Annotated in this window: 50 protein-coding genes; 17 read left to right on the forward strand and 33 right to left on the reverse strand. The window is 32.4% G+C overall.

Features of this window, described 5'->3' with window-relative positions; genetic code table 11:
• Positions 1-527: 527 nt before the first annotated feature.
• The 17 genes from TA89_RS15345 to TA89_RS15420 form a co-directional block, all read right to left on the reverse strand.
• Entirely contained in the window at positions 528-2,387 is a 1,860-nt protein-coding gene (locus TA89_RS15345) for an Eco57I restriction-modification methylase domain-containing protein (protein WP_052447558.1), read from the reverse strand.
• Positions 2,388-2,476: 89 nt separating this feature from the next.
• Positions 2,477-5,530 (reverse strand): Eco57I restriction-modification methylase domain-containing protein, encoded by a 3,054-nt coding sequence (locus tag TA89_RS15350; protein ID WP_040214663.1) that lies wholly within the window; start codon positions 5,528-5,530, stop codon positions 2,477-2,479.
• Between the two features lie 872 nt (positions 5,531-6,402).
• Positions 6,403-7,659: a zinc-binding dehydrogenase gene (locus TA89_RS15355; protein ID WP_040214664.1), complete on the reverse strand. Its 1,257-nt coding sequence runs from the start codon at positions 7,657-7,659 to the stop codon at positions 6,403-6,405.
• Between the two features lie 16 nt (positions 7,660-7,675).
• Complete coding sequence (gene pfkB / locus TA89_RS15360; RefSeq protein WP_040214665.1) at positions 7,676-8,632, reverse strand: 1-phosphofructokinase; 957 nt, start codon at positions 8,630-8,632, stop codon at positions 7,676-7,678.
• A complete protein-coding gene (locus TA89_RS15365; protein WP_082023978.1) occupies positions 8,610-9,134 on the reverse strand; it encodes a PTS mannitol transporter subunit IIA in 525 nt (174 codons plus the stop codon). Before TA89_RS15365 ends, pfkB begins: the two co-directional genes overlap by 23 nt.
• Positions 9,135-9,155: 21 nt before the next feature.
• A complete protein-coding gene (locus TA89_RS15370; protein ID WP_052447559.1) occupies positions 9,156-11,231 on the reverse strand; it encodes a BglG family transcription antiterminator in 2,076 nt (691 codons plus the stop codon).
• A 169-nt stretch (positions 11,232-11,400) separates the two neighbouring features.
• A complete protein-coding gene (locus tag TA89_RS15375; protein ID WP_052447560.1) occupies positions 11,401-12,795 on the reverse strand; it encodes a PTS mannitol transporter subunit IIBC in 1,395 nt (464 codons plus the stop codon).
• 1,212 nt (positions 12,796-14,007) lie between these two features.
• On the reverse strand, positions 14,008-14,727 hold the full coding sequence (locus tag TA89_RS17830) for a hypothetical protein (protein WP_207642853.1): 720 nt from the start codon (positions 14,725-14,727) through the stop codon (positions 14,008-14,010).
• Between the two features lie 296 nt (positions 14,728-15,023).
• Positions 15,024-15,584, reverse strand: a complete 561-nt coding sequence (locus tag TA89_RS15385) for an ATPase (protein WP_040214666.1) — start codon at positions 15,582-15,584, stop codon at positions 15,024-15,026.
• A gap of 1 nt (position 15,585) precedes the next feature.
• Positions 15,586-15,750: a hypothetical protein gene (locus tag TA89_RS18660; RefSeq protein WP_187119319.1), complete on the reverse strand. Its 165-nt coding sequence runs from the start codon at positions 15,748-15,750 to the stop codon at positions 15,586-15,588.
• Positions 15,751-16,012: 262 nt separating this feature from the next.
• Positions 16,013-16,489 carry a pyridoxamine 5'-phosphate oxidase family protein gene (locus tag TA89_RS15390; RefSeq protein ID WP_040214667.1) on the reverse strand — a complete coding sequence of 159 codons (477 nt, stop codon included), beginning with the start codon at positions 16,487-16,489 and terminating at the stop codon, positions 16,013-16,015.
• Between the two features lie 727 nt (positions 16,490-17,216).
• Positions 17,217-17,627, reverse strand: a complete 411-nt coding sequence (gene agaF, locus TA89_RS15395; protein ID WP_040214668.1) for a PTS galactosamine/N-acetylgalactosamine transporter subunit IIA — start codon at positions 17,625-17,627, stop codon at positions 17,217-17,219.
• Positions 17,624-18,529, reverse strand: coding sequence for an N-acetylmuramic acid 6-phosphate etherase (gene murQ, locus TA89_RS15400; RefSeq protein ID WP_040214669.1), 906 nt, complete (start codon positions 18,527-18,529; stop codon positions 17,624-17,626). The genes agaF and murQ overlap by 4 nt, the downstream gene beginning before the upstream one ends.
• A 3-nt stretch (positions 18,530-18,532) precedes the next feature.
• Positions 18,533-19,243: an N-acetylmannosamine-6-phosphate 2-epimerase gene (locus TA89_RS15405; protein ID WP_040214670.1), complete on the reverse strand. Its 711-nt coding sequence runs from the start codon at positions 19,241-19,243 to the stop codon at positions 18,533-18,535.
• A 1-nt stretch (position 19,244) separates the two neighbouring features.
• Positions 19,245-20,852: a PTS system mannose/fructose/sorbose family transporter subunit IID gene (locus tag TA89_RS15410; protein WP_040214671.1), complete on the reverse strand. Its 1,608-nt coding sequence runs from the start codon at positions 20,850-20,852 to the stop codon at positions 19,245-19,247.
• A 20-nt stretch (positions 20,853-20,872) separates the two neighbouring features.
• On the reverse strand, positions 20,873-21,337 hold the full coding sequence (locus TA89_RS15415; RefSeq protein ID WP_040214672.1) for a PTS sugar transporter subunit IIB: 465 nt from the start codon (positions 21,335-21,337) through the stop codon (positions 20,873-20,875).
• Positions 21,338-21,443: 106 nt separating this feature from the next.
• Positions 21,444-22,277, reverse strand: coding sequence for a MurR/RpiR family transcriptional regulator (locus TA89_RS15420; protein WP_040214673.1), 834 nt, complete (start codon positions 22,275-22,277; stop codon positions 21,444-21,446).
• Between the two features lie 261 nt (positions 22,278-22,538).
• Here TA89_RS15420 and TA89_RS15425 point away from each other — a divergent pair, with 261 nt between their 5' ends.
• The 4 genes from TA89_RS15425 (at position 22,539) to TA89_RS15445 (ending at position 27,419) form a co-directional block, all read left to right on the forward strand.
• On the forward strand, positions 22,539-23,207 hold the full coding sequence (locus TA89_RS15425) for a response regulator transcription factor (protein WP_040214674.1): 669 nt from the start codon (positions 22,539-22,541) through the stop codon (positions 23,205-23,207).
• Positions 23,204-24,217, forward strand: coding sequence for a sensor histidine kinase (locus TA89_RS15430; RefSeq protein ID WP_040214675.1), 1,014 nt, complete (start codon positions 23,204-23,206; stop codon positions 24,215-24,217). The genes TA89_RS15425 and TA89_RS15430 overlap by 4 nt, the downstream gene beginning before the upstream one ends.
• Positions 24,218-24,637: 420 nt before the next feature.
• Positions 24,638-25,405, forward strand: coding sequence for an ABC transporter ATP-binding protein (locus TA89_RS15440; RefSeq protein ID WP_040214676.1), 768 nt, complete (start codon positions 24,638-24,640; stop codon positions 25,403-25,405).
• The gene (locus TA89_RS15445; RefSeq protein ID WP_040214677.1) at positions 25,395-27,419 is read left to right on the forward strand and encodes an FtsX-like permease family protein; all 2,025 of its coding nucleotides are present in this window, start codon (positions 25,395-25,397) and stop codon (positions 27,417-27,419) included. Before TA89_RS15440 ends, TA89_RS15445 begins: the two co-directional genes overlap by 11 nt.
• Positions 27,420-27,614: 195 nt before the next feature.
• Here the strand turns inward: TA89_RS15445 and TA89_RS15450 are convergent, their stop codons facing one another.
• Both TA89_RS15450 and TA89_RS15455 read right to left on the reverse strand, forming a co-directional pair.
• Positions 27,615-28,637 (reverse strand): hypothetical protein, encoded by a 1,023-nt coding sequence (locus tag TA89_RS15450; protein WP_040214678.1) that lies wholly within the window; start codon positions 28,635-28,637, stop codon positions 27,615-27,617.
• Between the two features lie 117 nt (positions 28,638-28,754).
• Complete coding sequence (locus tag TA89_RS15455; protein ID WP_040214679.1) at positions 28,755-29,354, reverse strand: hypothetical protein; 600 nt, start codon at positions 29,352-29,354, stop codon at positions 28,755-28,757.
• Between the two features lie 303 nt (positions 29,355-29,657).
• Here TA89_RS15455 and TA89_RS15460 point away from each other — a divergent pair, with 303 nt between their 5' ends.
• Complete coding sequence (locus tag TA89_RS15460; protein WP_040214680.1) at positions 29,658-29,861, forward strand: hypothetical protein; 204 nt, start codon at positions 29,658-29,660, stop codon at positions 29,859-29,861.
• Between the two features lie 416 nt (positions 29,862-30,277).
• Here TA89_RS15460 and TA89_RS15465 read toward each other — a convergent pair whose 3' ends face one another.
• From TA89_RS15465 to TA89_RS15480, 4 genes are all read right to left on the reverse strand, one after another.
• Complete coding sequence (locus tag TA89_RS15465; protein WP_040214681.1) at positions 30,278-32,068, reverse strand: hypothetical protein; 1,791 nt, start codon at positions 32,066-32,068, stop codon at positions 30,278-30,280.
• A gap of 134 nt (positions 32,069-32,202) precedes the next feature.
• Positions 32,203-32,586 carry a hypothetical protein gene (locus TA89_RS15470; protein ID WP_040214682.1) on the reverse strand — a complete coding sequence of 128 codons (384 nt, stop codon included), beginning with the start codon at positions 32,584-32,586 and terminating at the stop codon, positions 32,203-32,205.
• Between the two features lie 125 nt (positions 32,587-32,711).
• Complete coding sequence (locus TA89_RS15475) at positions 32,712-33,542, reverse strand: tyrosine-type recombinase/integrase (RefSeq protein WP_187119320.1); 831 nt, start codon at positions 33,540-33,542, stop codon at positions 32,712-32,714.
• Between the two features lie 575 nt (positions 33,543-34,117).
• Complete coding sequence (locus TA89_RS15480; RefSeq protein WP_040214684.1) at positions 34,118-34,945, reverse strand: ParB/RepB/Spo0J family partition protein; 828 nt, start codon at positions 34,943-34,945, stop codon at positions 34,118-34,120.
• Positions 34,946-35,572: 627 nt separating this feature from the next.
• Here TA89_RS15480 and TA89_RS15485 point away from each other — a divergent pair.
• Entirely contained in the window at positions 35,573-39,208 is a 3,636-nt protein-coding gene (locus tag TA89_RS15485) for a YobI family P-loop NTPase (RefSeq protein WP_040214685.1), read from the forward strand.
• A gap of 42 nt (positions 39,209-39,250) precedes the next feature.
• Here the strand turns inward: TA89_RS15485 and TA89_RS15490 are convergent, their stop codons facing one another.
• A complete protein-coding gene (locus TA89_RS15490) occupies positions 39,251-39,532 on the reverse strand; it encodes a hypothetical protein (protein WP_040214686.1) in 282 nt (93 codons plus the stop codon).
• Positions 39,533-39,804: 272 nt separating this feature from the next.
• Between TA89_RS15490 and TA89_RS15495 the strand changes: the two genes are divergently transcribed.
• Positions 39,805-39,993, forward strand: coding sequence for a hypothetical protein (locus TA89_RS15495; protein WP_187119321.1), 189 nt, complete (start codon positions 39,805-39,807; stop codon positions 39,991-39,993).
• 28 nt (positions 39,994-40,021) lie between these two features.
• Positions 40,022-41,665: a recombinase family protein gene (locus TA89_RS15500; RefSeq protein WP_040214688.1), complete on the forward strand. Its 1,644-nt coding sequence runs from the start codon at positions 40,022-40,024 to the stop codon at positions 41,663-41,665.
• Here TA89_RS15500 and rlmH read toward each other — a convergent pair.
• The 3 genes from rlmH to TA89_RS15515 form a co-directional block, all read right to left on the reverse strand.
• Positions 41,637-42,116, reverse strand: a complete 480-nt coding sequence (gene rlmH, locus TA89_RS15505) for a 23S rRNA (pseudouridine(1915)-N(3))-methyltransferase RlmH (RefSeq protein ID WP_040214689.1) — start codon at positions 42,114-42,116, stop codon at positions 41,637-41,639. The genes TA89_RS15500 and rlmH overlap by 29 nt on opposite strands.
• A 10-nt stretch (positions 42,117-42,126) precedes the next feature.
• Complete coding sequence (locus TA89_RS15510) at positions 42,127-42,483, reverse strand: MmcQ/YjbR family DNA-binding protein (RefSeq protein ID WP_040214690.1); 357 nt, start codon at positions 42,481-42,483, stop codon at positions 42,127-42,129.
• A gap of 196 nt (positions 42,484-42,679) precedes the next feature.
• The gene (locus TA89_RS15515) at positions 42,680-42,991 is read right to left on the reverse strand and encodes an MGMT family protein (RefSeq protein WP_040214691.1); all 312 of its coding nucleotides are present in this window, start codon (positions 42,989-42,991) and stop codon (positions 42,680-42,682) included.
• 426 nt (positions 42,992-43,417) lie between these two features.
• Here TA89_RS15515 and dusA point away from each other — a divergent pair, with 426 nt between their 5' ends.
• Together dusA and TA89_RS15525 are read left to right on the forward strand one after the other, a co-directional pair.
• Positions 43,418-44,449 (forward strand): tRNA dihydrouridine(20/20a) synthase DusA, encoded by a 1,032-nt coding sequence (gene dusA / locus TA89_RS15520; RefSeq protein ID WP_040214692.1) that lies wholly within the window; start codon positions 43,418-43,420, stop codon positions 44,447-44,449.
• Between the two features lie 156 nt (positions 44,450-44,605).
• Positions 44,606-45,349, forward strand: a complete 744-nt coding sequence (locus TA89_RS15525) for an NADPH-dependent oxidoreductase (RefSeq protein WP_040214693.1) — start codon at positions 44,606-44,608, stop codon at positions 45,347-45,349.
• Between the two features lie 53 nt (positions 45,350-45,402).
• Here the strand turns inward: TA89_RS15525 and TA89_RS15530 are convergent, their stop codons facing one another.
• From TA89_RS15530 to TA89_RS18145, 5 genes are all read right to left on the reverse strand, one after another.
• Positions 45,403-45,900, reverse strand: a complete 498-nt coding sequence (locus tag TA89_RS15530) for an SEC-C metal-binding domain-containing protein (protein WP_040214694.1) — start codon at positions 45,898-45,900, stop codon at positions 45,403-45,405.
• An 81-nt stretch (positions 45,901-45,981) separates the two neighbouring features.
• A complete protein-coding gene (locus TA89_RS18140) occupies positions 45,982-46,155 on the reverse strand; it encodes a CxxH/CxxC protein (RefSeq protein ID WP_187119322.1) in 174 nt (57 codons plus the stop codon).
• 22 nt (positions 46,156-46,177) lie between these two features.
• Positions 46,178-46,969, reverse strand: a complete 792-nt coding sequence (locus TA89_RS15535; RefSeq protein ID WP_040214695.1) for an MBL fold metallo-hydrolase — start codon at positions 46,967-46,969, stop codon at positions 46,178-46,180.
• Positions 46,970-46,982: 13 nt separating this feature from the next.
• Complete coding sequence (locus TA89_RS15540; RefSeq protein ID WP_040214696.1) at positions 46,983-48,239, reverse strand: UDP-N-acetylglucosamine 1-carboxyvinyltransferase; 1,257 nt, start codon at positions 48,237-48,239, stop codon at positions 46,983-46,985.
• 491 nt (positions 48,240-48,730) lie between these two features.
• Positions 48,731-48,889 (reverse strand): DUF1540 domain-containing protein, encoded by a 159-nt coding sequence (locus tag TA89_RS18145; protein WP_082023980.1) that lies wholly within the window; start codon positions 48,887-48,889, stop codon positions 48,731-48,733.
• Positions 48,890-49,027: 138 nt separating this feature from the next.
• Between TA89_RS18145 and TA89_RS15545 the strand changes: the two genes are divergently transcribed.
• The 5 genes from TA89_RS15545 (at position 49,028) to TA89_RS15565 (ending at position 53,018) form a co-directional block, all read left to right on the forward strand.
• Positions 49,028-49,576 (forward strand): 2'-5' RNA ligase family protein, encoded by a 549-nt coding sequence (locus tag TA89_RS15545; protein ID WP_040214697.1) that lies wholly within the window; start codon positions 49,028-49,030, stop codon positions 49,574-49,576.
• A gap of 270 nt (positions 49,577-49,846) precedes the next feature.
• On the forward strand, positions 49,847-50,302 hold the full coding sequence (locus tag TA89_RS15550) for a dUTP diphosphatase (protein ID WP_040214698.1): 456 nt from the start codon (positions 49,847-49,849) through the stop codon (positions 50,300-50,302).
• A gap of 91 nt (positions 50,303-50,393) precedes the next feature.
• Positions 50,394-50,828: a DMT family transporter gene (locus TA89_RS15555; RefSeq protein WP_040214699.1), complete on the forward strand. Its 435-nt coding sequence runs from the start codon at positions 50,394-50,396 to the stop codon at positions 50,826-50,828.
• 22 nt (positions 50,829-50,850) lie between these two features.
• On the forward strand, positions 50,851-51,744 hold the full coding sequence (locus TA89_RS15560; protein ID WP_040214700.1) for a selenium metabolism-associated LysR family transcriptional regulator: 894 nt from the start codon (positions 50,851-50,853) through the stop codon (positions 51,742-51,744).
• A gap of 80 nt (positions 51,745-51,824) precedes the next feature.
• On the forward strand, positions 51,825-53,018 hold the full coding sequence (locus tag TA89_RS15565; protein ID WP_040214701.1) for a S8 family serine peptidase: 1,194 nt from the start codon (positions 51,825-51,827) through the stop codon (positions 53,016-53,018).
• A gap of 49 nt (positions 53,019-53,067) precedes the next feature.
• Here the strand turns inward: TA89_RS15565 and TA89_RS17835 are convergent, their stop codons facing one another.
• Positions 53,068-54,210: a M23 family metallopeptidase gene (locus TA89_RS17835; protein ID WP_052447562.1), complete on the reverse strand. Its 1,143-nt coding sequence runs from the start codon at positions 54,208-54,210 to the stop codon at positions 53,068-53,070.
• A gap of 233 nt (positions 54,211-54,443) precedes the next feature.
• Between TA89_RS17835 and TA89_RS15575 the strand changes: the two genes are divergently transcribed.
• Positions 54,444-55,427: a DnaD domain protein gene (locus TA89_RS15575; protein WP_040214702.1), complete on the forward strand. Its 984-nt coding sequence runs from the start codon at positions 54,444-54,446 to the stop codon at positions 55,425-55,427.
• A partial coding sequence (locus tag TA89_RS15580; protein ID WP_479723479.1) for a P-loop NTPase family protein occupies positions 55,424-55,993 on the forward strand: 570 nt, incomplete at its 3' end. The genes TA89_RS15575 and TA89_RS15580, both read left to right, overlap by 4 nt.

Here is a 55,993-nt window from a genome sequence, read left to right on the forward strand (position 1 = left end):
ATAATCATCTCAGAGAAGCCAGTATTAATGGGCTTTACAGCTCAATATCAACACCTAATTGATATTCCTAATATTGAACGCTTAAAATTAATGAAATACTGAACTAATGCCAGCAATCCTAAGACTTTCAACCTATTTTAGATATGGAAGCCATGGCTTGCAACACTCTGGAAATTCCATATTCAATATTCCCCATTATTAAATTGGAACTTTTTTTAAAAAGTACCTGCAAAAGAATCTGTTACTCCCTACAACCTTGGAATATATCTTTCAACTAACGTTATAGTATTTTTATAAAGACTAAAATTAATTCCTATGTAAGTCTACTCCTTTTTTCAATGCTTTTACAAACGAAATTTTAATTATTTTCTTTATCTCATTTTACACATAGCAATAAGACCTATAGATTTTTTTCTCTATAGGTCAAGTATATAATATATAATTAGAAATATGCTTATCGCGCCAAACTTATCCATTTTTAGGAAACGAATCAGTCAAATAAGATTTTAATCTTACTAGAAATTTTATTAAAATTCAATATTATAATAATTGTTTAAAATATTATCTATAGCGTAATTATCCTTAGTATTTATTATTTTTTCCTTATCTTGTTCAGATATATCAGGAATAGAAAAACTTTTAAGATAATTTTTCGCAAAAGATTTATATCCATTGGAGTAATCTTTACTTGTATGTTTTATGTAGTACCAAAATATACTTGATAAGAGTATCTTCTTCAAAAACTCTAATTCATTATCATCCTCAGAGAATAGTGCATATCCACAATAAAATAACATATCTTCTTGCTTGCAAATTACTGCTAAAGGTTCCTTAGACATATATGGGAGAAGTATTTTCTTGCCTGTATTATTTAAACCTTGCGTTCTTCCGAAAGCGTACCATTCTGGGTATTTTTCTTGCTTCCCCTTATCTCTTTTCGCTAGTTCATCTTTTATATCTAATAGATATTTATAAGTTTCTGGAAACTTCTCCATAAATGATGCGATATTAATGATGGAAAAAGCGTTCTTTATAATCTCATATGGAAATATTAGTTTCTCGCTTTTTATTTCAAGATCTTCTTCATTTTTTATGACATTAGGTTTAATTATATCTCTACAAATTTCCTTTTCAATTAAATATTCTTTCCCATTCCTTAATAAAATATAATGATTATCCAATGTAGCTTGTGGTGTAAAAATATAAAGCTCATTTTTTAATGTTGCAATCCCATTCTTGATTTTATAATCACCCAATTTTCTTTTAAATGATTCAAGTATGGCAATATTTGTATTAACTTTCGAATCACCTAATTTCCACCCCTTCATATAATCCAAATCTTTCACACTTATGATATTAAAATTATTATTAATATTCACCAATTCATCTAAACTGAGATATTTCAGCATACTTTTCCGGTTCTTTTTGTTTATAATCGTAATACAAGTATAGCTAGTAACCCCTTTAAACATTTGATTATCTCTAAAATTAACAATTTTAAGATTGTATTCTCCATCAGTTAGGTACTTTCTTAAATTTCTACCATTTAAACTATGCAAATACGAATTAATAGATATATATCCTAATTTTCCACTATCATTTAAAAGTTCTATGCCTAATTGAAAGAACGGTATATATAAATCAGTATTACCTATTTGAGCAACATACCACTTCTTTAAATTATCTTTAACTGATTCACTTATATTTTTTATTCTTACATATGGAGGATTACCTATTATAAAGTCAAATCCTCTATTCTCAAGTCTATGATTAAATAATTTCTTCCAATCTAATTGCAAAGCATCTGCAGTTATCAGATTAAAACAATTTTCAGATACAATTTCTCCATTTTCTAATGCATTAATAGTTAATATTACTTTAGCTTTTTCTATATTGTGTTCATATATATCCACCCCGAAAATTGCCCTTTTATATATATCCTCATAACTAAATAAATACCTTTTTCTCAATTCATTAGAAGCTGTAAGCAGTAATGAACCGCATCCACATGATGGGTCACACATTGTTGGGTATGTTGCTCTTGTATAGTCCGATAATAGCTCATTTATAATAAAACTCTTTACTTTTGGTGGCGTAAATACCATTCCATTCTGCTTCTTTTCCTCTTCAGGGATAAGTAATTCGAATATATTTACCAAGTTCTCAATATTTAAATTATTGCCAAAACTTTCAACCACTTTAGATACTTTCGTATATATCAAACTATCCAAATTACCACAGTAATCTTCGAGAAAAGTACTCTTTTTAACATTAATGTTATTAATATCTAAATATTTATTTACTATAGCCTTTTCAAGTTCCTCAATATTGTTTTTATCTACTTTAGTTTTTTTAGTCAAATTTTTCACTAGGTTTCTTAAGTCCATGTTTATCAACTCCTATTAGGATAAAACGTATTTAAAAGTGAATTACACTCTTTTAGCATACGAAAAGATAATATAAAGGTAGGTCCAACTTATCTATCAGATCTTCCGACGCTATTAATTAAATTAACCTCATCCTTTGTCAATTCATATAAATCGTAGACTAATTTATCTAGATATCTCCACTTTTTCTTAAGCTCTTCATCGACTATGTTGTTTTGTATTTCATTTAATGATAAAAATTTAGTGTTAATAGTGGTTATTTCTTCGTATACCTTAGAGAACTTCTCTAAAAGTGTAGTATCATTTTTTAACTTAAGATAAGGAAGTGGTAAGGTTTCAATGAATTGCCTATTTAATTTCTTATAACCATTACTCTGAGGATTAGCAATTGCTTTTGCCATTACACTAAATAATGTTGAGTTAATTATGCATCCAATTGCCTTCAGAAGCTGTTCATCTCCATTATGTAAACTTAATCCCCACATATTAGCATTATCCAAATAAATCCCATCAGTATTAATAATCAATGTCGCTATAGTTTCTTGTGCCGTCATTGGAAATATTACTCTATCTTTTCTGAAAGAAGCGTGATTCTGTTTTCTAGTAAATAGATGCCATTTCTCATCTGTTTTTTTTGTTCTAACGTTAGCCTTAATCAAAGCCTTGTTATTCGAAAGGTATCTTCCGCACTTAGGGAACCTTGTTGTAAAGTCAGTAAATAAAATTGGTTTAGTTTCATTACCGTCTTCATAAGGAAATATAGCATAATAAGTTGGTTGAACTTCTTGTAGTGCCTTAAAGGTTCTATTGCATAATAATGGTCTACACGATCCAAGCTCTATCTCTACATAATCATTAAGTCTATTATGACCATGAATAATGTTATCTATTATCCTATCAGCCTTAATATGGTAAATATCATTCCATAATACTTGTATTCCAACCTCAATCTTAATATTTGGATTTGACTTTATATCTGCAAATTTCTTTTTTAGTTTATTAACAAGTTTTAAGGTCTCAACATCTTCAAAATTCCAGGTAGGCATATCTAAAAGATCATAATCATATATCTGAAAATCACCTTCGAATTCAGCTAGCTTGTTTTCTAACAGAGCTCCATCGCCATTTATCTTTAAATATTTAAAATTTGAATTTTGACATTTCGTTAGTTTTAATATAGCAACATAAGTAGTCCTCTTCCTAAATATAGTCTGTGAATCAAAATCTATTATTGTATGAACATATTTATTATTTGATAAGTATCTTCTAGCTTTATCTGCATATTCCGTTTTGAAAAATCTTTTTTGCATAATAATCCCAAGCACACCAATATCATTTAAAAATCCTATGCATCTCTCTACAAAGTATATTGATAAATCGGCCTTTTTTTTATCTGTACTATATACTTTTGCAAAGTAATTTCTCATGTTAGGTGTTAGTTCAATAAATTTTCTAGTTTCAACATAAGGTGGGTTACCAATAATGAAATCAAAGCCTCCATTCTGTGTGAACACACTGGATAATCTTATATCAGACTTTACATCGAAGGCTTTCATAAGCATCTTCTCTTGTATTTCTATATTAGGAATTAAACTATAGATATCTGTTCCAACCAAAGTGTTACCAAGGACTATGTTATTTCCCAAGCTTTCTAAAATCTTACTTCCGAATAAGCCCAATTCTTCATTTATCAAATAATTTTCATTGGTATCTATTAGTTTTAATGCTACAGACATTTTAGCTATTTCAACTGCTTCTGGGTCTAAATCCATTGCATAGATACAATTGTTAAATAAAGTCTTCTTTAAATCATTTTTTAAATAAATTACTTTATCCTTTACAATTATTTTTTCAGAATACGTATCCGGAAGCTTTTTATTTATATAAAGTTCTTTAACTTTTTCTTCTAGAGCCTCATATATTGATAAGATAAATGTTCCACTACCGCAAGCAGGTTCCAATATCTTTATCTTTAATAAGTCTTCAATATTATCAATTGATTCTAATCTCTCTGCCATTGTACTCTGAACTATAAAATCCACCATGTATTTTGGAGTACTTATAGCACCTTGTTGCTTTGAGTACTCAGGTTTATATCTTTCAACTACATTACCTCTTGGATCTATTTCTAACTTTATACTTAAAAACTTCTCATACATATCTGCCAATAATTTTATTGGTATAACATCGAATCTATATGGAGTACTATTAGAATACAAACTGCTTACGAAGTCAAAAAAAATATAATTATCTATTTTAAGTTTGTTCATAATAGGTACAATCCCAAATATTGGACCATCATAATGCTTATAAAAATCATTTATACAGTACTCATTAAACTTTTTCCAAAATCCATCTTTGATACACTCTAAGAGTAAACCATCCTTTTCAATTAGCTTTGCTTCACAAATTCTAATAAACACTATTCTATTTATAATTAGTTGTGCTAAGTTATTCAATATACTACTGTTAGCCTTAATTAAATCTTTATTATTATTTAGTATATGCTGTGCTAATATAGTTTTAAAATTAACAAGTTTTTGTGCAAATGCTTCGTCTAAGGATTTTATATTTTTAATCTTTAGTGATTTTAAGTATCCATCATAACTTCCTCCAAGAACAGCTTCTCTATCTAAGAAACCATATAATAAATCAAAATTATGCAAGTAATTATCTATATGTAAATATATTCTTCCATTACTTACGTCATCATCTGGGCTAGGTACATAAGAACAGTCATATATTGATAATTCTTCAAAGTTACTAACTATAGAATATCGTAGACCTGACGACCAACCATAAGACTTAACCTGAAACGCAACATTGTCATCTGTGTCTACTCTAACATCTAAATCTTTAGCATCAATGTAGAATAATTTATTCTTGTTGTACATAAATGAATAGTCAGGAATCTTATGTTTTGATTGTATCTTTTCCAAGTTAATACTTTCTTGCTTTGATAGTTTTTTTTCTTGTACTACCTCTAAAGTATTATTAACATCCCAACCAAATATCTTTACAAATTCATTTATCCACCCTCTCATAGTCTGCTCAGTTGCATATTCTAATTTATTTTGAGACTTGAATTCCCTATATTTTAATATCAATTCAGCTAATAAGCTCTTTTTAGTTTCTTTATTCATAAAATATCCCCCCATGTAGTATTGTATCATACATAAGGCTAATATTATGCAATAAAGTTTAGAATCACTATACTATATATTTATTAGCAGAATTAACCGACTAAAACAAGGCACATTAAACTTATATGCCAAAAAATAAACGTCACTTGTGATATAATTATTTCTTAAAGAAACAAGTTACTTGTGGTACGATTACTTTTGAATTACTCTAAGATAATATTATCTATCGTGGTTTTCGATAATATCAGTAATTTATAACCTTTAATCAAATTTAGCAAAGAACTCATTTATAATACGGCTCCTCTCAATAATCCTAATCACCCCAAAAAGCTGATGGTGAAAAGTCATTTTAGAAAAGCAAAGCTTATAATCCATCTTCTTGATTATTTCCAAGGAAAGCCTTAAGGATCTTCATATAATAAAGGTAATGCCGCTTATACCCCTAGTGTTTAAAGCCTAAATAAAGAAATCAAACTCCTCTGAAGAAAGATCTTTTCCTTTAGATTTAAAGCTATCACATAGGAATTATCCTCTATGTGCTTTAGTATAGATTTTCCTTAATTTATCTTTATCTGCTCTTCTTCTTTTTCTGAAGCATTATCCGGTGTCTTTTCTTCATTTGATTCTATAATCTCCAGTTTGCAGTATCTCTGAAGGAATTTGCTGTATACCTTTCAGATCCTGTAACATCTATAATTGCAGTTTCTATTACTGTAGCTATCTTTACAGTGCATTTTAAGAGGATTTTAGCTAAAAATTCAGAGGAAGCTGCTATATAGTCATAGTAAAATTTGAAAAGCTTAGTTCTCTAAAAAGGCGGTGACACATAGTCACCGCCTTCTAATTTATTTCTCTATTAACTTTTCCTAATATTACTTCCAGTTTTCAAGTATATACTTTTCAGCCTCAGTGCACCACAAACCCTTATTCTTCTTTACTATATCAGCAAGCTCAGCAAAGCGAGGATCTGTCTTTCCCTTTTCTTCAAAATCTTCAATTGCAGTAAGCTCCATATTAATGTGGGTATATATGAGCTTCTTTCCACCAGGAATCTTTGGAAGGTTTAAGGTTGTTTCTGCAACGCTGTCAAGGCCTCCAATATGTGTTAGCATAACTGCTGGATTAATCAGCTTTTGTTCAGTGAGCTTTAAGGACTCAATTAAATCGTCAGTGTTTCCCCCTGTTGTTCCCATAATGTGAGTTGAGGCATAGTGAACATTGTAATAGTTGATTTTCCCTGAGAACTCTGTGTCTGTAGGTCCTGCAAAGAAGTTAAGGCATCCGTCTCTTCCAAGTATTTTATCCGCTTGTTCTACAACAGATTTTACTGGAGCAAAGGCAAATACATCATCAAAGCCTGTACCTTCAGTAAGCTCCTTTAAATATTCAGCTGGATTCTCTAAATCTTTAGTATTCACAAATATTAGATCAACTCCGCAGCTCTTAGCTTCTTCCTTAGAAAATATCTGATCTGCTCTGCTTAGTCTTCTGTCATCTACATCAGTAACAACCAATAATCCCGGCCTTCTATCACAATGAAGAGCATAGTCTATTGCTCCAAGTCCCATTGGGCCGGCTCCGGCAAGAATCGCTGTCTTTCCGCCTTCCTTTATTCCCATATGATGGACATACTTACCCATCTCAGTATGATAGTTTGCATGGAATGCTCCAATTATGCAGGACATAGGCTCTGCAAGGGAAGCTTCATAGTATGAGTCTCCATCATAGTTTAATAAACAGCCTAGCTCCATAACCTCTTGAGGAATCACTGCGTAGGTAGCATCTCCTCCAAAATACATATAGGAGTAGCCTGGTGATGCCATGCTTCCTTTATAGTTTAAGGCTGGCTGCTGAGCAAATTTTGTTCCCGGCTTAAACTGATCCCGCCACTTCTTTCCCACCTTAACTATATTTCCTGCAAATTCATGTCCTATAATTATAGGATTTTCATGGACATCCTTTGGCACTCTTTTATGGTTCTCGCCAAGAATTGCACACTTGTAGCTGGACATGCAGATGCTGTCTGATATGATCTCAACTAATATTTCATCCTCCTTTATTTCAGGAAGCTCAAACTCTTCTAATCTTAGATCATTTGCACCATATAATCTAACTGCTTTAGTTTTCATAATAACTACCTCTTTTCTATAATTTTATATATTCAAATTTCACGTTCTTTTTAAGCTCTAAAATATCCTTAAGCTCTGCTGGCTGAGTTCCCGAGGTCATAACATTAGCAGCACTTACAGCAGTAGCCAGTACAACAGTCTCCTCCATTGAATACCCTTTTTCAGAAGCTATTGACAAGGCTGCCACCATTGAATCTCCGGCACCAACGGTGCTTTTAACAGGAACCTTTAGTCCTTCAGAGCGGACTATCTTATCCTTGTCTATAAATAAAGCTCCATCTCCGCCGAGGGATACAACAATTCTCTCTACTCCATAATCATGAAGCTTCTGAGCTGCTTTAACTACTTCCTCAAGGCTTTCAAGGTTTTTACTACAAAGCCTTTCAAGCTCGTGGATATTAGGTTTAATTAAGTATGGACCCGCCTTTAAGCCTTCCTTTAAAAGCTCACCATCAGCATCTAAAATTACCTTTGCTCCAAGCTGTCTGGCTCTTTTTATCCATGTACCATATATATCCTTGGGCACTCCAGCAGGGGTGCTTCCTGATAAAACTAATATGGCTTCATCCTTTATTGCCCCGAAAATGCTTTCTTCAACCTTAGTCAAGTCCTCAGCTGCTACAACACTTCCCGGTTCATTTATATCTGTATTGCTGTGATTTATGTTATCTATAATCTTCAGATTTGTTCTTGTTTCTCCTTGAATAAAAATAAAGTCATTTTCAATATTTAAGGAGTCCAAATAGGCTTTAATAAACTCTCCATTTTTTCCTGCAAGAATTCCAAGTGCTCTGCTTTCTCCTCCAAGACTTTTGATAACCTTGGAAACATTGATTCCCTTTCCTCCTGCATCTACTCTGATTGAAGAAACTCTATTAACACTGCCTGTCTTAAAATCATTAATTTCAACGGTTTTATCTATTGCAGGATTTAAGGTTATAGTAATAATTTTAGTTTGTTGTGAAGGTTTCATATATATAGTTCACATCCTTTGTTGTCTTTAGCTTATTAAGGCTTTCCTCATCTTCATCGCCAATAACTGTAGCTATATTTGAAAGAATATCCATGTGTTCATCTCCAACACCTGCTATACCAATGACAAGGTAAGCCTTTTCCTCACCAAAATCAATTCCTTCCGGAAACTGAAGCACTACTATACCGGATTTTTTAATGAAATCTTTTGCTCTGCCTACACCATGGGGAATTGCAACTCCACAACCAATATAGGTAGTCAGATCATCTTCTCTTTCTATCATTGCCTCTATATAACTTTCATCAACATATCCGCTTTCAACCAGAAGCCTGCCTGCCATCCTTATAGCTTCATATTTATTCACTGAAGGCTGATTAAGCTTTATATTATCCTTTTTTAACACTTCATTTTCTGTATTATTGCTTGCACTTACTGCTGCAACCATATCTTCTTCTACACTTCCTCTTTTATTATTAAAAACTGAAAAAAATTTAAAACCCATGATGCTCCTCCTTTGCTGCGCCTAATTTATATTCATATCGTAAAATTCTTCTAAATAGTTGTTAAGTTTTTTATAGACCTCTTTCTCCGATCCCTTCTGCAAGCTCACTAAGAAATCTGGCGCTTCAATTAACTTGCTGCTTAACAAACTCATTATTTCTATATGCTGCTTATGACAGTGCTCTGGAGCAAGCATTATAATTACTAATTTTATCTGCTCATTCTCATCTTCAGAATTTAAGGAATACAATACCTTATTAATCCTCACTGCTCCAAAATATAGCTTATCTACTCCCGAGGTCTTGCAGTGGAGTAGTGCTGCACCAAAACCGCTCAATACAGTACTGCCTTTTTCTTCCCTTTCAATTAAATCCTTTTGTATCTGCAAAGAATTCTCTTTATCTGTAGAAAGTTTGCTGCTTACTTCTTCAATTACTTCCTCCATGGTGCTGAAGCCTGCATAATGGTACAGGAAGAAATTATTTAAAACCTGCAGTATACCTTCTGCGTAAATATTTAATCTTGAAAGCTTCTCCTTTAAATCAATTGTACTGCTTTGAGTTTTTACATTATCTGCGGGCTTATTTTTTAGCTGTTTTATTAAAGCTTCCAGCTTATCCTTGTCTTTATCAAATAATAAAGGATTTACCACAACTACCGGAAGCAATACTGCTTCTATAGGCACTGTAGAAATAATAAAATCTACACCCTTGTCTATTAGCCTGCTTTCCTTTACATGCAGCGATGATATGATATCTACTACCTGAATATTGTCATATTCTTTTTGAATCCTTGTGGCCAAAAGTGACGAAGTTCCCATTCCCGTGGGACAAGAAACTGCAGCTTTAAATACTTTTTTTCTTCCTGAGGTTTTTCTTTCCAGTGCTGCACCTAAGTGCATTGCAATATATGCTATCTCAGAATCCGGCAGCTTCATGCCTAAATAATTTTCAATTGGTACAACGGATTTAGCTGCCAGCATAAACAGCTCTGAATAATGCTCCTTTATTTCCTGAAGCAGTGGATTTCTTATATCCATATTCATCTTAAGCCTGTTTATTGCAGGTTCCAGATGGCTTATAAGTCCTGTTAAAGACTGTTCATCATACTCTAAAAAGCTGCCTGTTTCAACCTCTGCAACCTTAATCATTTCTTTTGCCAGAGCCTCAAGTACAGTGTTTTCCCCTTTGCTTTCGAAGCCCTTTGAGCCTCTTAGATGCATGGTAATATATCCTGTCTCTTGTTCTGGAATCTCTATATTAAACACCTTTGATATTTTTTCAGCCAGGTTAGCTGCTATTTCAAATTCTCCATAACCCTTCAGCTCCTTAAGATAAGCCTTGTCCATGCTTATCTTTTCATTCTTTTTTATCCTTTGAATGGCAAGAGCTAAATGTACAAGTAATCCTATATAAGCATTATCCGTTAAGCTATAATCAAGTGCTTCTTCATGTTCAAATATCAAAGCCTCTAATTTTCTAATTGTGTCTTTTTCTATTAAATTCAATAATCGTTCCCTTGTATTAACTTCTGTAGATAGGCTCTCTCTAATCAAATTCAAAAGCTGTGCTTCATTTATATTTTCATATATTAAATTAGCTATAGCCTTTCTTATTTCAGATTCCTGTCCCTCCATATATACACCAAGGCCAGGTTTTCTAACAAGGTTTAAGCTGTAGTCCTTAAGCCACTCTTCCACTTTATCAAGGTCATGACTTACAGTTCCTTCTGTAACATTAAGCATTTTTGTAAAAACAAAAAGCTTCACAGGTTCATTATTTTGCAGTAATTCTCCAAGAATCATAATCTGTCTTTCCTTTGGAGAATAGCTTTTAACCTCTTTGCCTTCTTCAAGGTCTTCTAAAATAGCTTTTCTTGCCTCAAGATTTCCCTTAAGCCTTATGCCTATACCAGGCTTCTTTTCCAGGCTGCAGCCATAGCTTTTAATCCACAGACCAATACCTCTTAATTCTCTAAGCACCGTTCTGCTGCTTATGCTCAGCTTCTTGGCGATGCTTGAAATGGTCACATATTCATATTCACTGCAAAGTCTTATGAGTATTTTCTTTTGCCTTGCTGTAATCTTAATCTGTCCCATATCAAATCACCACCTACTTAATAATTTAACCGGTTGCGTCAACTCAGTGTCTAATCTGGCGAGAATGTATTAAATATGCTTCATGATCTATCTACACATTTTAAACATTCTCGCTGGATTAGTTTCTAAACAGCACAACAGGTTAGTTTAAAACAAATACGATAATTTTTTATGATAACCTATTAACTAAAGTATCATACTCCGGGCTGTTCATGAAGTTCTTAATAGATATATGCTCTGCATTTGGAGCCTTGCTTCTGGCTCTATCAGTAAGACTTTCATGAGTTACAACTATTTCTGCATCAGCAGGTACTTCATCAATAGCACAGTGAACTACTTCAATATTAAGTCCGGCTTTTTTAAGCTTGTTTCTTAGTGTAGTAGCTCCCATAGCACTTGAACCCATTCCGGCATCGCAAGCAAATATTATTCTGCTTATAGCTTTCTTTGCTGAAACTGTCTTAAGATCCTTAACCTTTTCCTTTGCATCAGCTAATTCTGAATCATCAAGCTTATTAGCGCTTCTCTTTACAAAGTAAGAAGCAACCAGGAAGGAAACTACTGTGGAGATGATGACTCCAGTTAATACAGCAAAGTGCCCACCCTTTGGTGTCATGGTCAATAATGCAAAGATACTTCCCGGTGATGGAGCTGCAACAAGACCTGCTCCTAAAAGACCAAAGGTTAATACTCCACTTGCACCTCCAGCTATAACAGCCAGCAGAAGCATTGGATTCATAAGAACATATGGAAAATATATTTCATGTATTCCACCAAGGAAATGTATGATAACTGCTCCCGGTGCTGATTGCTTTATCATACCCTTTGAAAATACCCAATAAGCTAAAAGTATTCCAAGTCCTGGTCCTGGGTTTGTTTCAAGCAGGAAGAATATTGACTTTCCTAATTCCTTAGCTTCATTGATTCCTATTGGTCCAAGTACTCCGTGATTAATAGCATTGTTTAAGAAAAGAATTTTTGCCGGTTCTATAAATATGGATGAAAGAGGCAGCAAGCCTGCATTTACTATTGCGTGAACTCCATTTCCCAAGGCTTTGTTTAAAGTCTCTACCACTGGTCCTATTCCTGAATAAGCAAGTAGTGCCAGAATCATACCTATAATTCCTGCGGAGAAGTTATTTACAAGCATTTCAAAGCCTGCAGGTATTTTTCCTTCCAATGCACTGTCAACCTTCTTTATTACCCAGCCTGCAGCCGGCCCAACTATCATTGCTCCTAAGAACATTGGTATGGATGCCCCAACTATAACTCCCATAGTAGCTATAGCTCCAAGCACTCCCCCTCTTGTTCCGCCAACCATCTTACCGCCAGTGTAACCTATTAGTAATGGCAGCAAATATTTAATCATAGGGTCCACCAATTTTGCTAAATATTCATTTGGTGCCCAGCCAGTACCTATAAATAATGCCGTAATAAGCCCCCAAGCGATAAATGCACCTATGTTAGGCATAACCATACCGCTTAGAAAACGTCCAAATCTTTGTACATTTTCTTGAGTCTTCCCTTTTGTTTTACTTTGTGGGATAGTTTGTAGATTTGACATTTCACTTTCCTCCCATATATTAACTTCGTAATATATAAAATAGGCTTCTGCAGAATTCCCTTTATTACGTTAATTTAATTATAGTATGTGAAACGTTTTCACTCAATGCTAAGATACCATGGTGGAGTCCTTAGTGATTAGTGACAAAATTAAATAGCGGGTAATTGTCTGTCTTTAAAAAAGAGCCCTTCCATAGCAAACTGAGGAAGTGAATAGATGCGAAGAATTTCCCATTTTATTCTTGTGTTTATCTTCTACATAATTTTGGTATAATTCTAAGGTGATATTTTGAAATACCGTAGTAGGATCGCTGCGGAGGTTTTGAACGTTTTATCCTCCCGGGCTATTGGTGAACTATTTCACTATAGCTATGGGGTAGTATTGGATATGTTTGATATTCTTATAAAATGTATATCTGTTGTTTATGTAATAAAATTAGTTTTAAAGCATAATCTTTTTATACATCATTAAAAAATTAAGATTAAGTTTCTTGGTCTTGATATAGAAGTTAAAAGCAAAAAAAAAAAGTGCTCCATCCAACGAAGATTAGCACCTTTTCTTAATTAACGTTATTAATATCATTCAATAGCCCTAAAACAAAATAAATGTTCTAAGGATTGCTTAGTGTTACCAGCACTAAGCTTTTCTTATTTATATTATATAACATTCTTATAAAAAATAAACTTATATAATTTTTTTATTTAAAAATTTTAATTTCAATAATATAAGTTGAAAATTTCCTATCTAATGTTATTTTAATACCTAATAAATTTATTCACTAGTTAAAATCCGAGTGTCAAATTATTATTTACCAACACTTAAAAATTATTTTTCCCTTTAAATATAGCACATTTTACAAATATTCTATTACTTATGATACGGTATTTTTACTTATAAAAATAGTCTTAAGCAAGTTATATCAATGCCTAAAGCTAAAAACCTCCCTTACTTATGGTACGGTTCACCTTAGCATATATAAAAAAGTTTATATTTTCCCATATACAATATAATTAATATTATTTCAAATTCAAGTTTTAATTATATATTTTTATTAAAAAAAGATAGGCTTTTAAAACCTATCATGCTATTTGCATTTCCAAATTACTTATACATTTAATGTTTTATATCATCATCATTTCTATCCAATAGTTTTCAACTCATTTCATCCACACAAATTGGAGTTTATCATAGACATAATATTAATTAATTCCATTAATCATTCTTTAGTGTTTGTTTTTTATTATCCCAGAATTCTTCTGCCAGTTTCATATATCTAACAACGCTTGCTCCACTGTCTATTGATTCTTCTCCTTGTGCTATTATTTTATTAACAAATTCCTTACTATTAATCATATAGATTTTAGAGCAATAATCATAAATACTATCAAATAACTTCAAATAGGTTTCCAATGCTTCTCTATTGGAAGTTCTCGCACGACTAAGTATAAATTTATCTTTTCCCTCTGTTTGATAATATCTACTTAATCTATATACAAACATATCAAGTCTATCATACTGACACGATCCTTTTACCAGTTGCAAACCACCTGTCATTGGCATAAAAGAGAAATTTTCGAGTTTATGGTACGTATCATAACATTGATCCAATTCATCTAAATAAGCATTGAATTCGTCCCTTTCATAATCACGTCGTAACAATTCCTTAAATTGTTCATATTTTTTTTTGGATTTTTTATCTTTTCCAAAGTTAAAGTCTGTGTCTCCACTCATTTTAAATTTTGGATATTGATTAAATTGCGCATATTTTTTATTAATGTTAATTGGTGCGTAAATTCTAATACCTTGTTTTTTTAAATTATTATAATCAAACTTTTCCCAGAAAGTCCATCTTGAAGGAGTATAGATTTCTTTATATTCGGCCCATGCCTCTGGTGATGCATCATAATCATATTCACTCTCAACAACTTTCAAAATATAACTAGTCATTTTATTTTCCCTCTCCAAATCCCACTTACACACTATATCTTCCAACAAATTACTAGGATAATTATAACACAAGTCAATGATTCTATTTATAAATTTCATATTAACCAAAATTATTAGAACGAATAATTTTGGTTCTCCATAGATATGCTTCATCGCACCCTAAGTAAAAAAGTTTAAAATTTCCCATATACATCATAATCAATATTATTTCAAATTCAAGTTTAAATAATATCTCTATATGAAAATAGCTAGAAAAATTTTTATAATTTTTCTAGCTACCTTTACAATACACCTTTTATCCAATTAGGTATCTTTTTATCAGACCATTTTATCTTTCCCTGTTTTAAATATGCAATTTCTTTTAACATCTCTGTATTATCATATATATTTACTTCATCACATATTTCAATTACATCATTTAGATTTTTTAACGAATCATAATATCTTCTTTCTATATCTTTATCAGGTATTCCATGTCCACCTTTGCTTACCCTAATTTTAACTCTTTCTTTAGCAGCTTCTGGATCTTTTAACCCTACATAATTCATAACTACATGAAAACCCTGTTCTTTTGCAAATCTTATATTCTTCACTATACTTTTTCCAGATAAAGTGGTTTCTTGATTAAAGGATATACCTTCTAAAATATATTCTTTTATTAACTTAATAGCTTCTCTTGCACATTTAATTTGCAGACTATTATCTTTCCACGATCCAAGTCCAGCTACCATTTCATCAGTATTAATTCTTTTTTCATTTTTATTTTCATTATAATATATAGATTTATACATTGAAGTTTTACCTGCACCATTAACTCCTGCAAAAATTGTATATGTTGGCATACTATTCACCTATAACTTTCGCCTGTTCTTTTTGTAATACTAAATTAGATAAGGTCATATAAAAGTCTTGCTCTTCTTTTGTCTTAGCATTTTTAAACAATTCTTTTAATTGGCTATATGAATATTTTTTAAAAACATCATACAGATTAATATCCTTATTTTCCAATTAAATTACCTCCTTCACAAAGCATCTATACAAACATTATATATCAACCTCTATAGACTATAAACCTAATCACTTTTAATTTTGATTCTCCATAGATACGACTCTCTGTAACATCTGTAAGTAAGTCTTTTCCATTTCATTCTTAATTAATATCCTACAAAAATAATTTAAGGTTGGGTTTCAGAAAACTAAGTTAGATAATATTAATAATAAAGTAGTATTTTTTTGCTCTAAAGTTATAAAGTACTTATTCTTTACGGATTTATTTCGCAGTTTTATTGATAAAATCAATTTCATACTGTCCTTCACCGTATTTTCTTTCGTTGTCAATAATAGTACCCTCTGTGAGGGTGATACGCAGAATGATTGAGTTAGGATTATCTTCGTCGCCAACTTCATCGAACCAGCCGAAGATTTTTTTAAATTTCGCTCTGATTTCAGCATTCTTCTCGTCCTTAACCCAACCTAGATTTTCAGCGGTGCCATGAAAAGCATACCAATCTAACCCAGCTACGGAGACCTCGTTGTTCTTCTCAATTTGCAGCATTTTATTTTTTTTGGCGTCTGTAGAAACATAAAATATGCCGTCTTCATAATAAGCGCAAACCATACGGACAGCAGGACGTGGATTACCCTCAGTGTTTGGGAATAGTGATATTGTCGCAAGGGCAATAACTTCTTCTTTACCATTACCACAACGTTCCTCCATAAGTTTCATAGCCTTTTCGTACTTGCTCATTTTAAACTTCTCCTTTTTTAAATTTATTTATATGCTGTAACTATAATCAAACCACCGAAATAATTACACACTTCCTCAATGCTTATAAAAATATACGGTCTTCCGTGTCTGCTCCGGCTTTTGAACCATACCACTGATTGTCGGGATTTTTATTTACTACCGGAATTATCCTTTATTTATCAGCTGCACTGAACTTGTCATAAAACTCACCATTAAGATATTTTCTTAAAGCACAATAAGTCTAGCTGTAAACCTTCCATTTTGCTTCTTTTTTATAAAATTATAAACATTCAAGGTTTCTTTAAATCCTTACCCCGCGATGGTTTCCACATATGTCCAGCATGGGGAACCCCAATCATAATCTAATATATTTTCTATTAATTGATTATTAATTAATTATAAATAATTATATATCACGCATATCATTTGGTAAATCCTTGAAATGTAAAATTTTCTCAACTATATTGTAACTTATGGCAGAGGAAGTATAACATTTCCCACTATCCTATGTTAAGTATGGTGACAACCAGCATATCAAGGAAAAGCTAAAGGGCTTGCCGTCTGCTATTCACAGACAACAAGCCCTTTCAGATGCTTAAACAATTTTTACGTTGAAATATTCACTAACTATTTGGGATCACTTCAACTTTTACTACTATATTTTTTACTTTCTTTAAAGATATTTTCTTTAAAGTATTATTTGTAGTACAGTTCTATCCATCTAGCTTTAAAAATCCTCATCCATTGTTGCTTTAATTGTAAACTCTCTAATTTGTTCTCTACCTGAACTCATTGTTCCTTCAACAATTTCATTTAGCTCTTTATTCATTTCTCTAAAAAGTGATGCTTCAATTACCATAGATAAATTAGTACCTGTAATAAGTTTTACTTTATCATTCACATATTTAGCAGCTGTTTTAAATGGAGTACCACCTAAAATATCTGTAAATATTATTAAGCTATCACAATCTTTTAACTCATTAAGAGCCTTTTTTATCTCATCTTCAAGCATTTCTCCTGTTAGTTCTTGAAGAAAATCAATTGAAATAAAATTCTTTTGTTCTCCAGCTATTAATTTAACAGATGACTCTAATCCACTAGCAAAAGACCCATGTCCTACTAATATTATTCCAATCATTGTCCTATCTCCTCCCTAATAGCCTTAGAAATATTTCCTTCATTTTTCTCTAACATTCTTGATACTTCATCGTAGCCTTTGCCAGTCAGCTCCATTAATATTGCATGCTTAACACTTTGATTTGAAAGCTCTATTAAAGCAGAGGCTCTTTCCATATCACAAGAGGTACTTTCCATTATTATTCTCTTTGATCTTTCTACTAATTTTTCATTAGTAGCTTGTACATCAACCATTAAGTTTTTATATACTTTCCCTAACTTTATCATAGTAGTTGTTGATATGATGTTTAAAATCATTTTTTGTGCTGTTCCTGCCTTCATTCTTGTTGAACCAGTTACAACCTCAGGACCTACTATAGCTTCAATATTTACCTTTGCATGCTTACCTATAGTACTATTGCTTACACAGCTAATTGCTCCGGTAAATGCCCCAATTGAGTTTGCATAATCTAATCCGCCAATTACATAAGGAGTTCTGCCACTTGCTGCAAGGCCTATAACTGTATCTTTCTCTGTAAGACCTAATTCTTTTAAGTCTTCCACAGCTAAATCCTTAGAATCTTCCGCACCTTCTTTTGCCTTAATTATTGCATCCTTTCCTCCAGCAATTATACCTTGTACCAATTCATAAGAAACCCCGAATGTAGGAGGACATTCACTAGCATCAAGAATTCCAAGTCTTCCACTAGTTCCTGCACCAATATATATTAATCTTCCTCCTGTTTTTATTCTTTCTACTATTTCATCAATAAGGGTTTGGATCTCTATATTGCATTTTTTGATTTCTGCCGGAATTTTTTCGTCTTCAGAATTTATTAGGTTTACTATATCTAAAGTACTTAAAGTATCAATATTTATAGTGTTTTGGTTTATTTGCTCGGTCTCTAGCTTCTTTAACTCCATTGTTTATTCCTCTTCTTTAACTATATTATAATCATTTATCTTATCTACATATTTTTTTGTAATAATTTCTGGTCTTGTAATAGCTGTACCAATTACTACTGTATGTGCTCCAGCCTCTAAGGCCCTTATAGCATCTTCCTCAGTATTAATTTTTCCCTCTGCTATTACAGGAGTATCTGTTATAGCAACTATATCTCCAATAAGCTTAATATTAACTTCTTTTATATCTTTTGTAGCTTCTGTATAACCGCTTAAAGTAGTACTAATTATATCTAAATTCAAAGGTAATATGTTTTTTGCTTCTTGTACTGTAGATACTTCTCCCATAATTAATACATCAGGATAATTTTCCCTAATTCTTTTTACTATATCTTCAAACTTCTCATCATTTGGTCTTTTTCTTGAAGTCGCGTCTAGGGCTATTATATCAATACCTGTTTTTAAAATGGATTCAGCACTTTTATAAGTTGGTGTAATATATACATCATACCCCTCATGCCATTCTTTATTTATTCCTATTACAGGCAAATCCACTACTTTTTTAATTGCAGCTATATTATCAGCACCTGTAGCCCTTATTCCAACAGCTCCTCCTTCTTTCGCTGCTTTAGCAAAAGCAGCCATAATTTCACATCCATACATTGGCCAGCCAACTCTAGCTTGGCAAGATACAATTAATCCACCTTCTATTTTTTTCATAACATTATTTTTCATACTAGAACATCCCTATTGCCTTTCCTAATATCCCTAAAATAAAACTAGCAAGTACACAAATATACATTCCCTTTTTATTTTTCTTTAAGATATTGTAAAATCCAAGTACAACTAATACTGGTAATAAAGAAGGTATTATCGAATTAATTAAATCTTGAACTACTATTTCTTTTCCTCCAAACACCCATACATAAGCGATATTAATCTTAACAAAGGAAACAATCATAGCTCCAACCACCATCATTCCTACTATGGTAGCTCCTTCAACAAATTTTTCTAATATATCAGTACTCTTCATCTTAGCTACTAAAGATGTTCCGAGCTTATGTCCATACTTTATGAAATACCATCTGGAAAGAACATTTAGTGCAACGTTAGGCACTAAGAATACTACAGGGCCAAGAACATTTCCTTCTAAAGCCATACCAGCACCTATAGCAGCAAATATTGTCATGAAGGTTGCCTTAAATATTGAATCTCCAATTCCTGAAAGTGGTCCCATTAATGCAGCTTTAGCAGATGAAATTGCTTCAGCAGTAATTGGTTTTCCCATAGCTTTTTGTTCCTCTAAAGCAAGAGAAACTCCAAGAATAGCATTTCCTGTATATGGATGACAATTAAAGAATTCATTATGTCTTAATAACGCTTCATGTAAATCTTCTTGATTTGGATATAATTTCTTAAGAGCTGGAATCATAGCATAACAGAAACCTAATGATGTATATCGTTCATAGTTAATACTTGTCATGCTAAAGAAGCTTCTAATATATGTCTTAACTAATTCCTTCTTAGTTAGAATTCCTCCAACATTTTTCATTGGATCTTCAATTTCTTCCTCTTCATCATCAAAGTCATCAAAATCATCAGCTTCTGCTTTTTTACTATCTCCTCTGAGAGTAAACACTGCTGCAGCTATACCTACCCCAATTAATGAAACTGCCAAAACATTTATTTTAAAGTATACTGCAAATACAAATCCTATTAAGAAGAAAGACCAATATTTTTTAAAGTTCATCATTTTTAATAACATAGCCATACCAACTGCTGGTAAGATACCTGAGGCTACCTTTAATCCCTCAACTAATACTGCCGGCATACTATTAACTACTTGATTAACATATTCACTACCAAAGTTTATAGCTAAAAAAGTTGGTATAAAGAATACAATAAAGAAAGTAATTAGACCTGATAAATGAATTAACTCAACTTTTCTGATTTCACCTTTTTGTAAATACTTATCTGCTATATGCATTAAGAAAATATTTATGTTCCATGCTAACATAATTAATATCTGTGCAAGCATACCAATTGGTAAAGCAAGTGCAATACCTATTTCAGGGTTACCACCATTGGCAATGGCAAATACCGTTGATAACATACCCGCAATCTGTGCATTAGGAGGTACGCTTCCTCCAATAGGAAGAATTCCCATATACATTAATTCTACACTACCACCTACGATCAACCCAGTTGTTATATCTCCCATTAATAGACCAACTATAGCTCCCCCTACCACTGGTCTTGATATCATCCAATATCCATAACCATAATTCTCAACCATTAAAATAGCAATAAAAATACTTAATAATACCACTGTAACTGTATTCACGATTTTTTCCCTCTCCTATCTTATAGTTTTTCTTCTAAATCAATGGACCTATCTGATGGAGTTGCTCTAATTTCCAACTTGACTCCTTCAGATTTTAATTGTCTAAATATGTCTTTTAATTCTTCATCCAAAAAAACAGTGTTAGATATCTGTTCTCTGCCTTCCTTGTGGTATAATCCTCCAACATTAATTTCCTTCAATTCTACACCATTTTTAACTATATGCAGTAAGGGTTTTGGACTCTTAACAACAACGAATATTTTTTTCTTTTGATGCTTCTTTAGAAATTCAGTAGCATCCTCTTGATTTTTTACAAAACATCTCATTCCTAGTGGTGTTGCCATTTCTAATAATGATTTCTGAAAGTTATCCTTACAAACCTCATCATCAATTACTAATATTGCATCACTTGGATATTGTACTGACCAAGCAAAGGCAACTTGTCCATGAATAAGTCTCTCATCGATTCTTGCTATTGTTATCATTTCCTATCCTCCTTGTTTCGTTTGTCATTAGTATAACGTTTTCTTTCATCCGATTCAATGAAATAGCACTAATATGAAACGCCATTTCATCATTTGAAATTAGCTATTATTCAATTCGTGTTTTATGTATTTTGTGAGAGGTATTCTCATAATCATAATTACAGTAAACAGTATATAAAATATCAACTACATGAAGAGATGCTGTACGGGAAGAAATTGCACCACTTCTAAATTTGCTTTCTTTATCACTAACATAAAGATTATAATCACATAATTTTGATAAACTATTTTCACTGCTGGAGGTTATAGATACTGTTTTGACAAAATTATCTTTTAATATTTGAGCTATATCAAGCATTTGTTTTGATTCTCCTGAATAAGAGAATAATAAAGCGAAATGCTCAGGAGTACTATTCACCGCCTGTACATACTGACGATCATATAGAGCAAAGTTAATAGCATTTTTACCCACTCTAGTAAATTTAAATGTTGCATCCAAAGCAATTATATGGCTGCTGCCTATACCATATAAATCAAGAATCCTTGCATTTTTAATTAACTGTACTACCGTACTTAGGGTTTCAGTATTAATTAATATGGAAGTTTCTTCAATAGATTGGGTATTTATAGTGTTTAATTTTTCAATTATTTCTTTAATATTGTCAGTCTGCCTTATTGATGTTGAATCCAATATTTCAATATTTTTACTTTCAAAATACTTTATTTCTTGATTTATAAGAAGCTTTAACTTATTAAAGCCGCCTATATCCATCCTCTTGCATAATCTTACTACAGTAGCAGCAGATGTATATGTTTTTTCCCCCAATTCTTTACTGGTAAGTTCTAATACTTCATGGGGTTTTTTTAGTATATAATCCCTCACCTGAGATTCTGCCTCAGGTAAACTTTTATTATCCCTCAGCTTTATCAAAACGCTCATTATAACATCACCTTTCTTGTCTGATTTATTACAATCCTACTTTTCCTTATTAATTTAGCTATTAAAAAATGTTACTAAATCACACATAAAAGAATCATCTCTATCTATCAGTACTTACATAGTCTCCCCCTTAAAATATAAGTATATTTTACATTATATCTTAATAAAAAAAAAATCCCTTAATGATTGTTTTTTGCAGTAATGATTATAATCAATTATAATAGCTTTAATACAATATTTGTTAACAAAGGGAGTAAATCTATGGCAAAGATTATTATTATAGAAGATACCGATACTATAAGGAGGGAACTTAGTACCTTTCTAACAAGATATGGTTATTATGTTGTTGCTCCAACAAGCTTTGAAAATATTATTGATTATACTCTTGGAGAAGCACCGGATTTGGTACTCTTAGACATAAACCTGCCTATATTCGATGGATATCACATATGTAGAGAATTAAGAAAAAGTTCTGATGTCCCAATAATAATGGTTACAAGCAGGGATAGCGAAATGGATGAACTTATGAGTATGAATTTAGGAGCTGATGATTTTATCACAAAACCCTATAATACTCAAATTCTTTTGGCAAGAATCGCATCTATATTAAGAAGAATTGAAGGTTCCAACACCCAGGACATAATTTCTTACAATGACTTAAAGCTTAATTTATCAAATGGCACTATCACATATAAAGGCAGTACTGCAGAGCTAACAAAAAATGAGCTTAAAATCCTATCATGTTTGATTAGAAATAAAGGAAAGATTGTATCTAGAGATGATTTAATGGACTTTATGTGGAGTTCTGAAATTTTTGTGGATGATAATATTTTATCTGTAAATGTTACAAGACTAAGAAAAAAGCTCGAAGAAGTTGGAATGAAAGATAATATTGAAACTAGACGCGGGTTAGGATATATAATGCCATGAGTATAAAAGATTATTTAAAAGATAGATTTGTATTTTTGCTTATTAATTTTATACTGTTCCTTATTATTTGCGGCATTATGCTGCTTATTGGTATTCGTGCCAATATAATTCTCTTAACCTTTTGCATATGGTTTCTTCCCCTACTTTCCTTTATAACTTTGGAATATACTAAACTAAGCAGATTTTATACTGAGCTAGCAGATGTAATAGATAGCTTGGATAAAAAATATTTGCTCTCTGAAGTCATAAAAAAACCTAGATTTACAGAAGGGAAATTTATATATAATTTATTAAAAGTGGCTAATAAAGACATGCATGAACATGTAAAAGAATATAGAGATATGCATAGTGAGTATAGGGAGTATATAGAAACCTGGGTTCATGAGATAAAAACTCCCATTGCCTCTACAAGACTAATTATTGAAAACAACCAAAATGAGATTACAAGAAATATTGCTTATGAGATTAAGACAATTGAAAGTTACATAGAACAGGTATTATACTACTCTAGAAGTAATAATGTGAGCAAAGATTACATTATTAAAGAGATTTCTTTAGCTTCTCTTGTTAAGTCCGTGATTAAAAGGAATTCAAGGGATTTTATAAACAAGAGAATATCTATTGATATTGAAGGTGTAGAAGGTTCAGTATATAGTGACACCAAGTGGCTTGAGTTCATATTAAATCAAATAATTATAAACTCCATTAAATACTCCAAGGAAAAGGTAGGTAAAGTAAAAATATATTCTATTAGAAATGAAAACAACATAGTACTTAAAATTGAAGATAATGGAATAGGTATTATAAATAAAGATATAAACAGAGTTTTTGAGAAAGGCTTTACTGGAGAAAATGGCAGAAAACTTAGAAGGTCTACCGGTATTGGACTTTTTTTGTGTAAGACGCTTTGTGATCAGCTTGGGTTAGGTCTAACTTTAACTTCGCAAGCTGGCGAAGGTACAAATGTCAGTATTATCTTTCCCATAGGAAGAAATAATTTGTTGAATTGATCTTAAAGGATTTATAGCTATTGCTTGCTGCGGTGCTGTGAATCCTTTTTTTACATTACAAAAATGTAACTTTAGTGAAATATAAACGAATATGTATCTATGAAAAACTCTAGTAAGATAAAACTGTAGACAGAACATTAATATATGAGAGCTGCAATTCATTATATACAAGGAGGAATTTACTATAAAAAAACTACTAATACCTATACTAGCAGGTATGCTTATAATTGTTGGGGGTGGCGCTTCCTATAAATACTTTAATGGTCCTAAAATCAAAGAGATCCCACTAACTAAAAGTATAGATGACAAGGGAAAAGCTACTGCCCCTTAACCAAATGATACAGTTTATTTTTCTGAAAAAAGCAAAAAGCTGGCATGAAAAATGCCAAAGGTAATTATAGAGTGATGGAGGAATTATATATGGAAAATATATTGAGTGTTGAAAAAATTGAAAAGTACTATGGAAACAAAGGGAATGTTACTAAGGCTATTGATAATATCTCTTTCAAAGTGGATAAGGGAGAGTTTGTTGGTATAATGGGGCCCTCAGGCAGCGGTAAGACTACTCTTTTAAATTGTATTTCAACTATTGATACTGTTACAACAGGACATATTGTTATAAATAAAAAAGATATTACAACTCTTAAGTCAAAGGGCTTAGAGGAATTTAGAAGAGATGAATTAGGATTTATTTTTCAAGATTTTAATCTTTTAGATACCCTGACTGCTTACGAGAATATAGCCTTGGCTCTAACTATACAAAATAGAAAAGCTTCTAAAATAGATTCAGCTATAAAAGAAGTTTCAGAAAAGCTTGAAATTACGGATGTACTAAAAAAGTATCCTTTTCAAATGTCAGGAGGACAAAAACAAAGAGTGGCTTCTGCCAGAGCCCTGGTAACCAAACCTTCGCTTATATTGGCTGATGAACCTACTGGAGCTTTAGATTCAAAATCCTCACGACTTCTTCTAGACTCCTTTGAAAAGTTAAACAAAGAAGTTCAGGCTACCATACTTATGGTTACTCATGATGCCTTTACAGCAAGCTATGCCCACAGAATTTTGTTTATTAAGGATGGCAGGATTTTTAATGAATTAATGCGTGGAAATGATACAAGAAAGGAATTCTTCAATAAAATAATTGAAGTCGTAACTTTACTTGGAGGGGATGCAAGCGATGTTTTTTAAAATAGCAATGAATAATGTAAAAAGAAGCTTTAAAGATTATTCTATATATTTTCTAACCTTAACCTTTGCCGTGTGCATATTCTACAGTTTTAATTCTATTGAAGCTCAGACATCATTGCTTGAGATTGGGAAAAGTACTAAAACTTATGTAACAACCCTAAATAAGCTTATAGCGGGAACCTCTGTATTTGTATCCTTTATTTTAGGCGGGCTTATAATTTATGCTAATAATTTTTTAATAAAAAAGCGTAAAAAAGAATTAGGAATATATATGACCTTAGGTATGGCAAAGGGTAAGATTTCAAGGATTTTAATACTGGAAACTTTTTTAATCGGTCTATTGTCTCTGGTCGCTGGAGTTTTACTTGGTATTATAATTTCCCAAGGCTTATCAGTTATTACAGCGAAGCTTTTAGTAGTTGATATGAATAAATACAGATTTATTGTATCAATAAACGCAATAATTAAATCTTCCATATACTTTGGAATAATATTTCTTCTAGTGATGATGTTTAATCAGATTATTATTTCTAAGTATAAGCTTATCGACATGATAAATGCTTCAAAAAAAAGTGAAAACATAAAGCTGAAAAATCCTGTTGTTTCAATAGTTACATTTCTTCTGTCAGCAGCAGCACTTACAGCAGCTTACAGCATTGTGTTAAAGGTTGGAGTAGCTCCTGATAATACTACTTTTATAGCCTCCATACTGCTGGGAGTTATAGGAACTCTATTGTGCTTTTACAGTCTTTCCACCTTCTTAATCAATGTGCTGCAAAATAGCAAGAAAATATATTTTAAAAACTTAAATATATTTATATTCAGGCAAATAAACAATAAAATAACTACTAACTTTTTATCAATGACCACAATATGCCTTATGCTTTTTCTAACTATTACGCTTTTATTCACCATGTTTGGTTATAAAGGCACTCTAGATACAATGCTTAAGGGAAATACTTCTTTTGATGCTTCAGCTAAATTAGATATTAATATAAAAGATCAAAAGATAAAGGATATTAAAGAATCTCTTCAGAAAGCAAACTTTAAATTTGAGCCTAACGAAAAACATGTATTTTTTACTGAATATAAGCTTGAGCTTTCCCTAAACGATTTATTAAGCAAGTATTTAAGCAAAAAAGAGCAAAGAGAACTTAAGTTAAACTATACAGATGGTCCTATATCAGCTGTAAAAGTCTCAGAATATAATTCAATAAGACAGCTTCTAGGACAGCAAACCATAAGCTTAAAGGATAATGAGATTTTAGTTATATCCAACTATGAAAAGACGGTCAATGCCTTCGATACATTTATGAAAAACGAAAACTCTGCAGTTATAGGGAGTAAAACTTATAGCATTAAAAATAAAGCGCCAATAAAAGATAATGTAATTAGTTCAAAAGCTAGTTTGGATTTCCTTTATTTCATAATACCTGACAACTTTGAAGGAACCTTAAAGCCGCATGCATCGTCCTTTAATGCAATCTTCCAAGGCAATAATTATGAAAAGTCTAAAGAGAGATTCTCTAATTTATTCGTAGAGCTTGAAAAGTATAAATTTGAAAAGGCTAACTTTATGCTTATCTATGGAAATACACTAGAACAGCTTTATGCAAGTGTATATGGTCCATCAGCGCTTATTGTATTTCTAGGGATATACTTAGGCATAGTATTTTTGATATCTAGTGCTGCAGTACTGGCCTTACAGCAGTTATCAGAAGCAAGCGATAGTCTGCATAGATACAATTCCCTTAAGAAAATTGGTGCTACTGAAAAGATGATAAATAAATCAATACTAGTACAGACCCTTATATACTTTATGGTGCCTTTAGGCTTGGCAATCATGCATTCAGTGGTTGGAATAACTGTAGCGAATAAAATGCTTAGGTCTGAAAATAAAAGTATTCTTGAAGGTTCTTCCCTCATGATAGCCTTAGCGCTTATTGTAATATATGGCGGATATTTTTATGCAACTTATTTTAGCTTTAAAAGAATAGTTAATACCAGCAATTAGTATGCTAAGTTGAAAAGCAGGGGACAACATGACCCTGCTTTTCTGATAATCTCCTATTTATTTTCATAAATGTCTACTTTATTTGTGGTACGGTTCCCCGTATCAATAACTACCTCAAACATACATTTGAATATACGTTCTTAATATAGCGCTGTTATTCATACGACATAAGCCCCAATAATATTGGGGCTTATATTATTCAACAAGCTCATCTATAGCATCCACCTGTACTTGTTTTGGTGGATGCACATCAAATGGTTTATTCAAGTCTTTCAATGAAATCTTGAAGTTGTATTTTCTTATACCTGGAGTATAGTATTCTGTTACAGTATGTGTTTTATGAAATTGGGTATAACTTTTTGTTACTACTTTTCCTTTACTGCTTGTTATGGTTACTTTGTGAGTGGTTTCATATCCCACATCCCATGAGCATAAAGGTTTAGCAATTACTTCGTAGTCACCGGTGTATCTAGCTGTCCACTTAAGATTTAACTTCTTTGTTGAAGCTGTTTCAACTGGAACGCTACTGTCGGTTTTATTCCTTATAGTCCAATCATACTTAACCAGCTTTTTATTTTTCCTTATGCCAGTTTTAGAAACGTGTGATGACTCACTTGTAGCGAAAGATTCTTCTTCTTCGGGATTCACTGGTGGAACTGGGTCCTTTCCTCCCCAGAATACGGTTTTGGCTCTGTCAAAAAGTTCTTCAAGATCATACCAAGGTTTGTCTCCTCCACCATTACCTCCATTACTGAACCAATTGTTTCTGTTCCCCCATTCACTTAAGCTCCATGTCCACCCCTCTGAAATACTCCATTCAGGGTTGGCAGGAATCTCTGAACCGGATGATCCTCCTGTTTCTCCTGAACCTCCCGGTATTATAGTTTCGCTCTGTCCGCCAGGCTTTCCCGCCTGCCCACTACTTCCGGGTTTCTTATTACTGTTTTGATTCTTATCATTTTTATTAGAACCTGTGGAACTTCCTGGTTTATTTGAAGATGGTGGATTCTTTGAACTACCACCTAATTCTACATCAACCTTTCCATTGTCTGGATTAACTTTAGTATCGCCGCTTCCTGTGCTGGTTTCTATTTCATCTTTACCTTTTCCGGTAAGCGATTCAGAATTTCCCGGTGGTGCAGCAATTGCTGTTGTAACTCCTATATTTAAAGCAACTATACAGCTTACTATCATTATTAATATCTTTTTACTATTCATCTATCTCACCCCCATTTTCTTACTATGTATCATCTTATTAAAAGACTTTTCTGATTTTCAAGTATATATTTATATGTAAAAAAATATAACCAACTAATAGTCGGTTATACTAAAATTTTATTTTTTTGGGGAATCCTCTTCTTTTATATGCGAAAACGATACTTTCCATACATCGGTTTTCTTTTCCATTTGTACCCTGAAGTTCTGCTGATATAGTGTGTTTTTTTCTTTATTATATTTTTTAAAAAAATCATCAGTGCCTTCAAGATATTTAAAAGTAAAAGTCCCTTTAATTTCTGCTAAATTCATACCTTTAGTGATAGTAATGCTATCTATTTTTAGGCCGTTCAACTCCTGAACCACTTTGTATTGCTTGAATCCCTTAATAGTTTCCTCCGCATCGTTTTTCTCTTTTAATTCCTTGAGAATTTCATCATTCACATAACCATAAGTCCCCATTCCATCAGTAGTTTTATAATCAACAGTTGCATGAGCCTTTATATATCCTTCTGTTGTTTCTTTTATTTTGATAACATCAGGACTCTTTTCTGTGAGATAGTTTTTAATATCCTTTTGCCCATCAGCAGATAGATTTTCTACAACAGTATAAGGAGTCTCTTTTTTTGAAATCGCAGGATCAGATTTTCCACATCCTCCAAGCAAAACAGTAGTCAATATAATAACGCTCATCATAAGCATAGTAATAACCTTTTTCATCTTTAATCCCCCCATTTTAATTTTATTAGATGATTACATCATAATTGCTTATTATTTACATTTGCAAGTATTTATTTATGTATTTTTAGCTATAACCTCCCGCATTCTTAAATTTGTACCTTTTGACTGTATTTCCTTATTAATCCTAATAATATGATATATGGGAAATAATTCGTAGTCAAGTTTTAGTGGTGTGCGGAAAGAGAACGCTCTCCCATATATTAAATACTTGATTATGTTCATTTACTTATTTAACTATATAAATATAAAACAATTATTCAAGATAAATAAGGAGGTTTTTCCGTGAATAAACATATTATTAAGGTATTTGGCTTTTTAAAAGTAATTTTTTTGTACAGAAGTTATGACCATGACAGGATTTATAAAAAGTATTTTAAAACCAGTTTCTGGGGAAGAACAATTATAGTTGGAACGCCATTCCAAAATCCTAGAACAGCAGATTTTACACCTAATTTCTCAATCTGGGTAGAACGCAATTCTTCTTAATCTATATACCGCAAGTAGGAACCTTGTAGGTTTCTACTTATACATAGTCTTACTTAATCTTTTTATAGTTTTATTCCTCATTTAGTCTATTATTCTCCTAAAAAATCCTTTATTTATTCAAAAATGAATATATTTTAATATATACTACGATATAACAATCTCACAACAATTTATAACACTTACAGCTAGAATCAACTATCAACTTATAATACTAGTCAGCAATAGGCATTTTTTTAAAAACCTCCCTCCTCGCTTTTCCTCTCCTGTAATATTATTAGTGTGATTAGATGACATTTAATATTTTCAAAGCACTGATTTATATGACTTATAAGAAAAAATGGGTATGTGAATAAATGACATTTAATAAGGATAAAAAAAGAACTCAACTAAATAGTAGAGTCCTTTTTTTCTATATATTAATAATTTAGGTTATATGTGCAGTGCAGTATCCCATCTTTTTCACACGTTGTTTTCCTTATAAAATGTTTTTCCTGCATGCTATCAGTCATTTTGCTAACTGCACTATGATCCTTTTTGCCAATTTTTTGTGCAAGGTATTTTTGGCTTGCCCAACACTGCTGTCCATTGTTACTCCCTATCATATAACACATATATGTGTAGAGCTTGGTTTCTCCATCGGTTAAATTATCTATCAATAATTTAACCGCAGCATTCTCTAGACAGGTGTATCCCCTTGTCGATGAAAAATATGGGTTCAAGTAATAAACATATCCTTCCCTACACCTCCTATTCGTCCGCTTCTTATTTATATATCCCAATTTTAATAGAAATTGTATATTTCTATTAAAAGTACTTCCGCTTATCCCCACATATTTCATGACATCAGTTTTTGTAAACTCCATAATCCCATCTGTCTTATTTATTAATTTAAGCACCAAATATAGTTTTACAGCACTATCACTTATTATATTATAGTCTTCAAATAAATCATTAGATATGATAATTTTGTTATCTCGCTTGTACCTATTAAACTCAATATATCCATAGTGCTCCCGCAGTTCTGACGTATATGCTCCATGCTTCCCCTTAAAATTATAACTATATATCCTATCCACCTCACTATTAATAACTGCTTCTTCTAACTCTGGTACACAGCGCCGACCCCAAATGCACATTATCTGTTTTATAATTTTTATATTAATCCCCAAACTATTCTTCAAGAATGGAACCAGAAACATCATCACGCTGTTTCTCATCCCTTCAGATGTTCCAAACAGCATTTTTTGGATTGGGTAAGGTAGCAAATCAATATCAAGTAAATCAGCATATAAAGTTCTTGCATCCTCTACCTTTATTTTTGTTTCTGTAGTGCTTACTGACTTGTAAGTACTTGCTTCATTACTATCTTTTTTCTTTCTTACATCCTTATTTGATGATGATAAATCAGACATATTTGGTAGAGCATTAAGTTTTTCAAATACGTCTTCAGTAGAATACCTACTTGTAGTCCAGTTAACTACTGTAGTTGGTATTATATTTGGCTCTACTGGATCGTAATATTCAGTTTTCTCGCTACAAGCCTTACAATTGTATGTGTATGGAAGGCGTAGTATTCTCGCTGAATCTATAATTTTAGGATCAACTTTAAAACCTTTATCCAGCATCAGTAGGGTAAATTTTTTTAAAATCTCTTTATCATATATCTTTTTATTTAACAATATTATTGTTTGAAACCCATGCCCAGTAAAAATATCAATGCTATCTATACCAGCTTCCTTAAGCTTTTTCTTTTCTACATAAAATTCATTAAAGTTCATGTGGTCAAAATCTGCAGCTAGAATTGTGGTAAATATTGAGTTATGAGAATTAATTCTTCCCTTTTGTTTTGGCTTTTTAGTCCTTATATCAATTACATCTTTGTGGTAATCAAATGCATAAACAGAATAGTACAAACAAAATTGCTTACCGTTTAATTCTCTTAAAAAATCCTTCAGTAATTGAATGTCTTTTTCAGACAAGCACCAAGCATTATAACTTCGAACAAAAGCGTGTTTTCCAGATCTTTGAAGTGGACGGAGTTCTATACAGCCATCTATCCATGTTTTACTATCTTGAGATAAAAAAGGATAAATAACTTGTAAAAACTCAATAATTTTTTCTGCTTGTTTATTAATTTGATTTTCATCTAAAATGGGAACCTTATTTATCGGTATTATATATTCCGCTATTTCTTCTTTGTTCACCATACATATCATCCCCTTTCGTAAAATATGTACAGTGAATTTTTAAAGCCTGTAATATTGATATTATTACAGGCTTTAAAACACACATGAAAGGGTTTGGTAAATCTTTGAGCCATTTACTTCAATAATGGTACTTGTTAAAATACATACGTTATTTCTAACATTTTCTTACGGCACACGACTTTTATATCATGTTCTAGGAGCAGATCAGTTGGGAAATAGAAATATAATATCTCTTCAAATACAGCCTTTTCTTTTAACCCTTTGTTTCTAAAAGTCTTCTTAATATTGAACGAACTATATCGATTCGGAAATAGCTTTTTAAAATCTTTCTCTTCATATGCTTCATTATCAACTATTAACTTACACGCCTTACAGTTAGTGAGTTCTAATGATTTGCCATTTTCTGTACCTGCAATCTCTCTAGTTTCCTTAATGATTTCGGGTATCTTCCTACCCACTTTTTTTCTTTTTTCATCGTCACAGGCAAAGAAATTACTTATACCTTTTGTATTTTTCATTATGATATCACCTCTCTTTAATCCATTAAGAGAAATATAGAACATCATTTTTTATAATTTCAAGTATTTAAAACAAAAATTTGAAGTATTGAATATTTATTAATTCTGGTTGTGAACATAGGTATTTATAATATCATATCGTCCTTTTCCGTGTCCGAGATAATGACTAACGTAGTCCATAGTATGGTTTTTGTATACCCCTGCTTTCTCTTTTCATCCCACAGCTCTTGAGCTCTTAATTTTCGAATTGCGTGGATACCAGTAAGGGGATATTTATTTTTCAAATTTAGTTTTTTTAAAATTCGGTTAAGCTGTTGGTTAATGCTGTCTGCTTTAATTTCAATTAACTTATCTTTATTTATTTTTCCGACGCATAATGTTTTTAAAATTTTAACATCATCTTTTTTTATCTCTAGATACCTGCACCTCCCACCTTTACCCACAACTCGCAGCTGCGCCTTATCAAAGTCTACACAATCAACCGTAAGCCGTGAAGTTTCAGCGTCTCTTAATCCGAACCTATAGCAGAGCTCAATCGCTGGTATTGCCTTTGATGTACAATGTTTATAACCATAGTCTAATACCTTTTCCAAGTCTTCTTTACCCATTGTTTGGATTCTTAATTTATCACCTGTAGGAGTTTTTTTACTTTGCGGTGTAAGAATTTCATTTCGCCAGTTACTCGTAATCCTAAACTTATTTCTACATAGGTGTTCAATCTTATGGATTCTGCTTACATAATTTTTTAATGTTGCGGTACTGCAGGTTTTAGATTTTTCGTTAAGAAATGCCTGCCAGTGATCTGATTTAACATCTTTCAGCATCTTAATATGTGGGTAGTTATCCTTCATGTAGTCCTTAAATTGATAGGCTACTTCCTGAAGCGAGCGCTTTTCATTAAAACTGCATATTATTCCCATAGATTGTCCATTATGTTTTGCTGCATGCTTATCCATTCCTGGTCGAAAGGCATAGTCTACAGCAGTCTGTATTTGATATCCGAGATTATGATTCCCCATATGCTATCACCTCTATCTATTTGTGTTTATTAACGTATTTTATATAATTACCTCTGTTTTTCTCCTTATTCTTCTCGTTTTCAGTCTTATGTATAAGGATTAACGGGTCTGTCAACCCGTTAATCCTTACACCCTACACTTATATTGAATAAAACAGGACTTATCCGTTCAGCAAATATACTGCACATTACAGCAGTACAAAAAAACACTCATGTTCCAGTCCTAAAAACAATATTGTGTCGATAAGCTTAAATTCAGCTTAAATTAATACTAGGTTAATTTACGTAGTACAAACTAGGCTGTTATATTCAGCCTCAAATCCTCCTTCTTTCCTCTACCAATTAACTATATTTATAGTATGTTTGTAGCATAAATCATGATTTTTACGTAATTCAAGTAAATTTTTATATTTATTATGATCTACTATAATAACAATTACTTATAATTTAATTGTGAAATATACGAAAGAAGAAGACTGCCTTAGGCAGTCTTCTTAAATTATAACGTATTGTTTATTTACTACTATTTTTATTAATTTTTGCAGCTATCTCTTGAAATAAACTCCTAAATTCAGTGTCCTTTGTTGCATTTCTTAATAATGTGCAGTAGGCAAATTTAGTCGGTTTTTCAGCTTTCAAAAAATTGATTATGGTCTTAAATGATACTCCATATTCTTTATGGTCTAAATGATATATAAGCGCTTGTCTACACAAGTTAACTTTAAGATTTTTTTTAATCTCTAAAATTTCTGCTAATTCATCCATTAAGCATATAAATTCCTGGATGCCTTTCATTTTGCTATCCTCTATAGGTCTGTTATATTTTTTAAAGGCTTCCTCGTAATTATCGATACATTGATTGTAGAAAATTGAATTTCTAAATATTGTTTTTTCATCATTTATTATAAACGTAAAAATAATTTCAATTAAAGATGTAATTTGTAATTTATTATCTTGTGAACTAAATAGCCTATTTATAAGCATAAAAATAGGTATCTGCCTGCTTGATGCTATTCCTACAAAATCAAGCGACTTAAATGATATAGATATTGTATGCCCATTAAGCAGCTCTGTCATATTTACATCATTATCAATATAAAACAAAACAGGTATCCCAAGATTCTTACAGCATTCAAATCTATGCTGACCATCTACTATTATATATTTATTTTCATAGTTTTTAACGAGTATAGGTTCTATTTGTCCAATATTTTTGATACTTTTATACATTTTATTGTATTTTGATTTTTTTGAAACCTGTCTATTATATATACTGCTAGTGAAGAATTTTTGATAATCGTCTGTTTTGTAAATATTAATTACTTTTTGTAGTATCTCCATAATTACCTCATCCTTTAAGATTTTTATGCCTATATACTACTAAATACAACCTTATTTGTCCATACAGCTTTTTTATTCTAATTTATATTATAAATGCGCTATTTTTCTTTATAATCCTTAATATTAGTATTATAAACAAAAAATATTATAACAGTCCTTTTTTACTCTTACTAACTATTGTATTTATCTAAATATATTCCATATTGTCATTCAATTTCATATATAACCCAAACCATTCCAAATATAAGCAAAGCAATTAAATAAGCCTAATTACTTTTGTAAATTATATTTTAACTGAATAAAACAATATTATTATTTCTTGTATTGCTTTTTAGAACAAATAATAACCTTATGATGAATTCATGGAGTTTATTTTTGAGAATTATATATATCATTTTTCACTTTAATTATATCTAAAGGTATTGATTAACATGCCAATACATTCATTCTTTATAAGGTTCCAAATTGAAAAGATAAATTTAATATATAATAGTAAATTTTCTTCAAGAAAGGATGTAACTGAAGTTGCATCGTTTCTTTATTTACAATGCTTTTAAAATTAGAATATAAGTAAATATATGGTATAATTAAATAACCAAAAAGTCTGAATAAAAAGGATGTGAAAGAGTGTCTGACATCAAATATAATTTTCAAAATCTTGCACCTGTAGATGACGTTATATTAGAAGTTTATGAGGATTCATTAAACTTTATTTTTAATGAGCAAAGCATTAGAAATATAGCTATTTCAGGAGCTTATGGTTCGGGTAAAAGCAGTCTTCTAGCTACCTATAAAAAAAAGTACCCCCATCTAAAATTTATACATATCTCACTTGCACATTTTGAATCACCTGAAAGTGATAATAACCCATCAAAAAAAGGTGATAAGCCTCTCCTTAATGAATCTGCTATAGAAGGAAGAATATTAAATCAACTGATTCATCGGATTCCTGTGGAGAAAATCAAGCAAACTAATTTTAGAGTAAAAAGGAAAATCAGCCGAAAAGAGGTCTTTTTAAGCACGGCTCTTTTAATGGCAGCCTTTCTATGTGGATTACACTTATTTCTTTTTGATACATGGAGTAATTTCGTAGCTGATTTTTCTGACGATTTTATTTACGAATCACTATACTTCTCCACTACTTCAAGCTCGCGCTTAATAAGCGGAATTATCTGTTTTTGTGTGCTATTCTATTTTGTATATTCATTTATTCAAATCCAGAAGAACAAAAATATTTTTAAAAAATTTATTTTTCAGGGGGCTGAATTAGAAATACTTGGGGAGAATAATGATTCTTATTTTGATAAATATCTTAATGAAGTCCTATACCTATTTAAAAATTCAGAATCTAATGTAATTGTATTTGAAGATATGGATAGGTTTAATTCTAATCTGATATTTGAAAGGTTGCGAGAAGTAAATACATTAGTAAACATTCAGCTGCAAAAAGAAAAAAAGGATCCTTTGCGATTTTTCTATTTACTTCGTGATGATATTTTTATTTCAAAAGACAGAACAAAATTTTTTGATTATATAGTTCCTGTTATTCCTGTTGTAGATGGTTCTAATTCCTATGATGAATTTATAGAGTTTTTTAAAAAGGGTGGATATTTTGATAAGCTAGATAATAAATTTTTGAAAGAACTCTCTTTATATGTTGATGATATGCGTTTGCTGAAAAATATCTATAACGAATTCGTGATTTACTTTAATCGTCTTAATACAACTGATCTGGATTATGATAAAATGTTGGCTATTATAACTTATAAAAATCTCTTTCCAAGGGATTTTAGTGACCTACAGTTAGGCAGAGGTTTTATATTCACATTGTTTAATAAAAAAGATATGTTCATAAGTACCAAAGTTGAAAAGATTCATGCTTTAATTAATGAAAAGAAAAAGGAACTTGAATCAATAAATGATGAAATTCTTGTAACCCAGGAAGAACTGGATTTGCTTTTTAATCGGAAAGGTAGCTTTTCTTATCGTGGATATAGTGGTCTTACTAGAGAAGATCAATTAGATTATGATCGTCGCAATCAGATAATTATAAATAAAAAGAATAGGACTACACTATCGCTAGAACAAGAGATATTACACCTTGAACAGGAGCTTGCACTTATCCAAACCAAACCTCTTCAAGATATTATAACCAGAGATAATATCGATTCTATATTCAGTGTAACAAGCATCAATGACATTGGGAAAATCAACAAGTTTGAAGAAGTTAGGGGAAACGATTACTTCGCTTTATTAAAGTACCTTGTTAGCCATGGGAAGATAAATGAAACCTATCCTGACTATATGACATACTTCCGGGGGAACAGTATTTCTTTTGCAGACAAGACTTTCTTACGCAGTGTTTTAGAAAAAAAGGCAAAGGGGTATACATATAAACTCAAGAATCCTAGACTTGTACTAGACTACCTTTATTTAGAGCATTTTGACCAAGAAGAAGTATTGAACTTTGATTTAATTCAGTACTTACTTCGAGATACCAGCTACGAGGTGTATCTTGATATACTTCTAAACCAACTCAAGAAAACATCTAATTTTAAGTTTATTGAAGATTTTCTTAATACTGATATAGATGAAATTGGGGAATTCGTAAAAAAGCTGAACATTCAATGGCCGCAAATGATCTCTTGTGCCTGGAATAATCAGTTATTAAATAAAAATCAGATCTGTATTTACATTATTAATTCACTCTATTATTCAGATGAAAGTACTTTGAAAAGAATGAATGAGGAGGATTTTTTAACTACGTATATTTCACACAACGCAGACTATCTCTGTATTGATGAGCCTAAAGTTGATATTCTAATCAGCAAATTTAAGCTGCTGGATGTTTCATTTTTCAGTATTAACTATGATAGTGCAAATAAAAAATTATTTGAAGAAGTTTATAGAGAATCATTATATCAGATCAATTTTGAAAACATTTCCTTGATGCTTAAAAAAATGCATGGAGTTACATCAGATGATAATATAGTGCATAAAAATTACACTACAGTCCTATTACAAACAGGATATCCATTAGCCGAGTATATTGAAGATAATATCGAAAAATATCTTGCTTTAATCATTGATTCAAGTGAAGGAGTAATATGTGATGACGAAAATGCTGCACTTCTTCTTTTAAATAACGAGAACATCTTACCAGGATGGAAGACAAAATATATTGATGTATTATCAACCAAAATTATTTCCATCAATTCTGTTGTAGACCAATCTTTATGGGGGATACTATTTGATAGAGATTTACCATTGTATAACATAGAAAATATTCTTTCCTACTATAGTGAAATAAAAGTTGTAGATGATACTATTGTATTATTTATTAACCGTGGTGAAAGTACTTTAGATTTTACTAATGTTGAATCAATTTGCGATGAAGGCATAGTAAGTAAGTTCTTCGATTCAGTGATTGTATGTAAAAATATAGATAACGATAAATATAAGCAAATTTTAAGTTCAATTGGATATAACTATAATCAGTTCTACTTCGAGGATATTTCTACAGAAAAAATGAATATTATCATTGATACCAATACGGTTGAAATGAATACTGAAAATCTTGGTTTTATCAGAGAGAAGTATAAAGATAATTTATTCCACTTTATACAGAAGAATATCATTAGATATGTTGATACTATGAGCGAGGATTTTTTCGATATAAATGAGGCAATTGAAATCCTTACCTGGGATATTGAAGAATCGATAAAGATTAAAATTTTGAACTTCTCCAATGATGCTATTTCAGTGATTGGCAAAGAATATTCAACTCCAATTACAAAGCATATTCTTAACCACAATTTTGAGCATCAAGATTTAGAAGAACTTTTAAGTTCTTATGAAGAATGGGATGAGTCTATTCAACAGACAATAATTGACCTAGCAATCAGTAATATATCCGAAGTATATGAAACAGAAGATATATCAATGTTATTGTTAGAAGACTTACTATACAGTGATGAGCTAGAAACGGAAAAAAAGATTCGGTTATTTATATTAATGGTGCCAAGGCTAACTATAGATAGCTTCAAAAAGCATTTAGATATACTTGGGCTTAATAATTATTTAAAAATCTTCGAGCCTAACAGCAGACCAAAATTTCCTATTAACGAAACGAATACAGAGTTGTTGGCTGCTCTAAAAAACCGTAAATGGCTATTAGATTTCAAAGAACATACTGATAAACATGGATATTATAAAATAATTAGACAAAGATTATCTAAAAGCATTGCCACCGAGCTTCTCTAAAATTTAGAGTCATGTACTGTTATAGTACATGGCTTCTTGTTTTTAATAATTATAGAGTTTATCTATCATCAAGACAATAGAAAAATGTTTAACTGTTTTAATACTTAAATACTTACCATTTACTTTAAGATCATAATTATCCCAAACACCTCTGTCATAATCTTGAAAATCAATGTCTCCTTCAAATACAGCATACGGCCATTTATCTTCTATTTCTTTTCTAACAGCTATTTCTCCAAGCTTTCCCTGAAAATCATTCAGAAAAATCTCTTGTTCACTTCTTCCTGAACCTCCTTTAAAATCTGGTCTATGCTTTCCGCGCATTTTTTTGCAAACTCGAAACACTCTGTTACTTCAGAAACAGTAAAACACCCCATTATTATTCTCCTCATCCACTACAATATTATTTTTCTAATATAATTAGTATATATAAATTTTGATTTTATTACAATTAATTGTAATAATGGCAGCTTTATCTCATTAGGGATTTCGATTATGAGAGTAAAATTAGACTTTTGATTTTTGCCAATCTATAATTAATTACAGCAAACAAAAATAAATTTATAAAGGAGGAGTTGCTATATTAATACAAGGAGTTGATAATATTGGATAATCTTCTTAAATTACTAACTGAAACTGAAGCAGCTAATGATATAGAAAATTTTTTAGACTGTCTAGCCGAAATCGTAAGAAGCAACATTATATATTCAGGAGCCTCTGTATCTTCTGCAGAGGCGCTTTATACATATTATATTCATCACGCAAAGCTGCTGAATATAATTTAAGTCTTGAATTGAAAGGAGTTGTGATATCATGATAAAAAGAGAAGTTAAAAATGTGGTCCTATATACTAGAGTTTCTACAGAAGAGCAAGTTGAAGGATTTTCACTCGAAGCGCAAAAATCGGATCTCATAAAATACTGCAGTAATAATAATTATAATATAGTTGGTGAATATGAAGATGCAGGTATAAGCGGTACAACTATTAAAGAAAGACCGCAGTTTAAGCAGATGTTAAAGGAAATTTCCGAAAATAAAATTGATGCAATTATAGCTTGGAAACTATCTAGAATTTCGAGAAACATGTTAGATTTAGTTGAAATTTTGGAGTATCTGCAAGCTTGCGACTCTGGATTAATAACTATTACAGATCAAATTAATACATTCAGCACATTGGGAAAATCATTCTTCTACCTAGCAGGCATTTTTGCAGAAATGGAAAGAGATAATATTGTAGAGCAGTCCAAAAATGGCATGAAGCAGAGAGCCAAAAACGGTCTAACAAATGGTGGAACTCCACCATATGGATACATTAATAACAAAGACGGAAAGGGACTTATTATAGATAATAAGTCAGCAGAAATAATACGCACCATATTTAACCTCTATACTAATAAAGGCTACGGCTATTCGAAAATCTGCAGAATACTTAACAGCGAGCCAGAAAAATATCCTACCAGAATGGGAAAAGGATGGAGCTACCAATCAATTCAGCAGGTACTTGATAATCCAACTTATAATGGTTATATTAGATGGGGCCTCTACAGTGATTGGAGCAAAAAAAGGCGAAAAGGTATGAGCGAAAATTATGTACTGGCTAAAGGACAGCACGAAGCTATTATTGATGATTTGCTGTGGACTCAAACCCAGGAGAGGCGTAAGCATCAGTGTGAATTATATACAGCAAGCAGACTGGAAAATATTAGATACCTATTAAGCGGTCTCGGAAAATGTCCCGAATGCGGATCTAGTATGATATCGCACAGAACACAGCGAACTAGAAAATCAGATGGAAGTAAAATCTGGTATAGGTACTACGTATGCAGCAGGTGGGCAAATAAAAAAGGTATGTGCCGTCCAAACCTAGTAAACGCAGACGTACTAGAAAAAGAGGTTTTAGAACGGATAAAAGAATTTGTGCAGAACCCTAATCTGCCAGAATTGCTAATTCACCGACTGAATGATGACATAGATATTCAAAAAATTAAAGATAAAATAATTAATATTAACAAAAAAATATCTAAATTAAATAGCGATGAGGATAAATACTATGCACTTATGATAGATGACGAAATACTCAAAACACTTAAAAAAGACAAAATCCTAGAAAATATTTCTAAAATAAATACAGAAGTAGAAAAGCTTAAATCAGAAAGCGGTAAATTATCAATTCAGATAGCCAAGCTAAATAACACAGCTTTCGATCTCAATAAAGTATCTAAAGTATTAAAGAATTTTGATATAAACTTTGACAGAGCACCATTCGAACATCAAAAAGCCCTGATTCATTCTCTAATAGGAGAGATAAAAATCAGAGCTTCTAATGACATTTCAGAAAGAACCACCGAATCAATAATACTGCGGATTACTGACACTGATCTTAATTGCATAAGCAATAATAACCCTAAAGCTGAAAAAGCGTTTGAGGCTACTTATGGTACGGTTCCCCCCCAATGATCCTAAATCCCCTATAAATCTGCTCCAGCAGCATCACTCTAAAAAGCTGATGAGGAAAGGTCATTTTAGAAAAGCAAAGCTTATAATCTGCCCTTTGGATTATTTCCTGGGAAAGTCCTAAGGAGCCTCCAATGATAAAGGTAAAGCTGCTTATACCTTTAGTATTTGAACCCTGAATAAAGGAAGCAAGCTCCTCTGAGGAAATCATCTTTCCCTTTAGATCCAAAGCTATCACATAGGAATTATCCTTTATGTGCTTCAGTATTGCCCTTCCTTCCTTTATCTTTATCTGCTCCTCTTCTTTTTCTGAAGCATTATCCGGTGTCTTTTCATCGTTTAATTCTATAACTTCCAGTTTGCAGTATCTCTGAAGTCTTTTGCTGTATTCCTCTATAGCCTGCTTCAGATATTTTTCTTTAAGCTTTCCTACGGATATTACTGTAATGTTCATTGAATCTCCCCTATTCCTTACTGATTGCTTCCTTTTCTGCTTTTTTAAGTCCTTTATAAACTAAATCATAGGAATGATCTATGAGAAAATATATCATCTTATCCTCTATGCTTCCGTCTATAGTTATGGTATTCCAGTGCTCCTTATTAAGATGATACCCGGGCTTAATGGCGGCATAGTTCCTTCTTAAATCCTGAGCCATGAAGGGATCGCATTTTAAGCTTACAGAAAACTCAGCAGAATTTATATTAGTTAATGCAAACATCTTAGATCCTACCTTAAAAACCAAGGTTTCTTCATCAAAAGGAAAGTTTTCCGTAACCCCTTTTTTGCCTGCACAGTACTCTCTTAATATCTCTAAATTCATAATGAACCACCCTTTTCCATGATTATTCTAACAAACCCCTTTTAACCTTCTTATGTTTACCTTCAATTATTCTAAAACCTTTCTGCCCCCAGCAGAAAATACCAAGTCAAAGTTTTTCTGAATCCCCACCCAGAAAAACCTTCTTCATTTATAATTTTTAATTTTAAATTATCTTCTTAATTTTGTATTTTTAATTTCAAATTGTTTTATATTGGCTTTTTTCCATATCCACCCATCCATTTTCTTTAAAAATAACTCCCTCTGAAAGAAGTATTTCCCTCTGAAGCTCCTTTGAACCAAAAACATGATCCGGAGCCATTTCTCCTAAACGGTTAACCACCCTGTGGGCAGGTATTTTCATTCCTTCAGGAATAGACTTCATAGCATATCCAACTATTCTGGCGCTTCTCGGCTCGCCGATAAGCCTTGCAATCTGACCGTAAGTCATAACCTTGCCCTTAGGTATTCCTGCTGCAACCTCATAAACCCTTCTATAAAAATCCTTCACAAACCTCACCTATCCCTTAAACTTCTATCTTAATTTCACATTCTATATTTTAATTAATTCTCTAAATATCTTGATATCATCCTTATACTGCTTTTCTGGCCCCAGCAGAAAATACCAAATCCAAAGTTTTTCTGAATCCCCTCCCAGAAAAACCTCCTTCATTTTTAACTTTTAATTTTTAATTTTTAACTATCTTTCCATTTATCTTTTGACGTACTTTTATTTTTCCGCTATACTACATATGAAAATAATTCTCAATAAACTCTTTATCATATTTAATAAGGTTATTATAATTTAATAAAAGTGATTTGCAAAGTAATAAAATATAAAATATTCCTTATATCTTAGCTATTAAAAAGTATATAAATGAAGGTATAAGGGAAAGCATTAGCTATAGAATTTTTATAAGGAGGTGTAGCACATACTATGCACGATTTAATTATTCCTCCCAAGGTGAGTATTGCTCCTATGGTGGATGTAACGGATAAGCATTTTAGATATTTTATGAGACTTCTTACTAAAAAAGCTCTTCTATATACTGAAATGATTACCTGTGAGGGTATATATCACGGGGATGAAGAAAAGCTTTTGGCCTTTAATTCTGTAGAGCATCCTGTAGCACTTCAGATAGCAGCAAGCTCAGTGGAGCAGATAAAAAAAGCTATGCCTAAAATAAAAAACTGGGATTATGATGAGATAAATTTAAATGCAGGGTGTCCTTCAGACAGGGTATCGGGAAATCTTATGGGAGCCTGTCTCATGGCATACCCTGAACTGGTAAGGGATATGCTTTTCACCATTAAAGAGTATACAGATAAACCTGTTACCGTAAAGCACCGCATAGGTATTGACGGAAAGAATATCCTTCCTTCAGACTTTAAAAGAACCCTCTTTGACACCTACGAGGATATGCACCACTTTGTTTCCGTAATAAGGGAGGCTAAACCAGAAAGGTATACCATCCATGCAAGGATAGCCATACTTGAGGGTCTTAGTCCTAAGGAAAACAGAGAAATACCTCCTTTAAGATATGAGGAGGTCTACAGGCTTAAGGAGGAATTTCCTGAGCTTAGCATAGAGATTAACGGCGGCTTTAAGACCATAGAAGAAATCAAGGCTCAGCTGGATAAGGTTGACTCTGTTATGATAGGAAGATTGGCAAGGGATAATCCTTTCGTTATGAAGTATGTAGATAGTATTTATGGAGAAAGTTCTTCTTCAAAACTTACAAGAAGACAGATAATAGAGGAGTTTATTTCTTATGCGGAGCTCTGCCAGGATAAAGGTGAAAATGCCTACTATGCCATAGGACATATGGATGGATTATTTCTTGGAAAAAGAGGAAGTAAAAGGTGGAAGCAGATACTCAATACTCCTGCCTCTCACAATATTAAAGCCTCAGAGCTTTTAAGGATTTCTTTAAAGGAGCTCCCTCAGGAGGTTTTGGATGAAGTATAAAAATTTGAGCTTTTATATGGAATAAAGACTCAATAATAGTAATGTGAAAATAAGGGTTGTAATACTTTGTTTACAGTAATATAACCCTTATTTCGTTGACTATAATTCTGACTTTACTCATAATATTTAGTAATAACTATTAAAGGATGTGGTCTGATGAATGTAGTTATAAATGTAATGAATAATCACAGATCTATAAGAAAATACAAGAATAAGGACATCCCTGAGGAGGTACTGGACACCATATTAAAGGCTGCTCAAAGTATGCCTAATTCAGTTAATGCTCAGCAGATAAGCATTATAGCCGTAAGGGATAAAGAAACTAAGGCTAAGCTTTCAGCGCTTGTTGGAAATCAGAAGCATATTGCAGAAGCTCCTGTAGTTTTGGTTTTTGCTATGGACTTTTATAAAACCTCTTTAGCAGGAGAAAAGGCTGGAAAACCCCAGGTTATACAGGAAAGCCTTGAGGGCATCACCACCGGTGCTTTGGATGTAGGAATCGCCTATGGTGCTGCTGTTATTGCCGCAGAATCCTTAGGTCTTGGTATAGGTCCTACAGGAGGAGTTAAAAGCAAGCCCTTAGAGGTTATTGAGCTTTTAGGCCTCCCAAAGTATACCTTCCCCCTTGCCGGAATGGCTTTAGGTTATCCTGATGATAATCCTGAAAAGAAGCCAAGGATGCCTTTGCAAGCCTTTAAGCATAAAGAAAAGTATAATAAAGAAGCCCTTCCTGAGATTATAGATAAATATGATGAAGAAATGGGAGTTTATTTGGAGGGTATAGGAAGGAAAGAAGCCGAAGTGGATTGGAGCACCCAGACCTCTAAGATGTATAAGCAGGTTTATTATTCAAAGGTTAAGGATGCCTTGGAGGCTCAGGGATTTAAATTAGATAAGTAAAAATATCAGGTGCCTGGCACCTGATATTTTTATATAAATCAAAATAATATCGATTATTTACCGCAGCACTTTTTATATTTTTTACCGCTGCCGCAAGGACATGGATCGTTTCTTCCGATTTTATTTTCATTAACTACGGTTTTAGATGCTTTGTATTCTTTTTGTATTTCTTTTCTCTTTTCAGGAGAGAAAATTCCATCCCACTGTGGAAGATTATATAAATAGTCTGCCTTTGCATCTAACATGTTGAAATATAGCTTTTCATAGTCTATGCTTAAAGAAATTTCTGTATCTGCTTCTACCTTTTCTAAGTCCATAGGCTCAACAAGGCTGTCGTTGATTCCATCTACAAAGCCCATAACAAATTCAGGAGTGCTTTTAAACTCTTCAGCTAACTCATTTATAGTAGTTTTTCTAACCTTTCCTCTTTCAGCAAGGAGATTTGCATAAATCTTTTCTTCCATTTCGCTGTATTCTTTCCAGAATGCATCTTCTCCCTTATGCTTAACATAATCCACTACCATATCTGTCCATTGCTTATATAAACCCATTCTTTATTTCTCCTCTTTCAGTAAAATTTATAAATACTATGTACTGTCTTCATATGTCCTAATGAAGTACTAACACATATTTTACTCTCTCTTTACAGATTTTTCAAGGCAGTAAACCGCTTCTCTGCTGCAATAGCTGCAGCTGCAGGAATTCTGAGCTTTATTAAGTTCAGGCCAGGTTTCGCTGTCCAGTAAAAAATCATCAAAAGCCATGTCTGTATGCTCCTCACAGCAGCAAATACATTGCTCCTTCATTGAAATCATCCCTTTACTCAGATTAAATTTCAATATAACTGCTTGGTTTCCCTCTGTCAGCTAATGAAATAATCATATCTTTGTCTGTGTTGATCTTATTTTCATTAAGAATATTAAACACCGTTTGATATGCAAGCTCAGGATAATTATTGGTATTGCTTAAATGGCCTAAAATTATCCTTCTAACCTTGCTTTCGTCATTTATGTTTACTAAGGCTTCTGCACAAGCCTCATTAGAAAGGTGCCCTATTTCACTTAATACCCTTCTCTTTAAAGGATATGGATAAGGGCCATACTTCAGCATCTGAACATCGTGATTGCTTTCTAATAGTATTATGTCAGAATCCTTAATATTATATTTAACCTCTTCGGTAAAGGTTCCAAGGTCTGTGGCTACACTTATCCTCTTTCCCTTTGAATGAAGGGTATATCCCATTGGTCCCACTGCATCATGGGGAGTGTTAAAGCTTATTATATCTATGTCTTTTATAGCAGTTACGCTTCTTTTTTCAATAATTTTTATGTTATGCTCTTTAATTTTCCCTATGCAGGGCAGCATACTGTTCCAGGTAGCTTCATTAGTATATATAGGAATATCATACTTCCTCGAAATTACCCCTACTCCTTTTATGTGATCGGAATGCTCGTGAGTTATGAATATAGCATCTATCTTCGAAGGATCTTCATTTATTTCCTTTAAAGCAGCATCTATACTCTTTCCAGGCAGTCCGGCATCTATGAGTATCCTTGTATTATCACTGGCAATGAAAATACTGTTACCGCTGCTGCCGCTATACAGCGAACAAAATTTCATTTATATTCCCCCATTAATCAACTTTTCTGTATATTTCTGCTCCTAATGCTTTGAATTTATTTTCTATATGAGGGTATCCTCTATCGATATGCTCAATATTATAAATTTCTGTTTCTCCATCAGCCATCAGGCCTGCAACCACCATAGCAGCTCCTGCTCTTAAGTCAGTAGCCTTTACCACTGCTCCTGTAAGCTTTTCTACTCCTTCAATAATTGCTATTCTGCCTTCTACCTTTACTGATGCTCCCATCTTTTTAAGCTCATCTAAATGCTTATATCTGCTTTCCCATATGCTTTCAGTTATTATGCTTCTTCCAGATGCAACGCAGAGCATAGCAGACATAGGCTGCTGTACATCCGTAGGAAAGCCTGGGTATGGAGTTGTTTTAACATTTACTCCTTTTAAATTACCGGAGGACTTTACAGTTATGCTGTCGTCTCCTTCCTCCACCTCTACTCCTGCCTCTAAAAGCTTAGCTGAAATGGATTCTAAATGCTTAGGAATTACGTTATTTAAGGTTACCTCTCCTCCGCAGGCTGCTGCAGCAATCATAAAGGTTCCTGCTTCTATCTGATCAGGGATTACACTGTAATTACAGCCCTTTAACGACTCAACTCCCCTTATTTTGATAACATCAGTTCCTGCTCCTTTTATATCTGCGCCCATGGTATTTAAAAAGTTAGCTACGTCAACCACATGAGGCTCCTTTGCAACGTTCTCCAAAGTGGTTAATCCCTCTGCCATAGCAGCTGCAAGCATAACGTTAATAGTTGCGCCAACGCTCACTACGTCAAAGAAAATATTGGCACCAATAAGCCTGTCGGCCTTAACCACCGCAGCTCCATGCTCAATAACCACCTTAGCGCCTAAAGCCTCAAAGCCTTTAATATGCTGATCTATGGGTCTGACTCCTATAGGACATCCTCCCGGAAGCTCCACCTTTGCCTGCTTAAACCTGGCAAGTAAAGCCCCGATTAAGTAATATGAAGCTCTCATTTTTCTTACATCTTCCGTACAAGCCTCGGTTTTAACCAGACTTCTGCTGTCGATTTCTATAGTATTACTGTTTACTTTTATTTCTGCTCCTAAATCTTCTATTATTCTCTCTAAACAATGCACATCTTCTATATCAGGAATATTATCTATTATACATTTACCTTCACTTGCCATAACAGCGGCAGGAAGTATAGCTACAGCGGCATTTTTAGCCCCATTAATGTCTACAGCTCCATTAAGGCGGCTGCCTCCTTTAATTACTAATCTTTCCATATACTTTTCACCCTTGCTCAAAATTTGTATTAAATTTCCAATATATTATCTGTAGGTCAGTTTTCTGTCTTTTTAATTTACATTTATCAAATTTACATTTTTAACATTTTCATTGAATTTAGTTACTTCAAAATCATATAAAACATGAGATTTTGTGATAAAAAGCTTTAACAAAGCATTTTTATGGACAATCTCATAATTTTTATTATAACATAACCTTCACTTCTATTTACAACCTTTTTTAAAGTATATTATGTAAAATTCACATATTTATTCTAGCTATTCAGACAAAATTTGTATAAACACTTAAAATTTAATAATGATTTACGTAATACTTAGTTTATAAGTTGGTACACAAATAAAATTTTATATAGATAAATATATAATAACACATTAATTTTTATCATAAATTATATTTAAATCAATTTTTAATGAACAAAAAATGACCACTATAACCTGTGGTCATTTTTAGTGATCATCTTTATAAACTGTTATTGTGGCTCAAAACTTCCGCAATCTGTGCTTTCTACATCTTTTGCATCGGAGGTGTGCTTTACTACCTTGATGTAATCTAGGGTGCAGTAGTTATGGTCCTTACAGTGATATTTGCACTCTGTTACTGTACATCCTATACTATCGTTATGTTTCATAATATTACATTCCCCTTTCCTAATTTACTGCATAAATAGTATTTGTATTTATCTTTTATTTATTCCTATGTTTTTTTGTAAAGGTTTATATGCTATAATCATATGTGAATACTTAACTTTAGTAATATGGGGGCAAAAATGAGATATTATTTAGTAGCTTTATTTGATGAAGAATCATACAAAGCAATTGAGCCGATACAGAGATCTATGTCTAGGAAATATAAATTATATAGAAATCTCCCAACTCTTCACATAACCTTAGAAATTATTGAAGATCCTGACTTAAATAAATTAGATGAGATATTATATAAAATTTTTAAGCCTTATAAGAGATTTAAAGTGGAATTAAGCGACATTATCTGTTTTGATGAACCTCACAAATCTGTAAATTTAAAAGTGGAAAGCAAAGGTTACATCAAAAGGATTGCAAGATCCGTCAATGAAACATTAAAACTCCACGGATTTAATGTAAGACCCTGCATAGATAACTGGGATTTGCACGTTTCCCTGGCAAATACAAATTTTGCTTCAAGGGAATGGAGTAAAAATGAATTTAATAAGGCATGTACCCTAGCAAAAAGGGATGGCTTTTACAATATGGCCAAAATAGCCAGAATAGAATTATGGAAACCTATAAACAATAAAAAAGAAATGGTGGTAAAAAGCTACCCTTTAAAGACTTTTTAATGTTTTATAAATTATTTTATTCCCGGATTAATTGCATATAAATGAAATATTGTAATAAAAAGGCATCTTTAATCAAGATGCCTTTTTTTAATTTCATAATTTTAAGTACATTGAAGGAATTTATGCATAAATAACTCCTTAAAAAATTGTAAGTTTCTTAAAAATAAAAAATATTTTTTTGTATTCGTTTACTGAACTTTTAATTTTATATAATATTTTGTAGAATGGAATAAGAAGAATACCGGAATTGTGGAAAAGAGGATATAAAGGATGAAACTACAAAATCTTTTTAAGATTCAGGCAGAAAGAAACAAATCTCTAGATATACTCCCAAATCTTGACGAGTATAAGTTAAATGCAAGAAAACTTTTAGCGCTTAATGTAAGAGTGGGGGCTCTTGCCAATGCAACAAAATGCTTCAAATATTGGGAAGACGAAGAAGTTATACATAGAGATAATATATTAACAAGGTATATAAGTACCTTAAGCTGCATATTAACAGTTGGAATAGATAAAAAGTACACAGATATTGAAAGTGTAGAAACAAGGCCTAATGAATATTGTTTAAGTGATCAGTTTTTAAATTTATATGTTGATATTAATGACTTGCTTGTTTCATCTTCTAAGGATCACTATATAACACTTATGGAAGACTTTTTAAGTATAGGTCACACCATTGGCTTTAGTGAACAGGAAATAATAGATAATTTTAACTCTCTTTATTAAGACTCTATTTATAGAGTCTTTTTTGTTTTCCTTTTTTTTCTTATAATATACATAATCATAGTAGGTTAAACTATGGCTGAGGTGATTTGCTATGTTAGGAATACTTTTTTCAATTTTAGCAGGTGCAGCTATGAGCTTTCAGGGTGTATTTAACACTAAACTCAGCGAAAGGATAGGCTCCTGGGAAACTAATACTATAGTTCAGGGTACAGGACTGCTGTTAACTGTTATAATAATGCTTTTTTTTGGTAAAGGCAGCATAAAAGAAGTAAAGAACGCCAATAAGCTCTACCTTTTAGGCGGTTTGTTGGGAGTTTTTATCATATTTTCAGTAATGGAAGGAATGAAAAGTTTAGGACCCACCTATGCCGTTTCCACTATATTAGTAGCTCAGCTTATAACTGCTGCAGTAATTGAAGCCTTTGGACTCTTTGGGGCAGCAAAAGTAAGGTTTACCTTAAACGAAATAGTTGGCGTAGCTATAATGATTGTTGGTATAATAGTATTTAAGTGGAAAGTTAATTAACTTATCAGAAAGGTGTGTCTTTATGGATTTTAAACAGATAGAAGCTTTTATCAGCGTGGCAAAGCTTAAAAGCTTCTCTAAAGCAGCAAACTCTATATATTTATCCCAGCCAACCATAAGCTCTCATATTTCCAGTTTAGAAAAAGAGTTAAACATTCAGCTTTTTGATAGGACTTCTAAGGAAGTAAACCTTACTCCTGCAGGAAGAATGTTTTTAAATTATGCCAGCGATATAATAAACACAAAAAATACAGCTGTTTCAGTTTTAGGCAGTTTTGAAAATAATATTACAGGGAAGCTTTCTCTTTCCGCCAGTACCACCCCCTGTAATACCCTTGTACCCAAGCTTATTAAAAAGTTTCATGAAATTTATCCTCATATAAAATACGAGGTAAAAGAGCAGGGGTCTTCTGACATTATAAAGGATATATTAAATTTAGATTGTGAAATAGGCCTTATAGGTACCAAGGTAAAAGATGATAAGCTTCACTGCTTTTCATTAAAAGAGGACGAGCTTGTTTTGATTTCTCATCCTGACATGAAGCTGCCTAAGGAAATTTCCTTAAATAAGCTTATGCAGCTTAATCTCGTAGTGAGAGATTCTAACTCTGCTACCAGGAAAACCTTTGAGAAAGAGCTTACAAGGCACGATATGCTTCCCTCCAGATTAAATGTAATATGTGAGGCAAACAATCTGGACACGCTTATACAGTGTGTTAAAGCAAATATCGGTGTAGCTATTGTATCTAAGTCTGTTTGTAAGGATTATATTAAATTTAATATGTTAAGCGAAAGCACCATAATAAATTTTGATTTAAAAAGAAATATATATTTAATAGTAAACTCAAAAAGAACTCTTACCCCTACAGCCAATGCTTTTTTAGAACTATGCAGGGAGGAATTCTCTTCGAAATAATATCACTTTTTATATAAATGTAATAACCTTTCCCTCTTCTTTCATATAATATATACTGTAAACATTTCAGGAGAGTTTATATGTTGTGGTTCAAAAGTAAGCTGGACAGCAGTTTAAAGCATGGGTTAAAAAATAATTACTACAAAAAATATAGGGTGCTTATATACTGTAATAATTTTAAGAATAATATAGAAAAAAAGATATTATCTTATAGAGGGACAGTTCTTCACTCCTTAGATAATATATCCATAATATGTGCTTATTTAAGCTCTAGTGCTATAGCAAGGCTTATTGAATTTCCGGAAGTAAAATGGATAACCAGGGATACCTTTTGCTTTCTCTGCGCAAACAGCGTGGAAAGTTCTAACAGGGTGAGGCTTTCGGAAAAATACAGCCTTACGGGAAAAGGTATAGGCATAGCTTTGATAGATACGGGAGTTTATCCTCATTATGATCTTATCAATCCATATAATAGAATAAAATATTTCAAGGATTTTATAAATGATTACAAATATCCCTATGACGACCATGGTCACGGTACCTTCATAGGAGGAATTCTCTGCGGCAACGGAGGTTTGTCAAAAGGAGTATATAAAGGCATGGCTCCCGGTGCTTACCTTTACTGCTATAAAGCATTTAACTCTCAGGGAAAAGCCTTTGCCTCGGATATATTAGCTGCAATAGACAGCATTATAAATCAGTGCAGGGATTATAATATAAGAGTTCTCTGTATGCCTATAGAATCCTATAATAACGATTTTTTTGTAACGGAATGCTTTACAAAGCTCCTTGATAAAGCTGTAGAAAATAACATAATACCAGTAGTACCCAGCGGGAGTAATCCAAGCCTTGAAGGAAGCATTGAAGGAATAGCCTGCCTGACAAACTGCATCACTGTAGGCGGACTGGATACTACAAGATCCATAGAAAAATACGATTTTTCCTCCTGCGGTCCCTTTAACAAAACCCTTAAACCGGATTTATCTGCGGCATGCGTGGATGTATACTCTTTAAACACTAATAAAAGGTATATATCTGAAAGAAATGGAATGAAAATATATCCTCCTGCCCTTGAAGAAGCCTACTGCTCCTACAGCGGTACTTCTGCTGCTGCAGCTTATATAAGCGGTATCTGTACTCTTGTTCTGGAAAATAACCCCAATCTTTCCGTTAAGGATGTTAAAGCACTTCTTAAAGCTTCCTGCAGGAATATAGAACTTCCCAGATGGCAGCAGGGTGAAGGTATGGTGGATGTATCGAAAATAATAAAATAAAAAGACTCCCTAAGGAGTCTTTTTTTAATTAACAGCTTCAAACCCAACTTTATTTTATATATTTTAATGAGTCTTTAGCTATACCGTTAATCCTCACTTCAAAATGGAGATGAGGTCCGGTGCTTCGTCCGGTATTACCAACTTCAGCTATTATATCCCCCTTATTTACCCGCTGTCCTTCCTTCACCTTAAGGCTGCTGCAGTGTCCATAAAGGGTTTCTATACCGTTTCCATGGCTTAAAATCACCATATTTCCATAGGTAGGCTCAAATCTTGCCTCTTTTACCCTTCCATCCAGAGCGGCAGTAATAGGATCTCCTATTTTTCCGGCAAAATCAGTGCCCTTATGCATTTTTCCCCATCTCATCCCGTAAAAGGAGGTTACGCTCCCCCTGGAGGGCTTAGCTAAAACCGCTGACAGTTTTTCCTCCGTAAGCCTGCTTCCCTGAAGTATGATGGTTTCTTTGGGCTGCTTTGTTATAGTTTCTTTTATTATGATCTCTTTAACCTTTTTATCATTAATGTATAGTGTTTTCTTTTCAATTTCTTTGGAGCCGTTTTCCCCTTGCTGAGTTTTACTTTCTCCAACGTTTAATTCATTAGAACTCTTTATAGTTACCTTAGGACTTATTTCTTCAGTATATTTTTCTAAGGTGTCTATTTCAAGGTTAAGGTTGTCATTTTTACTTGCTGCAAGGAGCTTATTAAGTGCTCCTTCCATGGTATCCAGCTCCCACTCATAGCAGTAATACTCTTTAAATTCTATATTACCTTTAAGTTCCAATCGTGCTATTGATTCTCTATCCACCTTAGCTTTTTCCAGGTAATAGGCCTTAAAATTATTAATAAGCCTATCTGCTTCTTCCTTATTGTAAAGCACTGCTGCATCCTTATTATTTATTATTATCTTCATTGTTTTAAGCTTATAATTCATCAATATTTTAAACTTGTTGGCGGTATTATTTCTCTCTTTGGAAAATTCATTGTTAATAGCCAGAACATCAGAACCATAGTTACCCTGAGGTCTGCTGCCTAAGGTGGATGCAAAGACCTTTATACCGGCTGTATTGGGTTTATTATGCAGTAAATCTATAAAATCGCTGTAATAAACTGAAGCATAGGGCATTAAAAAAGCTAACAGAAGCATTATAGATTTTTTAAGCCTTTCCTTTTTCCATGCCTTATATTTCATAATCTCCACTCCTTTATAGAGAAGTATTGAATTAAACTCAGCACGTTTATTAATTTTCCCCAGTATTTTACCATATATTCATAGTTCATATAATTTTAACATTTATAGTGAAATATTATATATTTTTTTGTTTATTGAGTGCCAGGCTTCCCTCTGTTATAATAAATACACTGGGGTAACATTAATAAAAAATAAATCTATACTATTAAAGATTAAGAAGGGGTGTTATAGTCATGAGTACATTCATGCTTAAGAACTCCACTATCAGTTTTACACCGGTAAGCAATGTCTTTATAGATAAGTATATGCCAAAAGCTCGAGGGGAATTTGTAAAGGTCTATCTGCTGATGCTTAAATATAGCTCTTCAGGCGAAGCAGGAGTCAGCTCAAATATAATAGCAAACAATCTCAACCTTTTGGAATCTGATATTATAAATGCACTTAATTACTGGAATGATGAAGGTGTAATTAAGTTGGTACCTATCGATAATATGGGTAATTTTAATATTGAATTCTTATACCTTGAAGAGGAGCTTGAAAAAGCAGATAAAAACTTTAACCTGCTTGAAGCTTTAAATACTGATAGTACCAAGGAGATGCTTAAAGAAATTGAAAAGCTGCTTGCAAGACCTCTCTCTCCAAAAGAGATGAGTTCTTATTTAAGCTGGGAAAAGGATTTTTCTTTTTCCTATGAGCTGATACTTCTGCTGGTTGAATACTGCGTATCCAAAGGAAAAAGCGATACAAGATACATAGAAAAAGTAGCTATTGCCTGGAATGATGCAAATATTAAGACCATAGAAGATGCTCAGCAGTATATTAAGAAAAATGAAGATAAGTGGGTAAAAATAAGAAAAATCCTGTCCTATCTAGGCATTAAATCCAATGAGGTTATGAAGCCTCAGGAGGATATGATGGATAAATGGCTAAATACTTACAATTTCCAGGTTGAAATCGTACTTAAAGCCTGCGACATATGCTTTGAACGCTTAAACAGAGCAGACTTCAAATATATAGACGGAATATTGAACAGCTGGTTCAAGGATGATATTAAAACACTGCAGGATATAGCAGTTAAGGACAGCAAAAAAGATTCTGGTGTTTCTAAAAGAAAGGTATCGCCTAATATAAAAAATGATCTTAAATTCAACAACTTTGATCAAAGGGTATATGATTATGATTCTTTAGAAAAGAAATTGTTAGGATGGGATAAATGATGGTACAGGGATATCATAGCGAAATAATGAAACTATACGAAGAAACGAGAGAATATGAAAGAAAAGCTTTAGAAGCACGAAAAGAAGAGATAGAAAGAAAGCATCCTGAAATAATGGAGCTGGACAGACAAATTGCAAAGTTAAGCATAGAGCTTTCCCTTTGTTTCATAAAAAATAAAGATAACATAGATGAAGCAGTAAAAAATCTCAGAAATAAAATAACTGATTTAAGGGCAAGAAAATATGAGCTTTTAGTTTTTAACGGTTATGACAGAGAATATTTAAATCTTCACTATAAATGCCCTAAGTGTCAGGATACAGGATACATAGGAACAGAAAAATGCAGATGCTATAAACAAAAGCAGATAAACCTATATTACAGAAACTCTGATCTTCAGGAGGCTGTAAGGCTAAATAACTTTGCCACCTTTAAGCTGGATTATTATGAAACTCATAGAATAGGCAGTGAAAGATATTCTCCCAGAAAAAATATGGAGAATATTTTAGAAAAGATTCAGGGAGAATACCTCCCAAATTTTAAAAACCATTATGATAACTTAATGTTT

The sequence above is a fragment of the Clostridium polynesiense genome, assembly GCF_000820705.1.
Taxonomy (GTDB): domain Bacteria; phylum Bacillota; class Clostridia; order Clostridiales; family Clostridiaceae; genus Clostridium_AA; species Clostridium_AA polynesiense.

Coding starts and splice junctions, on each gene's coding strand:
- TA89_RS15405 (WP_040214670.1), bottom strand. CDS start 19,243: ATGAAAAATAATGTTATGAAAAAAATAGAAGGTGGATTAATTGTATCT.
- TA89_RS15545 (WP_040214697.1), top strand. CDS start 49,028: ATGAGATATTATTTAGTAGCTTTATTTGATGAAGAATCATACAAAGCA.
- TA89_RS15455 (WP_040214679.1), bottom strand. CDS start 29,354: ATGAAAAAGGTTATTACTATGCTTATGATGAGCGTTATTATATTGACT.
- TA89_RS17835 (WP_052447562.1), bottom strand. CDS start 54,210: ATGAAATATAAGGCATGGAAAAAGGAAAGGCTTAAAAAATCTATAATG.
- TA89_RS15480 (WP_040214684.1), bottom strand. CDS start 34,945: ATGGAGATACTACAAAAAGTAATTAATATTTACAAAACAGACGATTAT.
- TA89_RS15385 (WP_040214666.1), bottom strand. CDS start 15,584: ATGCCAACATATACAATTTTTGCAGGAGTTAATGGTGCAGGTAAAACT.
- TA89_RS15525 (WP_040214693.1), top strand. CDS start 44,606: ATGAATGTAGTTATAAATGTAATGAATAATCACAGATCTATAAGAAAA.
- TA89_RS15540 (WP_040214696.1), bottom strand. CDS start 48,239: ATGGAAAGATTAGTAATTAAAGGAGGCAGCCGCCTTAATGGAGCTGTA.
- TA89_RS15350 (WP_040214663.1), bottom strand. CDS start 5,530: ATGAATAAAGAAACTAAAAAGAGCTTATTAGCTGAATTGATATTAAAA.
- TA89_RS15565 (WP_040214701.1), top strand. CDS start 51,825: ATGTTGTGGTTCAAAAGTAAGCTGGACAGCAGTTTAAAGCATGGGTTA.
- TA89_RS15535 (WP_040214695.1), bottom strand. CDS start 46,969: ATGAAATTTTGTTCGCTGTATAGCGGCAGCAGCGGTAACAGTATTTTC.
- TA89_RS15355 (WP_040214664.1), bottom strand. CDS start 7,659: ATGAAAACTAAAGCAGTTAGATTATATGGTGCAAATGATCTAAGATTA.
- TA89_RS15470 (WP_040214682.1), bottom strand. CDS start 32,586: ATGAAAAATACAAAAGGTATAAGTAATTTCTTTGCCTGTGACGATGAA.
- TA89_RS15445 (WP_040214677.1), top strand. CDS start 25,395: ATGTTTTTTAAAATAGCAATGAATAATGTAAAAAGAAGCTTTAAAGAT.
- TA89_RS18145 (WP_082023980.1), bottom strand. CDS start 48,889: ATGAAACATAACGATAGTATAGGATGTACAGTAACAGAGTGCAAATAT.
- TA89_RS15475 (WP_187119320.1), bottom strand. CDS start 33,542: ATGGATAAGCATGCAGCAAAACATAATGGACAATCTATGGGAATAATA.
- TA89_RS15415 (WP_040214672.1), bottom strand. CDS start 21,337: ATGATAACAATAGCAAGAATCGATGAGAGACTTATTCATGGACAAGTT.
- TA89_RS15450 (WP_040214678.1), bottom strand. CDS start 28,637: ATGAATAGTAAAAAGATATTAATAATGATAGTAAGCTGTATAGTTGCT.
- TA89_RS15440 (WP_040214676.1), top strand. CDS start 24,638: ATGGAAAATATATTGAGTGTTGAAAAAATTGAAAAGTACTATGGAAAC.
- TA89_RS15575 (WP_040214702.1), top strand. CDS start 54,444: ATGAGTACATTCATGCTTAAGAACTCCACTATCAGTTTTACACCGGTA.
- TA89_RS15465 (WP_040214681.1), bottom strand. CDS start 32,068: ATGGTGAACAAAGAAGAAATAGCGGAATATATAATACCGATAAATAAG.
- TA89_RS15530 (WP_040214694.1), bottom strand. CDS start 45,900: ATGGGTTTATATAAGCAATGGACAGATATGGTAGTGGATTATGTTAAG.
- murQ (WP_040214669.1), bottom strand. CDS start 18,529: ATGGAGTTAAAGAAGCTAGAGACCGAGCAAATAAACCAAAACACTATA.
- TA89_RS15500 (WP_040214688.1), top strand. CDS start 40,022: ATGATAAAAAGAGAAGTTAAAAATGTGGTCCTATATACTAGAGTTTCT.
- rlmH (WP_040214689.1), bottom strand. CDS start 42,116: ATGAACATTACAGTAATATCCGTAGGAAAGCTTAAAGAAAAATATCTG.
- TA89_RS15550 (WP_040214698.1), top strand. CDS start 49,847: ATGAAACTACAAAATCTTTTTAAGATTCAGGCAGAAAGAAACAAATCT.
- TA89_RS15425 (WP_040214674.1), top strand. CDS start 22,539: ATGGCAAAGATTATTATTATAGAAGATACCGATACTATAAGGAGGGAA.
- TA89_RS15555 (WP_040214699.1), top strand. CDS start 50,394: ATGTTAGGAATACTTTTTTCAATTTTAGCAGGTGCAGCTATGAGCTTT.
- TA89_RS15390 (WP_040214667.1), bottom strand. CDS start 16,489: ATGAGCAAGTACGAAAAGGCTATGAAACTTATGGAGGAACGTTGTGGT.
- TA89_RS15560 (WP_040214700.1), top strand. CDS start 50,851: ATGGATTTTAAACAGATAGAAGCTTTTATCAGCGTGGCAAAGCTTAAA.
- TA89_RS15510 (WP_040214690.1), bottom strand. CDS start 42,483: ATGAATTTAGAGATATTAAGAGAGTACTGTGCAGGCAAAAAAGGGGTT.
- TA89_RS15365 (WP_082023978.1), bottom strand. CDS start 9,134: ATGGGTTTTAAATTTTTTTCAGTTTTTAATAATAAAAGAGGAAGTGTA.
- TA89_RS15490 (WP_040214686.1), bottom strand. CDS start 39,532: ATGCGCGGAAAGCATAGACCAGATTTTAAAGGAGGTTCAGGAAGAAGT.
- TA89_RS15375 (WP_052447560.1), bottom strand. CDS start 12,795: ATGTCAAATCTACAAACTATCCCACAAAGTAAAACAAAAGGGAAGACT.
- TA89_RS15420 (WP_040214673.1), bottom strand. CDS start 22,277: ATGAGCGTTTTGATAAAGCTGAGGGATAATAAAAGTTTACCTGAGGCA.
- dusA (WP_040214692.1), top strand. CDS start 43,418: ATGCACGATTTAATTATTCCTCCCAAGGTGAGTATTGCTCCTATGGTG.
- agaF (WP_040214668.1), bottom strand. CDS start 17,627: ATGATTGGAATAATATTAGTAGGACATGGGTCTTTTGCTAGTGGATTA.
- TA89_RS15370 (WP_052447559.1), bottom strand. CDS start 11,231: ATGGGACAGATTAAGATTACAGCAAGGCAAAAGAAAATACTCATAAGA.
- pfkB (WP_040214665.1), bottom strand. CDS start 8,632: ATGAAACCTTCACAACAAACTAAAATTATTACTATAACCTTAAATCCT.
- TA89_RS15345 (WP_052447558.1), bottom strand. CDS start 2,387: ATGGACTTAAGAAACCTAGTGAAAAATTTGACTAAAAAAACTAAAGTA.
- TA89_RS15430 (WP_040214675.1), top strand. CDS start 23,204: ATGAGTATAAAAGATTATTTAAAAGATAGATTTGTATTTTTGCTTATT.
- TA89_RS18140 (WP_187119322.1), bottom strand. CDS start 46,155: ATGAAGGAGCAATGTATTTGCTGCTGTGAGGAGCATACAGACATGGCT.